Origin of the sequence: Bacillus sp. JCM 19034 (genome assembly GCF_001310635.1) — a bacterium.
Lineage (GTDB): Bacteria > Bacillota > Bacilli > Bacillales > Bacillaceae_D > Halalkalibacter.
Genome location: NZ_BAXR01000012.1, coordinates 1 through 57,671, shown reverse-complemented (window position 1 = coordinate 57,671; position 57,671 = coordinate 1). Strand labels below are relative to the sequence as shown.

The following is a 57,671-nucleotide window of genomic DNA, read 5'->3' as shown; positions in this document are numbered from 1 at the left end:
ATAAGCAACAGTTAAATTATCAACACGAAGAACTTCATTGCCGCTTTGGCGCTCGATCTCAAATGAGAAGGAAGCGGATTTTTCAGAACCTGTTGGACGATCAAGCTTGTCCATACGCTCCAATTGTTTTCTACGACTTTGAGCGCGTTTGGTCGTAGAAGCACGGGCGAGATTACGTTGAACAAAATCCTCAAGCTTTGCGATTTCGCTTTGCTGTCTTTCGAATTGTTTTAAATCTAGTTCATATTGCTTCGCTTTTTCCTCTAAATACGCACTATAGTTGCCTGTATATTTTCGTGAATAAGTTCTTGAAATTTCAACGATTTGCGTAACGATTCGATCAAGAAAGTAACGGTCATGGGAAACAATTAAGATTGCTCCTTTGTATCCAGACAAGTAATTTTCTAGCCACGTTAATGTCTCAATATCTAAATGGTTTGTTGGTTCATCCAATATGAGAAGGTCAGGTTTTGTTAAGAGGAGCTTCGCAAGTGCGAGTCTAGTCTTTTGTCCTCCTGATAAGTTGGAGATTTTCGTTGAGTAATCAAATTCTGCGAAATTCATTCCAGCTAACACGCTGCGAATATCAGATTCATATTGAAAACCACCCTTATCTTTAAATTCTAACTGCTTTTCGTCATATTCTTTAAGGAGTTTATCGTATAGGGAGGGGGTTTCAAAATATTCTGGATTAGCCATTTTCTCCTCTATTGAACGAATTTGCTTTTCTAGTTGTTGCAATGGTTTAAAAACAGATAACATTTCGTCCCATATCGATAATTGTGATTCTAACCCTGTATCTTGAGCTAAATAACCAATCTCGACCCCTTTTGGTTTCATTAGATCACCACTATCATATGATAGCTGTCCGGCGATGATTTTAAGTAATGTTGATTTTCCTGCTCCATTTCGACCAACAAGACCTACCCGATCGCCTGTTTGAATTTCTAGTTTAATTGCTGATAATATCGGCTCGGCACCGAATGATTTAGTAAGGTTGTTGCATTGTAAAATAATCATTTGAACTATTCCTACTCTCATCTATCATAATTAGCTTTTTATCTAATAAGGAATGTGTTCACATGCTTCATTTTATTTAGGGTTAAAATCTTGCAGGAACACGATTTATTGCTTCAATTATAAGTGTAACGTAGAATGAATCTTTCAACAACTTATTGAACAACGCTGCAAACGAATGACAAGCAATTGTGAAATAGTGTACAATAACAAAGTAACAATTTGAATGATGAAAGGGAGGCTTGAAATGAATTCGGATCATACAAAAATTCCGCAAGCAACAGCAAAACGTCTCCCGCTTTACTACCGCTTTCTTGAAAATTTGCAATCATCAGGCAAACAACGTGTTTCGTCAACGGAATTAAGTGAGGCTGTGAAAGTAGATTCTGCGACGATTCGTCGAGATTTTTCTTATTTTGGTGCACTTGGTAAGAAGGGATATGGCTATAATGTCAATTACTTGCTGTCCTTTTTCCGAAAGACGCTAGATCAAGATGAGGTAACAAAGGTTATGTTAGTTGGGGTCGGTAATTTAGGTACGGCTTTTTTACATTATAATTTCTCTAAAAATAATAATACACAAATTGTCACGGCATTTGATGTGGACGCTTCAAAAATTGGTACTGAGGTGGGCGGTGTAACGATACGCCACCTTGACGAAATGAAAAACATTGATCCAAACGAAATTTCTGTCGCGATTTTGACTGTTCCAGTTTCAGTTGCACAGAAAATGGCGGATCAGTTAGTTGAAATTGGTATACAGGGAATATTAAACTTTACACCAGCACGTTTAGATGTACCAAGTTCTGTTCGCGTGCACCATATTGATCTTTCTGTTGAATTACAAGCATTGGTTTATTTTTTAAAACATTATCCTGTATAATGGGATGGACAAGGAGGTGTACCTATGGGAGGATTAGGTGCAGGTAGTATTGTATTAATTGCGATAGTCGCTTTGCTCATCTTTGGCCCGAAGAAGTTACCTGAGCTTGGAAAAGCAGCAGGAAATACGTTGCGTGAGTTTAAGAATGCGACAAAGGGACTTGCTGATGAAGATGATAATAAGAAAAAAAATGACTAAGCCTAGTAGGAAGGGTATATAGATGAATCAAAGAGACATGTCGGTAATGGATCATATTGTGGAGTTGAGACGGAGAATTATCATTACACTCGTCATCTTCATAATCGCTCTTATTGCCGGCTTCTTTTTAGCTACTCCGTTAATTACGTATTTACAAAGTACGCCAACTGCACAGGATTTGCCGATGAATGCCTTTAAAATGACTGATCCAATTCGGATCTTTATGACGTTTGCGTTCGCTACTGCGCTTATCTTAACTTTTCCGGTTATCTTGTACCAGCTTTGGGCGTTTGTTAAGTGGATTACATGAAAATGAGCAAAAAGCAACGCTAGCTTACATTCCATTTGCTTTTCTATTGCTTTTAACAGGGATTTCGTTTGCTTATTTCGTTTTATTTCCTTTCTTAGTCCAGTTTATGAGTAATCTCTCAGAAAGATTAGGGATTACGGAGCAGTATGGTATTAATGAGTATTTTTCATTTTTATTTCAAGTAACATTACCATTTGGGATACTATTCCAGCTGCCTGTTGTCGTAATGTTCTTTACACGTCTCGGTTTGTTAACACCAGATTTTTTAAAGCAAGTACGGAAATTTGCTTATTTCCTGTTACTCGTTGTTGCCGGCTTTATTACACCACCCGAATTATTATCACATTTAATGGTCACATTACCACTTTTGCTTTTATATGAATTTAGTATATGGGTTTCGAAAATCACTTATCGTAAAGTATTAAAGGCAGAGCAGGAAAGAGAACAAGAGAATAAGTAACTTGATTAAGGAGAAGCTTGGACTGAATCTAAGCTTCTTTTCTGCCTTTATCCTCATAAGAAGGTAGGATACGTTAAAGTTTGTGAAATATTGAACAAAGTTTGAACAATCGTTATTTTATATAGCAAAATCTTACTCAACAGCTTATACTATAACTGTAAAGAGATTGTGAAATAATTCACAATCACTTGTGAAACAATGAGCATAATTAAGGAGGAATGAAAAATGTTTGGACAATTTTTAAGAGAAAGTAAAGTAGCTGCTATCATTATGGTGTTTTTGCGATTATATTTAGGATGGGCTTGGTTAAGCTCTGGATGGGGAAAAGTAATTGGTGAGTTCAACGCAGGAGGTTTTCTACAAGGTTCAGTTGCTAACCCTGTTATGAAAGGGGAAGAAGTGATCTATCCAGCTTATGTTGCCTTCTTAGAGAACTTTGCAATACCGAACGCAGATGTATTTAGTGTTGTTGTCGCTTGGGGTGAGGTGCTAGTTGGGTTAGGATTAATTTTAGGAGTTCTAACTTCAGCAGCCGCTTTCTTCGGTGTTGTCATGAATATGTCTTTCTTGTTCGCTGGAACTGTTTCTACTAACCCGTTAATGATTATCGTGGCAATGTTTATAATGGCTGCAGGGGCGAACGCAGGCCGATATGGGGGCGACCGCTGGGTGTTACCTTATTTAAGGAATTTAATTAAATTCCCTAAGAAAAACCTCCTACATGAAAACCAAGCTTTCAATGAAGCTTTAGGAAAGTAAAAGAGTTAGTGTAATAAAATGTAAAAGAGCCCTTAAAGGAGAAGAATTTCCTTTAAGGGCATAATTCTTTGTACAGAAAGGATCAGCGTACAAGTTTGTCGGAAAAATGTATAATGTTTTTTCTTACTTATCCTTCTTGTTTTGGTCTTGGATTTTTTTGATTACTTTTCGTAAACGATAGAAGCGAAAGGCAATCATAAATTCAATTGTGGCAAAGCGACTATTAAGTAGGCCCAGAAGTTCCAGCCGGCAGCATTCACATGTTGAATAGCAAAGAAAACGAGTAAAACACCAATGACAAAATAAACGATAGCCATTGTAATAGGTGAAGCTCTCATAATAATCCTCCAATAAATTGTAATACTTGTTGTTGAACTTCTTGTTGTTGTTCTATTTCTTCTAGCATGTCATTAATTTGTTCTGCAAATACAACATTAACGAGAGCAACAAAAAGGTTAATGGCCACATGGGCAATAATTGGGACAATAATTCGTTTTGTTTTAACATAGAGGAAGGCAAAAGTAAGTCCCATCGCTGTGTAGACTAATAAATTCTCAAAATCGTTATGTAGAGCAGCGAATATAAGAGAACTTAAAAGACCTGCAATCCAAAAGTTAAAACGTTTATATAGTGACCCAAAAATAACAAGACGGAAAACAATTTCTTCTATGATAGGGCCAAGTACTGCAACAACGATAATAAACAACGGAAAGGCTTTTGCATATTCAACAATCATTTCCGTATTCTCAGAGCCTGGTTCAAACCCGAAGATCGTCATTTGAATAAAGGCAGCAGCATATTGCGAACCAAATGCCATAAAAATACCGATTAACGACCAAATAATTGCGTCACCCCGAGATGAGCGATTACTAACGGAATGTCTCTCTTGCATGTCTTTTCTTAATAAGAGAAGCATCACAATAAACCCAATTGAAAAAGCAATGACATTCCACATGCCGAAGATCTGATTTGGATCGATATTAAAATTTCGTAAAATAAAGAATCCAGGTAGGAATGAGAATTGAATCAATAAAAATGTAATAATTATCCACCAATAACGTATATTCAATGTGCTAAGCTCCTTTTTCTGAAGTTTCGCCGAAAATGCAACTTTTAATATTGTATCATATCAAAGTAAAAAGTATGTACAAGGAAGATTTGAAAATATGGCGAATTATCTATTAAGAGAATATTCATAGATAAGCTAGGGAATGATAATGATGTTGTACATACATATGACTATAATAGGAAAACTTTAGGTGAAATTGACGAAATTTTTTTTGGTGAAATACTTGCAAAATAGAGTAGATATGATTATTATAATAATTGTGTTAGCACTCGGTGACGTTGAGTGCTAATAAAAAATATATACATTTTGAAGGAGGGTGTTTTCCTTGTTAAAACCATTAGGTGATCGTATTGTAATTGAAATAGTTGAATCTGAGGAAAAAACGGCGAGTGGGATTGTACTTCCCGATTCTGCAAAGGAAAAGCCTCAAGAAGGAAAGGTCGTGGCTGTTGGAACTGGGCGTGTAACAGACAACGGTGAGCGTATTGATCTTGAAGTAAGTACAGGAGATTCCATTATCTTCTCAAAATATGCTGGAACAGAAGTGAAATATGAAGGTAAAGAATACCTTATCTTAAGAGAAAGTGACGTTCTTGCTATCATCGGTTAAGAAACAAGAACTACATATAAAAAAATTAGGAGGTTGAAATCATGGCAAAAGATATTAAATTTAGCGAAGATGCTCGTCGTGCAATGCTAAGAGGTGTAGATGCTCTAGCGGATGCGGTTAAAGTAACACTTGGTCCAAAAGGACGTAACGTTGTACTTGAAAAGAAATTTGGTTCACCATTAATTACAAACGATGGTGTAACAATTGCTAAAGAAATTGAGCTTGAAGATGCATTCGAAAACATGGGTGCTAAGCTTGTTGCAGAAGTTGCAAGTAAAACTAATGATATCGCTGGGATGGTACGACAACAGCAACAGTTCTTGCACAATCAATGATTCGTGAAGGACTTAAAAATGTAACGTCTGGTGCAAACCCAATGGTTATCCGTAAAGGAATTGAAAAAGCAACGAATGCTGCTGTAGAAGAGCTTAAGAAGATTTCTAAGCCAATTGAAGGCAGAGAGTCTATCGCACAAGTTGCTGCAATTTCATCTGCTGATGATTCTGTTGGTAACATCATTGCTGAAGCGATGGAACGCGTTGGAAACGATGGTGTTATTACAATTGAAGAGTCTAAAGGATTCTCAACAGAGCTTGAAGTAGTTGAAGGTATGCAATTTGATCGTGGATATGCATCTCCATACATGGTAACAGACTCTGATAAGATGGAAGCAGTTCTTGATAATCCATACATTCTTATTACAGATAAGAAGATCACTAATATTCAAGAAGTTCTACCAGTTCTTGAGCAAGTTGTACAACAAGGTAAGCCAATTTTAATCATTGCTGAAGATGTAGAAGGTGAAGCTCTAGCAACTTTAGTTGTAAATAAGCTTCGTGGTACATTTAACGCAGTAGCAGTTAAAGCACCTGGATTCGGTGATCGTCGTAAAGCAATGCTTGAAGATATCGCAGCTCTTACTGGCGGTGAAGTGATTACAGAAGATCTTGGCTTAGACCTTAAGTCAGCAACAATCGATCAATTAGGTCGTGCTGGAAAAGTTGTTGTAACAAAAGAAAATACAACAATCGTTGAAGGTGCTGGAGATTCAGCAGAAATTAGTGCTCGTGTAAACCAAATTAAAGCTCAAATCGAAGAAACAACTTCTGAATTCGATAAAGAAAAGCTTCAAGAGCGCTTAGCTAAATTAGCTGGCGGTGTTGCAGTTCTTAAAGTTGGTGCTGCTACTGAAACTGAAATGAAAGAGCGTAAGCTTCGCATTGAAGATGCTCTTAACTCAACACGTGCTGCAGTTGAAGAAGGTATCGTAGCTGGTGGTGGTACGGCACTAATTAATGTTATTGAAGCTGTTAAAGCAGTCGATGCTGAAGGTGACGAAGCAACAGGTGTTAACATCGTATTACGTGCACTTGAAGAGCCAGTTCGCCAAATCGCTCACAACGCTGGTCTTGAAGGATCAGTTATCGTAGAAAAGCTTAAAGGCGAACCTACTGGTAACGGATTTAACGCAGCTACTGGTGAATGGGTAAACATGGTTGAAACAGGAATCGTTGACCCTACAAAAGTAACTCGTTCTGCACTTCAACACGCTGCAAGTGTATCAGCTATGTTCTTAACAACAGAAGCTGTTATCGCTGATAAGCCAGAAGAAGAAGGTGCTGCTGGTGGCGGTATGCCTGACATGGGCGGCATGGGTGGAATGGGCGGCATGATGTAAAGGCTTTTAAGCCAAGCATCTGAAAAATAGTTAAAGCTATTTTTCGCCCATTCTGAGAACTAGTCACGAAAATGATTTATTTCTAAAGTATGACTACTTCCTAATTTTAAGGAGGTAGTCTTTTTGTTGTTGAAATTTACATATCGAGATTTCTTAGACGACAGGCGTTTTAAAAACACGACTGAGGTCAATATAAGAAATTATCAAACGATGCTTGGTGAATTTGTGAGTTATTACATCGAGAACGAAGTAGTAAACGTAGAAGATATGAAGTACAGCCACATTAAGCAATAACCTTTGTGGGTGTCAGGGGAAAGGGAAATAAGGAAGGAACGATTAACACGAAACTCATGAGAATACGTGCATTATTAAATTATATGATTGAGTGTGAAGTCATTAAAAGCAATCCTACTCACAAAGTAAAGCGGCAAAAAGAAGATGTGAAGATTTATGTTTTCACTGACGAGCAAATTGTTTTTTAGGTCCCTAGTGCTTTTGGATGCTAATTTAGCCCGTTTTTTTAGTTCATTGCCGTAGAGTTTATTTGCCTGCTTTTCCTTTTTATTATATGTTTCTGCCAATACCTCCTCTGGGATTGTTATAGGAGCTCCCAACTATTATTAGTGGGAGTGTCTTGTTTTGATTCCATTCTAAAACCCGAACTCCAATTTAGCCTATACCTGTATAATACAGGATATTATTTACCCGTTTATCTTCGTAAACATTTTTTAGATTAAAGTGGTCTGAAACTACTACAAGAGTGTGAGTGGTATTGGATCGTCGATCATGATCTTTTCTTGACCTTGGTAGTTTTCAATTATTTTTTCTTCCAATTCTTTCTGATTCATATAAATTCTCCTTTAAAGGATTTAACAAGATTATTATACAGTTAAAAATACAGGAATGAAGAAGGAAAATAGAAGGGATAAATATAGCTTTTATGAAAAATATCCTTTAAGGCGGGGGAGTTCAACAATAAGGCATTCATGTAGTGGAAGAAATGATCCTAATGCTGCATTTCTCTGTAATCAAGAAGCATTGGGTGGGGAAAACAAGAGAACCATCCCTTTGTTTCCAAATTTACTCCATTCAACTATTCCATTTTCTGTGTTATAGTTCAATATTGGACTATAACAATCAGATGAACGATTTTATAATATTCCTAAACTAAACGAAACAAAACAAAATAAAATGAAATTTAAATGAGGTTAAATATATGAGTGTATTAACGGTTACAGACCTAAACCACGGATTTGGCGATCGTACGATCTTTGATAATGTTTCCTTCCGCTTGTTAAAAGGTGAACATATAGCTTTAATTGGGGCAAACGGCGAAGGTAAATCGACGTTTATGAATATCATTACAGGGCAACTTCAGCCTGACGATGGAAAAATAGAGTGGTCAAAGCATAAACGAGTCGGTTATCTTGATCAACATACGGTTTTACAAAAGGGAATGTCAATCCGTGACGTATTAAAAACGGCTTTTCAATATCTCTTTGACGTTGAAACGAATATTAATACCATTTATGAAAAGATTTCAGACGTTACACCTGAAGAAATGGAAAAGTTGTTAGAGGAAGTTGGTACATTACAAGACATATTAACAAATAATGATTTCTATATTATTGATTCTAAGGTAGAAGAAGTGGCACGTGGTCTTGGAATTGATGGTATAGGATTAGAAAAAGATGTTCATGATTTAAGCGGTGGGCAACGAACGAAGGTTTTATTAGCCAAGCTTTTACTTGAGAAACCAGATATTCTTCTTTTAGATGAGCCTACAAACTATTTAGACGAACAACACATTCAGTGGTTAAGTCAATACCTGCAAGAATACGATAATGCTTTTTTATTAATTTCTCATGATATTCCATTTCTTAATAGCGTTGCAAATGTGATCTACCATTTAGAAAATCAGAAATTAAATCGCTACGTGGGTGATTACAACCATTTCCTTATTGCCTATGAAGCTAAAAAAATACAAGTTGAAGCTGCCTTTAAGAGACAACAATCAGAAATTGCTAGTTTAAAAGATTTTGTAGCCCGTAATAAGGCAAGGGCATCTACCAGCAGCCTTGCCATGTCGAGACAGAAAAAACTCGATAAAATGGATGTTATTGAAATAGCACAGGAACGACCAAAACCTGATTTCAACTTTAAAGAAGCAAGAACCTCAGGTAAATTAATTGTTGAGACGAAAGAATTTGTCATTGGGTACGATGAGCCACTATCAAAGCCGTTAAATCTTTATATAGAGCGTGGACAAAAAGTGGCATTAGTTGGAGCGAATGGGATTGGTAAGACTACACTCCTTCGTAGCATGCTCGGAGAAATAAAATCTCTTTCTGGTTCACTTGAACGCGGTGAACATCAGTATATTGGGTATTTTGAACAAGAAGTGAAAACGGAAAATCAAAACACGTGCATCGAAGAAATATCGAATACGTTTCCTCAGTTAAGCCAAGGACAGGTACGCGCTGCTCTTGCGAGATGTGGGTTAACTAGAAAACATATTGAAAGTAAAATATCCGTATTAAGTGGTGGAGAGCAAGCGAAAGTCCGGTTATGTAAGCTCCTTAACGAAGAAAGCAATATCCTTGTTTTTGATGAGCCAACCAACCATTTGGATAAAGATGCAAAAGCTGAGCTAAAACGAGCTTTGAAATCGTATAAGGGAAGTATTGTCCTTATCTCTCATGAACCTGATTTTTACCAAGACGTAGTAACAGATATTTGGGACGTAGAATCATGGACAACCAAAACCATCTAAACTTGAACGATCCGATTAGGAGTCGCCATTTCTGACTATCCATATGAATAGTAAAAAGGAGAGCCGATGATTACTCTCCGTGGGTTTTAGGACTTGCGGGAGTTTTTCTATTTAAGATAAAGGATAATCAACGAGATATTCAGCTGAAATGAAAAAATATTTTAAGATGAAACTGCACAGGGGACAAAATGATATGTTAGATATTCGCAAAGGTAAATCACTAATATGGTACAAAAACGAATTTTTTAGAAAGGTATCGGTTGAGTTGGCACAAGTTTTTGAGCAGAGACATTGGGTGGTTTTTTACTTGGATTGCAGAGTGTATTGTGCGAGGAAATTTGCCAATTGACTGCTTGTTGGTTATTGATTCAAACTATTGTAATTGATTCTAAAGATTATAGAGGAACATTAGTGCTTCCAACCGATGGAATATTAGATTTGGTAGATGGAAGTTAAATTGTGATGTAACTGTTTAAGGTTATATTCCCGACAAAGGTAGCTTTCTTTTTAAACATTGAATATGCCTTTAATAGACGTTCTAATTGTTCAATTAATCTTTTTCATAGAACCTTTAATTTTGATTATTTCCTTTAAAAATGGCCTTGAATGGTTGATAAGAGGTTTTGGATTATCAAAAATAAGGGAGATTATCAATATTTTCAATTTACTGAAGGGTTTAACTTGATTATTATTATAAATAACCTCGTAAGAATTCCATAATCCAAAATAAACGGAGAAGGAGGAGGTGAATTTTATAAATAGATAGATGCAAAAGAAAATGAATGCGGTTTCATTAAATTATACGATTTACAACTAGATTTTGCTGGTCTTTTATACGACTTCAACTTCTATGGAAATTCCTATTTTTTAGTACAGTTTCAAGTTCCAATTAATTAAACCAAACGTTTTTTCTAACTGTGTTGTACATGCATTGAATTTTTGCTAACGATGTACCCGTTTCGGGAAACAGCTTTGGTTTTCCAGCAAATGAACAGAAAAGGGTCAAATGTTGATTCCAGTTATTTTTTGTAAGCGCTTAATTTGAGGCTGTTAATAAGTGATATGTTATGCATCAAAGGATTGATTTCTAAAATCGTTTTTTCCTAGATTGGGAGGTTATGAATAGGAGGAGAAGCGTCATTGGATAAGTTTCTAAAAATTATTCGAAAGTGAGGAACTTGATTATGGCAAAAAGAATGACAATATTGATAGCAGTAATGGTCATGTTAGTTTCTTTATTCCCATTAAATGTTACCTTGGCTGAAGGATCAAAAGTAGAAACAAAACAACTTAGACAAATGGAAAAGTTGGATCGAGGAGTTGTTGCGGTTAAAACCGACGAAGGGATCTATGTAGGATGGCGCATGTTAGGTACCGATCCGGAAGATATTTCTTTTAATGTTTATCGTGATGACGAAAAAATCAATTCATCTCCTATTACATCAAGTACTAACTTTCTCGATCAGGAGGGTCATGAAAGTTCCACTTATTCTGTACAAGCCATTGTGAATGGGAAAGAACTTTCTCCATCGGATTCTGTTGATGTATGGAATGAGCAATATATGAGTATTCCATTGCAAAAACCAGAAGTAGAATCGGTAGTGGAACCGATCGATATCCCAGAGGAGATTTCCGGGAAAATCGGATTAGGTTCATGGGCTACGCAAGTAGAGTATGATGATGTGAAAGTCACTAGCAACGGGGAAACATTGTTTGCCGATGATTTTAGCGAAGACTCCTCTGACGTATGGAGTACTAACAGTGAAACATGGGTAATAGAAGACGGTGTGTACAAGCAAACTAGTAATGATACGGATATTCGTGCAGTAGCTGGAGACGTTGATTGGAGTAATTACACACTTGAATTACGTGCCAGGAAAACTGGCGGAGATGAAGGTATGTTGATTTTGTTTGGTGTTCAGGATTCTGAAAATTATTATTGGCTAAATCTTGGTGGCTGGGGAAATACACAGCATGCCATTGAAAAATCAGCATCAGGTGCAAAATCAACAATTGGTGAACAAGTTTCTGGTACGATCGAATTGGATCGCTGGTATGACATTAAGGTTGAAGTATCTGGTATGGTCATAAAAACGTATCTAGATGGGGAATTAATCCATGAAGTAGATGATACCTTAATTCCTTCACCAACACTTGAATATCATGCAAATGACGCAAGCGTTGGCGATTTGGATGGAGACGGACAATATGAAATTATATTGAAATGGGAGCCTAATAATGCGAAAGACAATTCACACTCAGGTTTTACGGATGAAGTTTTTCTAGATGCCTATAAACTTGATGGTACACTGCTATGGAGAATTGGCTTAGGAAAAAATATTAGAGCTGGTGCTCATTATACACAGTTTTTGGTATATGACTTTAATGGCGACGGTAAGGCTGAGGTTGCGATGAAAACTGCTGACGGCACTGTGGATGGAACAGGAGCTGTTATTGGGGACGCAAATGCAGATTACCGTAATGAAGGCGGATATATATTAGAAGGACCAGAATATTTAAGTATTTTTGATGGTGAAACTGGCAAGGAATTAGATCGTGTGGATTATTACCCACCTAGAGGAGATGTTTGTGACTGGGGGGATTGCTATGGAAACCGAGTGGATCGTTTTCTAGCTGGGGTTGCTTATTTGGATGGTGAGAGACCAAGTATGATAATGGCACGAGGTTATTATACTCGAACAGTATTAGCTGCTTATGACTTCAGAGACGGCAAACTTTCAAAGAGGTGGGTATTCGACAGTGATGAACCTGGGAATGAAGGATACGCTGGACAAGGAAATCATAGCTTATCTATTGCCGACGTTGATGGAGATGGCAAGGATGAAATTGTCTATGGTGCGATGGTTGTCAATAATGATGGTACCGGACTTTATACAACAGGTTTGGGACATGGGGACGCACTCCATGTAGGTAAATTTAACCCGAATCGCCCTGGTATGGAGATTTTTGCAACTCAAGAATGGGCAAGTGCTCCATATGGATTTGCAGTGCGTGATGCAGCAACTGGTGAGATTTTAGCTGGAGAACATACAGGAACAGATGTTGGACGTGGCATGATAGCGGACATCGATCCGCGTTATGATGGAGCAGAATTTTGGGCTTCGGATAGTTGGGATGGTTCAGAAGGTCTTAGTGGTCTATATTCAGTTGAAGGTGAACTAATCACAAATAATGCACCAAAGTCGTTAAACTTTGCTATTTGGTGGGATGGAGATTTACTACGTGAATTATTAGACCACGATTTTAACGCTGAAGACAATCCACCTGGGGTTGGAAAAATCGATAAATGGAATTGGGAAAAGGAAGAATTAGAAACGATTTTTGTACCAGAGGGTACTCGTTCCAATAATTGGACAAAAGGAAACCCAGCACTTCAAGCCGATTTGTTCGGGGATTGGCGTGAAGAAGTGATTTGGCCTTCTGAAGATGATACGGAGTTGCGTATTTATACGACAACAGATGTAACAGAACATAGAATCTATACGTTAATGCATGATCCACAATACCGTACAGCGATTGCTTGGCAAAATGTTGCATATAATCAGCCACCTCATCCGAGCTTTTTCATAGGCCATGATATGGAGGAGCCACCGGTGCCATCTATTTATGTGGATAAATTAGAGACGAATGTTCAGGTGACACCTAAAACGCTGAATCTTAAATCTAACGGAAAAGCTAATTCTTTTAACGTGATAATGGATTTAGCAGATGCCAACGTTGGTGTTACAGATAATGTTCAATTGAAAGTGAATGACTCTACAATTACGGCAACAAGTGTATCGGAAAAGAATAATAGCTTGCAAGCAAAGTTTGATAGACAAGATATCATTCAAGCAATGGAAGGATTAAACGGTAATATTGACGTAGAAGTAACAGCCTATTTAGCAGATGGAACAATTCTTTATGGTAGTGATACTATTAAAGTAATTCATTAAGAATTAATTAAATATCGTTAGGGCGGGTAATGGCCGAATTGGCTCTACCCGCTTCTTCTTGTTTCATTTTCAGTATCTTCAAAATTTAAACACTAATGTGTACTACCTCTTAGTTACAATTGATAGAAAAAATTTGCAAAAGTGATAAAAAGTATGAAAGTATATTCTTATTAGGTTTTCTAATAGGGGTGAAGAATGATGCCAAATTCAATATTGCTAGTTGAAGATGATTTAGAAATTAGTGAAATGGTTAAGAGTCAAATGATGAAGGAAGGTTTCAAAGTGATTCAAGCATTTGATGGCGAGGCTGCTCTACAATACTTTTCTGCTGAGGCCTTTGATTTAATTTTGTTAGATCTAATGTTGCCCAAGGGGAATGGAATGGACTTTTTGCAGTTCGTAAGGGAACAGAGTGTTATTCCTGTCTTAATTATGTCGGCAAAAGATAGTGAGGTGGATAAAGCGATAGGTCTTGGCTTAGGAGCTGATGATTATATTACGAAGCCCTTTTCTATGATTGAATTGACAGCTAGAGTGAAGGCTGCCATTCGACGAGCTAAAAACTACTCCAAATCTGTTGAAAAAGAAGTAACAACGATCATTAACATCGGTAAGATAACTGTTGATTTAGATAATTATTTAGTTACGAAAGAAAATCGAGATGTTAAGCTAACATCGAAGGAATTTCTCATTTTAAAGATGTTTATTAGTTCACCAAATCGTGTATTTACAAAGGAGCAAATCTATCAATCTGTTTGGAAAGAGGATTATTATAGGGATGAGAATGTAATTAATGTACACATGAGGCGGCTACGAGAAAAGATTGAAGATGACCCTTCTAATCCGCAGTACATTAAAACGATATGGGGCATTGGTTATAAGCTTGGAGAATTTTAATATGAATATTTTATTAGGTTCCATTATTTTTATTTTACTTACAGTCGTTTTACTACAGGTGAAAGCTGCTCGAAAAAAACAAGCAGACCTTCAATATGTTCGAGAGAAGCTAAGTCAAATTCTTACAGAAAAAACGGATGAAAAGCTGATTATACAAACAGATGATGCAAATTTGAAGCTTTTATTAATTGAGATGAATCGTCTATTGGAACATAATCAAAAGGTTGTTGCTAATTATAATAAAACGGAGATAGCCATGCGTAAAATGCTGTCAAATATTTCGCACGATCTTAAAACGCCTTTAACTGTTGTGTTAGGCTGTATTGAGATTGTACTGGAAGATTCAAGCCTATCTGACAATGAAAGAAAAGCTCTGCTTGAGAAAGTAAATCGTAAATCACAGGAAGTGTTGAATTTAATTAATAAATTTTTTGATTTAGCAAAATTAGAATCTGGTGATAGGGACATGCATATTTGCCGTCTTGATATAAATGAAATTTGTAGAAATAACATCTTATCCTTTTATGATATGTTAACATCAAAAGGATTTGATGTAGATGTTTCTATACCTGACCAACCACTTTACATATTTGCTAATGAAACAGCGATTGATAGGATTTTACAGAATCTTATTTCAAATGCCATTCGATATGGAAGTGATGGTAACATCATTGGTATTGAAGTTCGATACGATGAGGAAGCGATCTTCATTGACATTTGGGATCGAGGAAAGGGCATTCAAGCCAGTCATAAGGATCGAGTATTTGATAGAATGTATACACTTGAGGACTCCAGAAATAAACAATATCAAGGAAGCGGGTTAGGGTTGACTATTACCAAACGATTAGTAGAAGAAATAGGTGGCGAAATTTCACTCTCCAGTATTCCGTTTGAGAAAACAATGTTCACGATTAAACTTAAACGAGTTACATACTAATTTAAATAAAAAACGTAAGAAATAAGTAAGAATTGATTAATAAAAAAGAAAGTTCTCCTCAGTAACATGAAGATATGAAAAATAGAGAGGAGTTATCAGATGACATACATTTTACAAACGAATCACTTAACAAAAGCATTTCAAGGAAAGGAAGTCGTATTAAATGTCAATATGAAGGTAAAGAAAGGGGAAATTTATGGGTTTCTTGGTCCAAATGGAGCAGGGAAAACAACGGTTATGAAAATGCTCATGAATTTAGTAAAGCCTACAAGTGGCGAAATCAATATGTTTGGTCAGCGAGTAACAAATCATTCATATGAGTTGTTGAAACGAATTGGTTGTATTATTGAGTACCCTGTGTTTTACGATAAGCTTACCGCAAAAGAGAATTTAGATTTACATTGTGAGTATATGGGCTATTATGATAAAAAAGCAATTGATCAGGCATTAGATTTAGTAAATTTAAAAAATGTTGATAATAGGGCAGTAAAAGATTTTTCTCTCGGAATGAAGCAAAGGCTAGGGATTGCTAGAGCAATCATAACTAAGCCTGAGCTACTTATACTTGATGAGCCGATAAACGGACTAGATCCTGTTGGTATCAAGGAGTTACGGAGCCTATTTCAAATGCTATCAAAAGAATACGGAATAACGTTACTTATATCAAGTCATATCCTTGGAGAAATAGAATTGATTGCGGATACGGTTGGTGTTATTAGTGAAGGGCGATTAGTTGAAGAAGTATCTATGGAGGACATTAGAAACAAAAATACGAATTATATTGAAATTGGTACGAACGATAGTAAGAAAGCAGCCCTAGTTTTAGAGGATTCCTTGAATATTTCAAACTACAAAATTATTGACCAATCGATTATTAGAATATATGAAACACAAATTTCTCAAAATGAAGTTTCAAAATCATTGATTTTACAGAACGTTTCCATTAACTCGATTAATGTGAAAAACATTCTTTAGAAGATTACTTCTTAACCTTAATTAATGGAGGTGACAAAATTGCTTAAATTACTCAAATTAGAAATGAAAAAACATAAAATGTTTGGCTATGTCAAAGCTGCGTGTATCGCAAATATCATTATAATCGTATTAGCGTGTCTTTTACCCATTATAGATAGGATAGAAGGCGATGCTTATTTTAACAATTATGAAATGATGTTCATGCTGATCGATACGATGGTAAGAACAACATTTATTGTGTTTTCTGGGGTTCTCATTGCAGAGTTGATCATTGACGAATATAAAAATAAAACAATGCATCTCATGTTTATGTATCCCATAAAGAGACATAAGTTCATCCTAGCTAAACTTATCATCGTTTCGAGCTTTACGTTTTTAGCCATTGTTTTATCTAACTTTATAATAAGTGCTACCTTTTACGGAATAAATTCTTTTGCTCATTTCATTACAGACACACTAACGATGAAGTTTATTTCGGAGCAAGTGGTAACGGTACTATTTAGTGCATTATCTTCTGCAGGACTAGGATTAATTCCACTTTACTTCGGTATGATTAGAAAATCTGTACCGGCAACAATTGTAACAACGATTTTACTAGTTAGTATAATAGGATCGAACTTTAATGGATTTTCCTTATTTAATGTTATAGCAATTCCAGCAGCTCTTGCAGTTATTGGACTCATTATCGCATATATGTCTATTAAAGATATTGAGAAGGTTGACATTATTTAAAATATTTAAATTAGGAGTTATTCGCTTAAAATGGCATCTTCATTTAACAAAGGATTTTGGTATGTTGTTAAACACACTAAAAAAGGTCTTGCATTGTCCAAGAACACGAGCGAGACCTTTATATAACAATAAAGTGAGAGTTTTACCTCATGTCCTATCCCCTTATATTTCAAAAGTGCCCCTATACCAAAGCTTCGTATAATCAACCCATCCTAACACATTCAGATGGATATTCTCTAGGCGGTCTTCGTGAATAGCAAATTGTTGTAGCCGGTATAAGTAAATAAGATGATGTGACTGACTTAAATTTTTCTCAATATACTGGAAAGACTCAATACACTCCTCTGTTTTTCGTGCTTCTAAAAATGATGTTTCAATTTGTTTCTTCACATTATCTGTCATATGATAGGAAGCAAGGCTGTGACTGCCAATTAAAGAAGAAAGATAAGTGTAGATTTTGCTTTCGTCCGCGAGTTGTTCGCCAAGTAGGAAATCAGATTGCTCTTTTAGTGGTAGCTGCTGTAATTGTTCGTATGGATATATGTGTAGGCTGCAATAAATTCCTAACTCCTCTAGCTTTTTTTGAATCCATTTTCCGTCTAATTCATTTCCTGCTCCTGTATAGCTATATAGGGCTAGTGTTTCTCCGTTGTATCGACTTTGCTTTAAATAGTCTGAGGCTTTATTTCTATTGAGCTTTTTATCGCCTAGCTTCTCCAAATTTGAATCCATCCTTGATGCAGGTATAAATCGATTCCCATTTAAGTCTTTTATTAATTGTTCTGGATCTAATGCAAGGTAGATCGCTTTCCGTAAGTAGGGATCTTTCATTCGTTCTCTATTCATATTGAGTGTTAATAGCTTACTTCCTTTATCGATCACAGAATCCTGATTAAATTGGGCAGCTTTTGGACCGGAATATGGATAATGATAGAAATTAACAGATTCCGAGAAATGAGTGCCACGTTGATTATCATAAAGAGTAGGAAAAAAATACATCGTTACCTCATCAAGTAAGGGACGCAGGTAAAAATAATTTGAAAAATTAACTAATGTTAGTTTGTGGTTTGACTGTTCCTGTACTTGAAAAGGACCAGTTCCAACGGATTGATTCATAAAACCTTCTGGTACGATGCTTCCACCTAATGATGCGACGAGATCAAGAAAGAGAGGAACTGGTTTTTTTAGGTTGAATCGTACTGTATATCGGTCAAGACTAGCGATATTCTCGATCCAATGAGTAATCCAGTAATACGCTGACCTGGAATGTTTATGTCTAAGAAAGCTGTAACAGACATCAGATGCAGTCAATTCTTTCCCATTATGAAACGTAACCCCTTTTCGTAAATAAAATGTCCACTCTGTAAAGTTACGATGACAATAGTGATGAGCTAAATGTGGTTCGTGAGACTTCTTATCCTCATCATAGGCCACTAACTGGCTATAAATGTGCCGCATCACATGGTTTTCTGAGCGACGATTCACATAAAAGGGATCAAGAAACACTAAGGGGCGATAAGAAGGAAAGAGAAGACGATCTTTTTCTCCTCTGTTCTTTGTTTCTTCCCCTTGCTGTAAATTTGAAAATAACGAGTAAATAAAGTTCCGTTGTACGTCGTCTGCTAGCTGGTATTGTTGAATGAATGCAATCGAATCATCAATGGATGATAATTTTCTCGCCTCCTCTAAAACTAGCGAGTCAAACTCCGCATCTAGTGAAATAGTTGAATAATTTCCACGGCCTCTCCCTGGGAGCCAAGTAATCCAGCCTAGCGTTTGCATTTTAGCTAAAATTATCTTTGTATTTCGAATAGAACAGTGAAGAATCGTTGAGAGCTGCTTAAGTGTAATTTGGATCGGTTTGTTCGTTTCTTTTAGAGATTGCGTTAACACATGATAATGATCAATCACCTTCATTTATATCACCTGCCTTAAAAGGGGAAAAGATTCTATTTTATTGTACACTTTTTTTCCTCCTTTAGAAAACTACAATAGAGATAGGAGGGATGTTCAGATGAACGTAGTTATAGCAACATGGAACAAGGTGAAACGAGAATGGATGGAAAGAGGGTTACTACGGACTGGTTTACCTATAACAGCAATCTCAAACCAAATAGAGGACATCGATGAAACAGAACCAACATTTAGAGGAAATGCTCGTTTGAAGGTGGAGGCCATTAGGCGAGGCGATTCAACATCGATTATTGTTGGGGAGGATTCTGGACTATCGGTTGAAGCGTTAGATGGATTTCCTGGTGTAAAGACAGCTCGATTTTTAAAAGGTACAGATGATGATCGTGCGAAAAAGATCATAGAGTTATTACAAGGAGTTCCCCTTAGTAAACGAAAGGCTGTTTTCCACAGTGCGATTGTTGTATCATTTCCTGATGGAACGCAGGTTGTTTGTGAGGGGGTTATGCATGGATGGATATCAACAAAAAGGCTAGAAGAGGAAGGGTATGGGTATGGAGGTATTTTCTTACTCAGTAATAGCCTTGTACTAGCTGAGCAGCCAAGTAAGGATTATCTGGTGTTTGATCACCATAGACAGGCATTATTTCAGGCCAATCTAGCAATACATGATTGGTTGGCTAACCAATGAAGATCACACCAAAAAAACAGGTTATAGGAATTGCATTACTAACAGCAGTGGCGGTTATGGGCGATTCGATGCTCTTTATCGTTCTTCCTTTATACTGGGGAGATATTGGTCTTACCGCTCTATGGCAAATCGGTGTCCTTTTGTCAGTAAATCGCTTTGTCCGTCTTCCTTTAAACCCGTTAGTCGGGCTATTTTATAAACATTTTCAGCTACGGACTGGGGTGTTGATTGCGGTAGGATTAGCTGCTTTGACGACAATGTCATATGGCATCATCCATGACTTTTGGCTTCTCTTCCTCATGCGTTCATTATGGGGCGTAGCTTGGTCGTTACTTCGTCTTGGCGGCTATTTAACTGTCATTGAAGCAGCGAATGATAACAATAGAGGAAGGTTTGTCGGTTTATATAATGGACTGTGGGGGATTGGTGGCTTAGTTGGCATGCTAGCGGGCGGGATCCTTGTCGATATTACGTCAGTTACGTTTGTAACAAGTATGTTTGCTCTCTTATCGGCAATCGCCTTTCCGTTTGTATGGCTACTAGTTCCGGTCAAAGCTGCTGAGCCAATCGAAGAGAAACAAACCCAAGGGGGTACAAGCTGGTTTACATCACGTGTAGCACTTGTTTTGACAACAAGTCTAGCTATGGGATTCATTGTATTTGGCTTGTTTTCATCGACATTAAGTCCACTAATTGAAAGAAGCTATCTAGCAGACTGGTCTTATGCACAAGTAACGATAGGAGCGGCTACATTGGCCGGTGTCATACAAGCTATTCGGTGGGGATGGGATCCCTTTGTGGCACCGTGGATTGGAAAGTGTTTAGATCAGTCAACGTCTAAAATACAAATTCTGCTTATTCCTTTATTTATAGGCAGCATCTTGCTATTTCTACTTGGCCATGTACAATCTCTGCTACTATTACTCGTTCTTTTACTTCTATTCCAATTTATATCAACGTGCTTTGTGACAATAACAGATACGTTAGCAACTGGGGTAGCATCGCAAACACACCGAGTGAAGGTAATCACAGCACATACAATTGCTGTTGACATTGGAGCAGCTCTTGGACCGTTAGTAGCCTTTTATTTGTTGGAGTTTAATCCGTTATCAATGGTTTATATTCTTGCAGCAAGCTTACTCCTGCTACTAGGATTCATTTGGCTAATCCAGATTTATAGTAAACAGAAGACTTGAAATAAGGTGAAAAATTGGTACTTCTCATGAGTTCACTGAACGTTTGAGAGGCTACTGATTTAATACAATTTTTCCTTCTCCAAAACATCATTAGTCCAAACTTTTATGAACTGTCTGAGTTACTCGATAGATTGTCATTCCTAACGTTCAGAGGGAGCTCTTGTATAAAGTAGCTAAGTAAGCATTTTTACCCGGAGCTAGACCTATCTATTAATACTTCTTTCATGTTCTCCCCAACTTTATCATATCCCCCTAGATTGCGTTTCATTAGTGTCTAAGCTTTTGAGACGCCTTATTCATATTCATTTTTAAAATTTATGAATAATTTGATCGAACATATTGACAATTTAATATGGTATGATATTCTAATACCGACAGACAGTCGGTCTGTGATGTAAGAAGAATTACAAGGAGATGTAATAATGAGAGTTGTCAAAGAAGCGGATGACCGAAAAAACGAAATACTAGATGCAGCTGAAGAGCTTTTTGCTCAGAAAGGCTTTGATGGCACGAGCACAAAAGATATTCTTGAAAAAGTCGGAATTGCAAGGGGCACGCTCTATCATCACTTCAAATCGAAAGAGGCGATTATGGATGGCCTAATTGAGCGTTATAGTAATCAGATTTTAAGTGCGGCCAATGAAGTTGCTTTAGACAAGAGTATCCCGATACACGAGCGTATTTTTCGTGTGGTCATGGCTCTAAACGTAGATGGGGAAAGCGGCAAAGAAATTAAAGAGCACATTCATAAGCCGCAAAATGCATTAATGCATCAAAAGATACAAAAGGTCATCATTAACAACGTTCCCAGAATACTAACAGATATCATCCGTGAAGGGATTGAGCAAGGGTTGTTTAACACACCATTTCCGTTTGAGTGCATGGAAATGGTCGTCATATATCTGAATACCGTTTTTGATGATGATATGGTCGAGATGACTAACGATGAGCAACTATCTCGCATACAGGCGTTTGTTTATAACTTAGAAAGATTGCTTGGTGCTGAAAGCGGAAGTTTTATGTATATTATAGAGATGTTTGGCAGCAATAGTGATGAATAATACGGAGTTTTTCTTCTTAATAGACGGTATGGGACAAAGTAGTTGTTGAGAGGAGATACTACATAGTGAATGAATTAAAAATAGAAAATGGATTTAACAAATTTCTAGTACTCTGGACTGGGGAATTGATATCTAATATTGGTACTGGATTGACAGCTTTTGGTCTTGGGGTATATGTGTGGCTAATGACACAATCAGCGGTGGATATCGCAATGGTGGAAATGGCCGCCCTTTTACCGATGATTTTACTAGCACCAGCTGCGGGAGTTCTTGCAGACCGATATGATCGAAGGTTACTCATGATGATCGGAGATATCGTTTCGGGATGTGCACTACTTGTGCTATTAGGCCTTATGCTTTCTGGAGAAATTCAGGTGTGGCAAATCTGCCTGTGTATTGGATTTAGTTCTGTTTTTTCAGCATTGTTAAACCCAGCATACAAAGCAACCATTACAGATTTACTGACAGAGGAGGAATATACAAAAGCGAGTGGATTGATGGGAGTTGCCTCTTCTTCTAAGTTTTTGATTTCACCGATTTTAGGTGGATTAATATTAGCCTTTTACAGTATGGAGGTGATTCTCGTCATCGATATACTCACTTTTATTGTCACAGTCATTGCAATCTTCTCAATAAGGAAATCTCTTGCAGTTAAACCACAGAGTAAGAAAGAATTGAATTTTTCAAGGAATTAAAAGAAGGATGGTTGATTATTCTCCAATCTAAAGGAGTTATGCTATTAATTGTGCTTGTTTCATTTTTAATGTTCTACATGGGAATTATTCAAGTACTGTCAAAACCAATGATCTTATCCTTTGCCGATGAGAAAACGACAGGAATTCTCCAAACAGTCGTTGCCTGTGGGATGATGGTGTCAAGTATTATTATTGGAAATGGCCTTATTAAGAAAAACTATGTGAACGTCATGATCATGAGCTTTATTGTGTCTGGTATTACGATGGCAGGGTTTGGTGCCACTACTAGTATCCCAATCATTATTATATTTGGATTTTTGTTTTTTGCATCGTTGCCATTTGCCAATGCATGTATCGATGTTCTCATAAGAAAATCAATCGATAATGATAAGCAGGGCAGAGCATGGGGACTTATTTCTTTAATTTCACAGCTAGGATTTGTAGCAGCGTACGTTTTAGGTGGGGTTTTAGCAGACTATGTATTTAATCCAGCACTTGTAGAAGGAGGCGTGCTTGCAGATACTGTTGGGAAAATGATAGGAACAGGTGAGACAAGGGGTATTGGGTTAGTAATCATTCTTGCCGGAATGGGTCTCGTTGTTACGGCACTATTTGTATCGAAATCAAAGGGTATTCGTGATATGGAAACACAAATAGGTATAGGTAGTCGTTACCAATCAGAACAATTATCTCATGAATAGGAAATTTTGCGAAGAAGGCATGCAAAAGCCAGGGGGAAAATAATGTTTTTTAAAATGGTGAAGAACGATTTTTTAAGGAACAAAATGGTCACGATTGCTGTATTTGTATGTATGACGTTGGCTGTTATCCTTGCAGCTAGTGCGACAAATAACATCGCCAATCTCATTCAGTCAATGTCTGAATTACAAGAACGAGCAGTCCCTGCCGATATTACTCAAATGCATTCCGGAGAATTTGATCAGGAGAAAATTGATCAATTTACTGAGGATCATCGTGAACATATCGCGATGCAGGAAACGATGGTTCTCTTAACGGTCGATGGAAGTCAGATTCATTTTGGTGAAAATCAAACGATGGCTGGCACGGTACAGGATATTTCATTTGTAGTTCAGAATGAAAAGTTTGATTTTATATTAGATTTAAATAACGAAAAGCTAAATGTAAAAGCAGGAGAAGTCGCCGTTCCTATCTACTTCATGCAGCAATATGACTTAGAAATCGGCGAAACGATTAGAGTGAAAAGCGGTGAATATTATAAGGAGTTTGTCATTTCAGATTATGCTAGAGATTATGAAATGAACTCTTCTCTTACTTCCTCGAAACGATTTGTTCTGAATCAGGAAGATTATGATGAAATGTACAAGATGCAGGCAACGGAACTAGAATATCTCATTGAATTTAAACTAACTGAAGATGGGGATTCCCAAGCCGTACAAACTGCCTATATCGAAGCTGGGCTTCCGGCTAATGGTCCAACAGTCGAAGGAATGATCTTCTTATTATTTAATGCAATGTCAGATGCAGCGGTGGCAATGGTCATTATTCTTATCAGTTTTCTCTTGATAATTATTGCTTCTCTTTGTATTAGAATGACGTTTTTGGCAACGATTGATGAAGATTTAAGAGAAATTGGTGTAATGAAAGCAATAGGTTTATCCAAAAAGGATATAAAGAAGGTATATCTTAATAAATACAGAATCATGGCCATAATTGCTGGTATACTAGGCTATCTGCTTTCCTTTGTGGTAGTAAATCTATTTAACGGAAATATGAAGCTTTACATCTCCTCAGATTTATCAGGAAATTTAAAATATGTATTATCTCTTATTGCTCCACTTGTAATCTATTTCATGATTGTAATATATTGCAAGAAAGTGTTGAAAAGAATTGATAAAATTTCCGCAGTAGAAGCCTTGCGATCAGCTATTATGGAACGTGGTAAGGAACGAAAATACAGTTTGCCACTGCTTAAGAACAAGTTTTTTAGCACTAATATTTATATGGGCTTAAGGGATGTTTGGAAACGATCTAAATTATATAGGTTGCTGTTTTTCATTTATATTGTATGTACATTTATTATCATCCTCCCTCTTACTATCTTTAACACCATGAATTCACCGGAATTTTCTACTTACATGGGTATCGGAAAATCCGACATGCGAATTGACCTTCGCTTGACGGACATGATAACAGAAGATTTTCAAAGGCTGCAGGAAGAGCTCCAAAATGATTCTGACATTGAAAAGTACGCAGCCTTCATAACAAGCTCTTACCAGGTCAAAAATGCTGAAGGTAATTGGGATTATATAAATATTGAGATCGGAGACTTTTCTGTATTTCCATTAAAATACCTAGAAGGAAGAGCTCCTGAGAATGAAGGTGAGATCTCACTATCTTATGCAAATGCATCAAAGGACGTATTAAACAAGAGAGTGGGAGATGAAGTAATAGTAAAGGCTAACGGACAAGAAAGAACGTTGAAAGTAACGGGAATCTATCAAGATATCACAAACGGAGGGAAAACAGCTAAGGCGGATACAAGTCTTGGTATTAATAACGATGCCGTTCTTTGGTATATCGTGAACATAGATGTTGCTCCGGGTGTGGATATACAAAGAAAAATGTACGATTATCAGGCTACCTATGACTTTGCACAAGTCAATGATATCAAAGATTATACACAACAAACCCTTGGAAATATTATTGATCAAATGAGCATTATTGTTATAGGAGGGATGGCCATTGCCGTCATTATTATTGTATTAATAACGGCCTTATTCCTTCGCATGTTATTATCAAAAGATATGTCGCAGATTGCTATTATGCGAAGTGTCGGACTAACTTCACAAAATATTCGTCATCAATATATGGCAGGAACGTTGATGGTATTAGTAGTAGGAATCATTTTCGGAGTACTAGCTTCCAATTACTTAGGTGGGGTTATAGTAAGTATGGCGATGTCCTCTATGGGAGCTGCCAAAATTGAATTGATTACGGTTGCCTGGCAGACTTGGCTACTATGTCCGTTGGTACTGATTGCAGTAGTTGGAATGACAATCTATGTATCCTGTAAGGTAGCTGTTACAGATGATTTATCAGTCATTTTAAAAAGTTAGATGTGCTTTAGAAGGCTGATCGAGGATGTACGTTGATTATAATAATTGGCAAGGGAGTATGATAAATGAGCCTTATAGTAGAAGCTAGAAATGTGAACAAACACGTGAAATTAGGAAATCAACATACGCTACAAATCTTAAAGGATATAAGCTTGGAGATTGAAGAGGGCGAATTCGTATCAGTGATGGGGCCTTCTGGAAGTGGGAAATCAACACTGCTATATAATATAAGTGGCATGGATAAAATCACATCAGGAAGCGTGGCATTTAAAGGTAATGAAATTTCTCGTCTAAAAGAAGAGACATTGGCAAACATTCGCCTGAAAAGCATGGGATTTATTTTTCAAGATATTAATCTCTTAAAAAATTTATCATTAATTGATAATGTTATGTTTCCTGCACTAGTTTCAAAAGATGCAGATAAATATTTGATCCATCAAAAAGCGAAGAAACTAATGAAAATGACGGGGATTGAAAAGCTTGCAGATCATTCTATTACGCAAGGCTCTGGCGGACAGTTGCAAAGAGTTGCTATTTGTAGAGCATTGATCAATGAACCAGATATTATCTTTGGAGACGAACCAACAGGGGCATTGGATTCAAAATCAACAGCAGAGGTTATGTCCATCCTTACAGAGATTAACAAAAAAGGGACGACAATTATGCTCGTTACCCATGACGCAAAGGTGGCAGCGAAAACTGAAAGGGTATTGTTTATGGTAGATGGAAAACTAATTGCAGAGAAGAGAATGAGAAAATACGACCCGCAATATGACAATCCGAAAAATAGAGAAGAAAGTTTGATGAGATGGTTAGTTGAAAAGGGTTTTTAGGTTTCTACTGTTTTTCTATATAACTATAACACCTTTTACGAGAGCGGATTAGAGGTCTTTCACAAGTGATGTGAGAGTCTCTTTTCCATTACTCTTTGTGTATTTATAGGTTAGAATTGAGCTATTATTTAAACTCAAAAGGGTCCATTTCAAAGTACAGTAACTGGATCGGATATGGAGATCTTGATCCCTGGTATTTAATGGTCCTTGAATAAAAGTAGTCATTGCAAAAGCAGCATAGCCTCTCGCAAGTTAATTAGCTTGTGAGGGGCTTTAATGTGTTTATATCGTTTAAACATTTGTTACTAGCACGCGGAATGGTTTCGTTCATTATTGATTAAATGGAAAATACCTTTAAAAAATCTTAACAACTCTTTTACTTTATATCCAAATACGGTTAATACTACTCCCTTATACTTGGACAAGTAAGAAAAATACACCTACGCGGGGGGACTCATATGAAAAAGATAAAAGTAATTCTAGCCTTAATGTTTGTAGCTCTTTTATTAGTAGCCTGTGGTGAGTCAGCTTCTAACGAACCTGAGAAAGATAATGAGCAAGAAGATAATGCTTCTAGTGAAGAAACAGGTAGTAGAGAAGATTGGCCAGACAAAATTCGCTTTGCAGATACTGGCGTTGAGGGAATGGAAGAATTACAACGTGAATTTGGTCCGTTCAAAGATGCATTAGAAGAAGTTCTTGATATAGAGGTTGAATTCTTTGCTGTAACTGACCGTATTATCGGTGCTACTGCCCTAGAATATGATCAGGTTGATATGTTATTAGCTGGACCATCTGAATACGCACAAATTAGGGCTGTCGTACCAGAAGCAGAGCCAATTATCGGCATTGAGCGTTCTGAATACAGTGCAGCGATTATCGTTCATGAGGATAGTGATTATCATACTCTTGAAGATATTAAAGGCACATCTATTGCTATGAAGGATGCTGGTTCAACAAGTGGTCACATTGGACCGAGCCAAATTTTAATTGAAGCTGGATTTGATTTGGATCGTGATGTTGATATTAAGCTATTAGACGGAGCTCGAATTGAAGCATTTAAAAACCACGAAGTTGACGTACTAGCTACTGGTATTAAAGATTATCATCAAATTGTTGAAGAAGATGGCGAAGGGAAATATCGTTTATTAGTCGAAGGACCACCATTACCGAATGATGTATTTGTTGTCGGTCCCAATTTGCCTGCTGATTTTGTGAAAGCTGTTCAAGAGGCTATTCTTGAAAATCAGAATAAGATAATCGAGTCAATTACCATTACTGGTGAAAATGATAAATATTTAGAAGCACGATTTGTTGAAGCACAAGATTCAGATTATGATTCAATGCGTGAAGCCTATCGCGTGCTTGGGCTAGAGTTGGAATAGGAGGGAATTCTGTGATTTCTCTTTCTGTACAAGGAGTTAAAAAACATTCTCGGATGGGACAACTGCATTAAATAATATCAACTTTGATGTACAGAACGGTGAAGGGGTTGTTTTGCTGGGCCACAATGGGTCGGGTAAATCGACCCTTTTCCGTTGTATAAGCAGTTTTGAATCACCTACAGAAGGTAAGATTTTATTTAACAATCAAGATTTAACGAAATTAAATAAACGTCAACTACGTCCGGTACGTAAAAGGATCGGAATGGTCTTTCAGCATTTTCATCTTATTCATAATTTAACTGTGTTTCAAAATGTATTATTCGGTGCGTTAGGGAGTGTAAGAACTCCTTTTGAGACCTTTGCTCCATTTGCGACAAAGCAATTAAGGATGGAAGCAATGTATTGCCTTGAACGTGTTGGGCTTTCTCATCTAGCGAAGCGGCGAGCGGATCAATTATCTGGCGGGCAACAACAGCGAGTGGCGATTGCCCGAATGCTAATGCAAAAGCCTGAAATGGTTCTTGCGGATGAGCCTATTGCTAGTTTAGATCCGAAGGCAGGTCGTGAAGTGATGGATTTACTATGGGAAGTAACGAGAGAACGGAAATTAACAGTCATTTGCATCCTTCATCAAATGGATATTGCCCTTGAATATGGTGAAAGAATTATAGCATTGAAAAAAGGATTGAAAGTGATAGATAAACCAGTAGGTGAAATTGCTCCTTCTGAACTTAACGATCTTTATAATCATGATAACGGACAAGCAGAGGAGGGAGAAAAATGAAAAACAGAGAACAAGAGAAATATTATGAACATATGCCATCACGTTTTCAGAAGCCATCTCTCCTAGCTTGGGTTGGATGGGTTGCCTTTTTCGCTCTTTTTATTGCAGGATTAAAACAAGGGGATGTTTCTTTTGAGCGGCTGATTACAGGGTCCGGAAATATGTTCAAATTTATAATGGGTGCTTTTCCACCAGATCCAAGCAGGCTAAGTTCCATATCCGTGGCAATGTATGAAACCTTTCAGATTGCTCTTGTTGGAACAGTATTTGGTGTGATATTGAGTTTGCCTATAGCTATTCTTGCTTCTAGAAATACAACGATTCATCCAATGGTTAGTTATATAACAAAGGGTATTGTTTCAACTTTAAGAACGATTCCTGATTTAGTATGGGCACTTATTTTTGTTATTTCGGTCGGACTTGGACCGTTAGCGGGTATATTAACGATTACGCTTGATACGATTGGTTTTTGTGCACGTTTTTTTTCTGAACGTATTGAAGAAATTGATAAGGGGCCATCGGAAGCTTTGGAATCTACAGGCTCTTCACGTTTAGGCGTCATTATGGGTTCCATCATTCCAATTGGTTTTCCATCGTTTGTTGGGACAAGTTTATTCAGTATTGAAAAAGCAATTCGGTCCGCTGTTGTTCTTGGACTAGTTGGTGCAGGGGGGATAGGAGTTGAACTATCGACTTCAATGACATTAAGACGCTTTGATGAGGCGTTAATGATTATTATCCTCATCCTTATCGTTGTAATAACGGTTGAACAAATTTCGTCAACGGTTAGAAAAAAGGTGATATAAGAATCAAGAGAGGTAGGATGTTCCCTACTTCTTTTCTATGTAAGCACATTTAGATATGAGTAGAATGGTGGTTAAGTGATGAATACGATACGAATCTTTAATGGGAATATCGTTACTCCAAATGAAATACTCGTAGGTGGTACGATTACGATTAAGAATGGATCCATCGTTAATATACAATCTGGTTCGGTAAACGACCCGCAACCTTTCGATATTGATGCGACAAATAAGTGGGTCTTACCTGGATTAATAGACTCACATAGTGATGCGATTGAACAAGAGGTAGAGCCTAGGCCAACAAGTATAATGCCATTACCGTTCGCGTTTACCCAATTAGAAAGGCAATTAATAGGACATGGAATAACTACGATGTATCATTCTCTAAGCATGTATTATTCCTTAGCTGAAGGGAATTGGATTCGTCAGAATGAGAACCTCGAGAAAGTTATCGAGTTCATACATGATTATCGAAAAGAGGCTACGTTGTTACGTCATAAAGTCCATTTGCGTTATGAAATGAGAAATAAGAAAGGATTACGTACTGTCGAAAAACTATTAGTAAACAATATGATTGATCAGCTTTCCTTTATGGATCATACACCGGGAAAGGGAGCTTGGATGAACATTGACGTACAAAGAGAAAAAATAATGAAACGTTTAAATTATACGAAAGAACAAGCAAATCAGCATATGAAAGAACTAAAAGGAAATGATTCATTTCAAATGGAAGAGTTTGAATGGCTTGCCGAATTAGCGTTTGAAAAGGGTGTACCAGTAGCTTCTCATGATGATTCATCAATAGAAACACTGGATATTATGGGAAAATGGAAGGGGCGAATTAGCGAGTTCCCAATCAATTTGCCTATAGCAAAAGCGGCTAAATCAAGACAATTATCCGTTGTAATGGGAGCTCCTAATTTACTGTTAGGAAGATCTCATAATGATAACCTTTCCACCCTTCATGCAATTGAGGAGGGAGTTGTGGATATGTTGTGCTCAGATTATTACCCTAGCTCCTTGTTACAAGGTTTGTTTTTATTGAAAAATAAGGGATTTGACTTCGTTGAAATTGTTAAGCTAGCAACATTAAATCCGGCAAAAGCATTACAAATCGATAAATACTTAGGGTCTATTGAACAAAATAAGTTAGCTGATCTTTTAATCATTTCTGAAAAGGATGGCCTTCCTATTCTTGAAAAAGTCTTTGTTGATGGAAGACTTAATTATCAGGTGAATTAAACAAGCTATTATTAGAAAAGATTTCATCTCCCTCTTAGGCGTTAGACGCATTAGAGGGAGATTATTTATTTAGCTCTTATTCACAGTAGCCTCAAACGTAATGATCTGGCTAGAATTAGAGGGGTATTGTCCGAACTTGTAATCTGCTGTGATGATAATATCTTTAAACCCGATTTGTTCAAGAATCATTTTAAATTCCTCAACTCCATACCAACGAAGTGGGAATCGTTCTAATTCAGTCTGAATGAGTGTACCGTTTTGCCATTTTTCATAGCGATTATGAGAGATAGTGTATTGGTTAATATAATCAATCTCAACCTTTTTTTGTTCTAGCGTAATCAAATCCCCATTCTTTGTCTCCAAAGCTTTTGTGGATACAGATCCAATTGATAAGTCAGTTTGTAAGAAAATATCTAATATGAGCTTACCTTGATGAGAGAGATGTTGATAGAAATTGTTTAAAGCTTTAATAGAGTCTTCTCGTTTATGCAGTAGTAAGAAGGTTCCTGTAGGTACTATAATAGCTTCATACATAGTAGGTAGTGAAAAGGACTCCATTCTCTCTTGAAATAGCGTCGGGGTAAGCCCTCTCGTTTCACAGTTATGACGGCAGATGGATAACATCTCTTGTGACACATCAAAGCCGTCTACTTTCAAGCCTTCCTCAAGAAGAGGAATTAGAATACGCCCAGTTCCGACACCTGGTTCAAGGATGTTTCCTTTACAAGTAGATAATCTCTCACTATAAAACTCAGCATCTCCAAACGAATGGCCAATAGGTTTATCAAGATCGTATACTTCAGAAGAAAGTTTGTGATAATAACTGAACATCTTTCGTATCCTCACTTTCAAAATACTTATTGTAAGCCCTGTCAAAGAGTATTATACCATCTTATGAATGGAGCTAGAAAATGATTCTATATAACTAGTTTTTTTATTGCGGGGAGAAATTTAAGTATCGAATGGTTCTAAATAGAAATAGTTAATAGGACTATAGAACTTACAGTAGGTAACAGAATATATATCATACTTCCTGCATTAAACAAATAATTCACCTAAAAAACGAAGATTATAGACTCGTATTGTGTTTTTCGACAAGTACACTCTACTTCTAGAAATGATATGTCTATATTCTGAAAAAGTATGGGTATAAAGGAATGTATATGCGATAGAGCATAGGAGTAATGACTAGAGTATCAGTTCAAATTAATGATTTTTTTCAATGTTTACCAGTCTTGTTGACATGTGTCGTTTGCCAACATTACCATTAAATAGGCTAAGCGAAAAGAAATGCTTACTTTTACCTTAGCTTTCTTTTATCCTAATTAACATAAAGAAGGAGATGAGTATTCATGGCAGGCCAAATTAAAATGACTCCTGATCAACTACAAGCAAAGGCTAAACGTTATGGACAAGGGTCACAGCAAATTACACAAGTTTTAGGAAACCTTTCGAACTTACAAGATGAGTTAAGAAGTGAGTGGGAAGGACGTGCGTTTGAACGCTTTGATGATCAATTTAGAGATTTAAGCAAACGTACAGAAGCGTTTGCTGAATTGCTTCTCGAAATTCAACATCAGTTAGAGAAAACAGCTGAGGCTGTTGCACAACAGGATGAGGCTCTTTCTCAAATTTTGGTCTTAGATAAGAAGGCTAACGAGGTAAGTAGCTTAGAGCTACATGACTGAGTATGAGCTACATGACTAAATGTTGTGTAGCTCATACTCATTATGAAGTAATTTTGCCAGGATAAGGCAATTAAGGGTAACTCTTAATAACATTTAATTATTTGCCATTATATTGATTATAGATCTTTTAATTACGAAGAAACTGTGGGAGAGAATAGGATGAAAAGAATAGAAATTCGGTTAATCGTCTTCCTTATATTAGTTCTTGTACTATCTGTTGGGTTGTCTTATATCGCACTTAACCAAGTCACGAAGACAAATAATGTTAATACCGGACACCGAATGACGATTGCATTAGTTAATGAGGATGAAGGTGCGATTTTTAATAATGAACAACTAGCTTTCGGAGATGCGTTTGTTCGTAGTGTTGATCATGATTCAAACCATGACTGGTTTGTCGTCAGTCGAGGTGTAGCGGAAAGTGGGCTGGAGAGGCAAACATATGACATGATGATTGTCATCCCGAACGATTTTTCTGCTAAGGCACTCTCAATGGATGCCGTTTCACCAGAGCCCGTTACATTAAACTATAAAATTAATGCTTCAGAAAATGATGAAATTCGAGCAGAGGCCGAAAGAGCAGCAAGTGATATATTAAATGACTTTAATCGTCGAGTCATTGATGTTTATTTTGCTAGTGTGATTGGCAATTTACACGATGCTCAGGATCATATTAGCTATATTATTGATGAACAGGCTAAATATACAAATACATATAATAGTAATATTTCGAATCCACTATCTAATTTTACGAACCAGTTTAATACAGTCAAGGACTTTACAGATGTATCAAAAGGAAGCTTTAGTAGTTTAGAGGAAACACTGGAGTCCTTTACGGATCGTTTGACGGAGGAAGTAGAATTAGGTCAAAGCTTTGTATCAAATGTTGATGATGTAGCTAATTTAACAGAAACGAACCATTCTTTATCACAAGGGTTTTATGAATCATTAAATCAATTTAATACTACGGTCAATGATGTGGAAACCCAAAGACAGCTCGATCAGCTTGTTAGTGCTAATGAGCGAATTAATAATCAGTTCCAACTCCAAGAAGATCGTTCAACGATTATTTCCGATGCTGCTCTTTTACGTGAATATTTTGAGCGAGCAAATGAGCAAGTAAGTCATTTGGAGAAGAATTTAGAAGAAACGCTCCAATCGAATATGGAAAGTACCGTATCAAAAAGATTGTCAGGAATCTTTACGAATGCGTTTGAAAATGAGTTAACAAGCTTAAATTCGTTATTTAGGCGGCCTGATGGCAATATGCTTCGTACGATTGAAAAACATATTAATCAATTACCATCCTTACGTATGCGAGATATTGATCAATCTGGCTTATCTGAACAGATGGAATTAGAATTAACAAACGTCATCGCGACAGCAAGAAAATATAGTCGCGAATATGGTTTCACACCTGATGAACTTGACAATAGTGATCTATTATCGATTCAAATTCAGGAAATTAAAAACCGCTTAGCTGAAACGGGTGTGGTAATGACCAACTCTGTTCAATTACCGGCTAATGAAAAGTCGGGGCAAACCTTCACTTTATCTATACCGAATGAATATGAGTTAAATAGATTGTGGTTAACGTTACCTGATTCAGATGAAGTGAATTACACGGATGTGTATAAAGAAAACGGTGAAGTGAACTTGCCAGCTAATGACGAAGGTGTCTTTACTGTTCGCATCCAACTGCAGTTGAAAAATCCAAATAGTGATATAGATGTATTTCAACCTGCATCTTGGAGCTGGGAAATGCTTCAAGAAGATATAACAGATGTGGATCATATAGAAGAAGATTCAGGGTATGAGGTTTCTCTTGCTCCTCTACTTGCCAATACGGTTACTGAAGGAACTGATAAAAAGGAATTAAATGAAGAGCAGACAGGGGAAGACGGAACAAACGTTGAAGAAGAGAATAGAGGCCGTGAGGATGATGAAGATACTGATAAAGAAAGACGAGAAGAAGACCAAGACCAACCTGATGAAGAGGGTGTAGAGGAGGAAAAGGAATCTGAAGAAAAGGGAGGATCTGAAGATTCAGAAGAGCCCGATCAGCTAGATGAGGAAAATAACGATGATGATGGTAATGATGGTAATGATGATGGTAGCGAGGAAGAACCCGAACCAATTATCGAAAAAGTGACGGTCATTAATAATTATATTTATCATCAAGTGATGTCACCGCTTTTAGACGATGGTACGCAAGCTCTTATTCATGCAGCTGAGCATACAATTAGTGACTATAAAAAACTCGCAGCTTTGTTCGAAGTTTATTTTGGTTTAAATATGAGTTCACCTGATTTAAGAGATTCCTTTGTAGAGAACCGCTTATCAGAACTGGCAACAGAGACGTCTTTATACTATCTTTTCAATGTTCAAGAATTAGATACATTGATTACGAACTATGTTGTCGAACGAGTAACATCTGGTGTCACACAGGAAATTCGAGAGCCAATCGCACGGCTATACGAGCAAGTGAGACTATATCATGGCATGTCAAGCCAGGCAGAGGATCGAATGGACCAACTAATTGAAAAGTTAGTTTCTACAACAGAAGAGGCACAGGTGATGAATCAGAGCCTCACTGAAGTGTTAGAGGATGTTATGGAATGGCGTGACCGCAGCATGACGCTAATTGATGAAAAATCTGATGTGCTAGATGCTAATCATGAGGAACAACAGGCGATTATGGCATTAAGCTCTGATTTTATGCCACTATTATCAACAAGCGAATCTCTTGCTGATCAAGCACAAAGCAATTTTTATTCGGCAGAGAATGTTTATCAAACGTTTGAAGAAATTAATAATCAAGCAACAACCATCCAAGAAAGTGGAAATAACCTAATTAACCAGGCAGAAGAGCTTTCTACAAATCTGACGGATAAATTAATAGAGGATGAAAAGTTTGTTGAGAACTTTACTGAGGTCCTGGCAAATAGTCGAATTGGTGAAAGACAGAATGAGGACCTATTAGAATTCTTATCTAGTCCGGTCCAAACGAAAAATGATGGAGTTATCGTTGCTGATGACACATTCACACCGTATTTTATTGTGTTAACTGCCTTTATTGTTGCCCTTTTTACTGCACATGTGATTGCAACTAATTACCAACGTCGTCGTATAGATAAGGATGAATTTGAAGGGGAAAGAACGATATTCTCGCAAAATACACCAATTACGATCATTACAGCTGGTATCGGACTCATTGAAGGTGCAGCGATTGGAGTTATATCTAGTTACACTTTAGGGTTGGAAGGGTCAAATTTAATGTTATGGACACTCCTGTTAACGATTATAGTTGTGACGATCTTACTCTTTGCGACATATCTAATACGGCAATTGAACATGATAGGGATGTTCTTGTTACTAACGGTATTTGCTATGTATTTGTTCTTTACAAGAGCATTAGGTTCCGTTTCTAGTAGTGGTTTACGTGCATATTCACCTTTGCAATATGTAGAAAATATGTTAGTTAGTGCCTTTAATGAATCAATTAATTATCAAGCGACCTTCTTTATATTATTTGTACTATGTCTACTAGCTATTCTGCTTAATTTGTTAGTGTACAAGCGTTCAACAAAAAGTGAGGCGATGGACGATGAAGAGGTTTCAAAAGCTAGTTAAAATTGTATTCTGTTTGTTAATGGTTAGTTTATTCTTACCAACGTTCGCGGTACAGGCTGATGAAGAGTCCAGTAATACAGAAAGAGGAAGATTAAACATGGATCTTGATCGAATAAGTGGAGGTAATCGTGGTGGGGAACAGGTGAACAAGGAAACCGAGCTCGAGAGGACCTTTCCGGAATTGTTCAGAGAAGAGACGAAGGAGACCATTGTTAAAAAGCAACTTGAACAAGCAGAGTGGTTTGAGGAGATTCAACAATCTATTTTTGAAATGGAAAGTCAATCAGATACAACAGTCGCACATGTTTTAGAATCTCTGTTTACAGACAGTTATACGGCTCCATCATCTGATAGTCGAATAAATGAAGAAGAGTTTAGTGAGGGCGCGAGTAACGTCCTCCTTTTCTCCATTATAGGATTAGTCACTTTGGTTGGTGGCTTCGTATTTATGATGATGCGACAAGTTATGGATTAGGAGAGTCGATGATGGCAAAGTCAACACATATTAATGTAACGATTGATTTTCAATATTGGGATGGAGGCGTATATGACCTGCGCATTCCAGTTCAAGTAACGGCAAAGCAATTATTGTTAAGTGTCTCCGATACGCTACATATCCAGCAGACAGATTCTTCTCAATACGCCATTAGAGTGTTAACGAAAAAGTTGTTAATTACGGATGATGATATCGTAAGTCATTATCCAATTACAGATGGTGATATTTTACAAGTCTTATAGGCTAGCGTGCATGGCCTGTTTAAAAGATGAAGGAGTAAAACGTTATGAAGGAAAAAAAGATTCAGTTGGATTCGCTCACTCTTCATTTTCAAATAGAAGATGAACAGTGGAGTACAGAATTAGCAAAATCGCAAACGAAGGTAAAGGATATTCAACAAATGGGACTAATCACTTCACCTTCAGAATACTTTTTGCCTGTTTCGTTAGAAGAGCAAGAGGATCTTTTTAGGTTTACGTTTGAGGTGAAAGAGGAAAAAAAGAAGTGGAATGATATAAAGAATCTCAAACGAAATGAGAAATTGCGGTTGCTTTGGAATTTAGCAAAGCTAAAGCCTTACTTATCAACTAGGACGACGTTTTTCTACATCCTGATAATGTCGTTTTTGATGACAATTTAATGCCATCAATCATGTATCGTGGGATTCGTCAATTGTTACCACCTTATGAGGGTAAGGAAAAAGAATTTCTCCTACAATATAAATGTTTTATCCTCGCTTTATTTTCTAAGCAGTATACGTTTGATGATTTGTACAATGGCTCGCTAAAAAAGGTTAAAGAGTCCGAGTTTGAAAGGCATATTCAAGAGATAGATAGCTTAGAAGAATTAATTACATATATTCAAAAGTGCTACCGCAAAGAACAACAAAAAGTGGAAAAAACAATGACTACCGTACCGATTAAACGATTTCGCTTATTTAAGCAGCTATCGATTATTATGATCACATTGTCAATCGTTTTGGCAGTTCCGTTGTTTTATTACATGTTTGTGAAAGATCCTTATCAGGATAAATTATTAACGGCACATGGTGAATTCCTGTCTTCTGATTACAGTGGGGTTATTTCAACGCTTCGCAGAGAAGACCCTGAGCGATTGCCATATCGAACAAAATATATTTTATCGTATTCATATATCCAAGTTGAGAGTTTATCAAATCGAGAAAAAGAAGCGATAATGAGAAATGTTAGCTTGCGTAGTGATGAGAATTATTTGCTCTATTGGATTTTAAATGGACGTGGTAATTTTGAGGAGTCAATTGAGAAGGCGATGTTTATCGATGATCCACAATTAATTATGTACGGACTCATAAAGCAGTTAGAACAAGTCCGTAATGACCCGCAATTAAGTGGATCGGAGCGTGATGAGGAAGTACGAAGATTGCAAGATGAATTGAATCGCTATCGGGAAGATTACATGGAAGTTGAGGACGATGGGGTTACAGATGGGGAATCACTAGAGGAAGAGACAGTAGAAGGAGAGGACGTCGAACAAGAGCAAGATGAAGAAGTAGATGAAGAAGCAGAAGTGGATGAAGATGATGAAGATGAAGACGAAGAATAAGAGGAAGAGAATCGTCGTAATGTGATCTAGTAAGTCACGCAAACGTGGTTGACTGAGAGAGGAAGAGAATCATGGCACAAACAAGACTATTAATTCTTTTTGATAGGCAGCTACACAAATGCTTTTTACCTGAAGGTGTAGTAAAAGAAATTACGGTAAGTGACGATTGGTCTGATACGGTAACGTTTACGGGCTTAACGACATCATTTGTCCTAAATTGGGATGGCGAAACCTGTGTTCTTGATGGGGAAGCTCTGTTGCCCTATCAACGAGTACGTTTACCAGTAGGATCTACGGAAATTGAGTTTCTTGTTATAGAAGAGGAAGAAGTCGTTGTTTATGATTTAGCTGGTGTTTCAACTGTGACGTACGGTAATAGTGAACATCACGATATTCAGCTTCAATCAACGAAGGCTGATTTTTCACTCATACGACAGCCTGAAAATCAGTTATTCCAATTAATAGTTAATAATGGTGATGTTTATCATAATAATGTATGTAAGAACCATGTTCAAACAATTGAACCGGGGGATCAAATATACGTTGATGGGCTCATAATTACGATAAACGCTGAAGATATGGAGGTTATTGGTGATCAAGGGAAGCTCTCCTCCAAGTTAGCGAAATTGGTGGAACGTGACACGTATTATAGTGAGGAATATCCAGATTATCATCGTTCTCCACGTGTTATTTATCGTGAACCAACAAAAAAACAGACGATTGCTAAACCACCATATAAACCGTCAAAACCGAGTGAGCAGCTAGGGCGTACGATTGTCCCTCCACTTGTTATGATTGCGGCGTTTGTATTATTAACGATCTTTCAGCCACGAGGAATATACATTGTCGTCATGCTTGCGATGACGGTCACAACCATTTTAATTGCAATCATTTATTATGTTAAAAATCTTAAGCAATATAAGGTAGAAACGAAAGAACGGTTAGAGAGCTATAGAGAGTATTTACACCGAAAAACGAAAGAGCTTTATCGAATAAGTGAGGAACAAAGACACTCATTACAATATCACTTTCCAAATATTGAACAAATTAGAGATATGGCAGTACGAGTTGATGCAAGAATTTATGAGAAAACGATGTTTCATCATGATTTTCTTCAGTATCGTACAGGGCTTGGTACGGCAGAGAGAAGCTTTGAGATTGACTTCAATGAAGAAGAATTCACTCAAGAAAAGGATGAATTAGTTGATGAAGCACGGGAACTTTTGAATGAGCATGAAGATCTTCATAACGTACCTGTCGTGGCATCTTTAATGAAGGGACCTGTTGGTTACATCGGTCAACGACACCTCGTTTTAGAGCAGCTACAGTTGCTAGTGATGCAAATCGCACTATTTCAAAGCTATCATGATGTTCAGTTTATAACGGTATTCCCGGAAGAGGAAAAAGAGGAATGGAATTGGATGAGATGGCTTCCTCATGCAAGCATACGTGATGTCAATGTAAGAGGATTCGTCTATCATGAGCGTTCGCGAGATCAAGTACTGTATTCCATGTATCAAATATTGAAAGAACGAAAGCAAGTGAATTGATGAAAAAGGAAAAACGAATGAAAAAACGTACTTTTTTCCGCATTATGTTGTCCTCATTACAGACGAAAAGCTGATTCTAGATCATACGATTATGGAGTTTTTCAATGAGGACCCACGTGAGCTAGGTGTTTCTCTCGTGTTCGTTCAAGATGTGATGCACTCATTACCTGAACATGTAAAGACAGTTATTGATATAAGAGATTCTAAGACAGGCAACATCATCTTAGAAGAAGGAGAGCTTGTTAATCGCTCCTTTGTTCCTGATCACTTCCCATTAACCTTTGAAAAGGAGGAAGTGTCTCGTGCCCTCGCACCGATCAATCATTTACAAAGCTTAAAAAATTCGATTCCAGAAAGTGTGACGTTCCTTGAGATGTATGGAGTAGAACGAGTCGAGGAATTAAGCATTTCGACTAGATGGCGGGTAAATGAAACATACAAGAGTTTAGCGGTTCCACTCGGATTACGTGGGAAAGATGACATTGTTCAGCTGAACCTCCATGAAAAGGCACATGGTCCCCACGGGCTTGTTGCTGGTACGACAGGGTCAGGTAAGTCGGAAATTATACAGTCCTATATTTTATCCCTAAGTGTTAACTTCCATCCATATGAGGTTGCCTTTTTATTAATTGACTATAAAGGTGGAGGGATGGCGAATTTATTTAAGAAACTACCGCATTTAGTTGGGACGATTACGAACTTGGATCGTAGTCAATCAATGCGGGCCTTAGCTTCAATTAAAGCAGAGCTGCAAAAGAGGCAGCGTCTTTTTGGTGAAAATGATGTCAATCATATTAACCAATATCAGAAGCTTTACAAGCAAGGAAAAGTAGAAGAACCAATGCCTCATTTATTTTTAATTTCTGATGAGTTCGCTGAGTTAAAATCAGAGCAGCCTGATTTTATGAAAGAGCTTGTCTCTACTGCAAGGATTGGACGTTCACTTGGCATTCATCTAATTTTGGCGACGCAAAAGCCGAGTGGGGTTGTTGATGATCAAATTTGGTCGAACTCGAAATTTAAGCTTGCGTTGAAAGTGCAAAATGCAAGTGATTCAAATGAAATATTAAAAACCCCTGATGCAGCGGAAATTACATTGCCAGGGCGTGCCTATTTACAAGTGGGAAATAACGAAATTTATGAATTGTTCCAAAGTGCTTGGAGCGGTGCTGATTACGTTCCAGACCAAGATGACTATGAATTAGTTGATACGACTATTTATGCAATAAATGATTTAGGTCAGTATGATATTTTAACGGAAGATTTAAGTGGTTTAGGTCAGAAAGAGCAAGTTGAAAAGGTACCGACTGAGTTGGATGCCGTAATTGATCATATTAATGAATATGCGAAAGCGGAGGATATTGCACCATTGCCGCGTCCATGGTTACCACCGCTACCTGAACAGCTAACACCAAAAACATTGCACCCTATTGAATTTGAGGAAGCTTGGAAGGAAGAGAAGAAGCCATTACGGGTGACAATTGGTTTACTTGATCAGCCTGAGCTTCAATCACAGAAACCATTAACATTAGACTTATCAAAGGATGGTCATATCGCTGTATTTGCGAGTCCGGGATATGGAAAGTCGACTTTCCTACAAACAATTGTGATGGATCTTGCAAGAGGGCATCATCCTGAACATTTTCACGTTTATTTACTTGATTTCGGAACGAATGGCTTGCTGCCATTAAAGGATTTACCTCATGTTGCGGATACATTCCTAGTCGATGAAATCGAAAAGATCGGAAAGCTGATTCGTCTGTTAACGACAATCATGAAAGAACGAAAGCAGCTCCTAAGTCAATATGGTGTAGCCAATTTATCGATGTATGAAAAGGCGAGTGGAGAAGTGGAACCAAATATATTATTGGTTATTGATAATTTCGATACAGTGAGAGATACGGATTTCGCAGAAGAATTTGAGAGGCTCATTACGCAAATTGCCCGTGAAGGCTCAAGTGTCGGTATTCATTTATCGATTAGTGCTGGACGACAAGGGGCTATGCGAATTCCGTTGCTTTCAAACATTAAGACACAAATTCCGCTATTCCTTATTGAAAGCTCGGAAGCCCGTTCGATTATCGGTCGAACAGACTTAGAGATTGAGGAAATCCCTGGCCGAGGGCTAGTGAAATTAGAAGAACCTGCTTTATTCCAAGCGATGCTTCCTGCTGAAGGAACAGAAGCGTTAGAAATTATTGATTCCATTCAAGAGACAGCCAAACGGATGGATGAACATTGGGAAGGAGAACGTCCAGAACCGATTCCAATGATGCCTGAAGGGGTTCTTGATTTTGAACAATTTAAACAAAGTAAGAAAGTGAAGGAGCTTGTCAGTCAGAACCAGCTGCCTCTTGGTTTGGAATTTGAGGAGGTTCAGCCTTTAGCTTTTGATCCGCAGAAATTTGGGCAATTGGTCGTTGTTAGTGACCGGAAAGAAGGTTTAAGGAGAATGAATCGTGCTATTGCGAAAAGCATGACCTTACTTTCTCGTGATTATCAACTTATGCTCATTGATTCGAGTGATAAGGAGTTAGCAGAGTTAGGCGGACAGATGAACGCATACATTTGCGAAACAGATGAGCAGCTTAAAGTGAGAAATGATTTATTAAGTGAGATAAAAATCCGGCTTGATCAAGGGTATGAGGGTGCTCCTAAATGGTTAATTCTTATATCTGATTTAGAAGATTTTTGTCAAAGAAGTGAGATCACTTCTGAGGATATGTCAACGTTCTTTGAACAAGGGGCTAAGCTCGGTCTCTACTTTATTTTAGCTGGAGATTATAGCTTTACAGGAATGAGCTTTGATCCGATTGCCAAGTACGTTCGTACACAATCTATTGTTGGTTTGATTAGTATGAGGCTAAGTGATCAAGATATATTTAAGCAAGCCTATATTGCGAAGGAAAAGTATCCAAATCCGTATGAGTGCTTTTATGCGATGGATCATCAAAATATGAAAATAAAAATCTCTGAATAGGAGGTTGAACGAATGAGTTATTTAAGTACACTACGAGCAAGAAGAAATCGAGTAACTAATCAAATCCAACATACAAGAGGTCAGCGCTCAATTGTGTCCAATGAAGTTACGAGATTACGAACGGCTTTAAATAGTTTGAATTCGGCTCTGTCTGATGTAAGATCGGCCAAGTCGAAAATTGACAGACTCTCAATCCATTCAAGCAGATGGAGAGGGACTAATGAAACGACGTTCTCTAACCGTTACTCATCATATCAAACGACTGTTACAAGCTTTATGAATAATGCCGATCACGCAAAGGATCGAATGGAGGATGATCTTCGGCGTGCTGAAGCACGAGAACAATCGCTATCATCACAAATAACTAATCTTCAGCAAACATTAAATTCAATTGATAATCAAATTAGATGGGAACGTGCTAAACAGGGGGGGTGAAACGTATGGGATCACAAGTTAGTATTAACATTGAAGTGTTCCGTGCCAATGTGGCTAATTTAAAAAGTTCATTAGCTGGATTGGAAACAAACATGAGTGTAAATAGCTTTAGTCAAACGAATATTTCGCCATTTACAGATGATGTAGAAAAATTTTCAGAGGCGTTACAACTATTAAAAAAATATAAGCAATTAATCGAAGTAGACGTCGATATTTTAAAAGAGACAGGTGAGGCTATGCGGGAAAACGACGAGCAGTTAGCTAGACAACAACATGTCCACTCAACGACAGGGCCACAACCTTTACCATATTAAGGGAGGAGGAGATGAGGATGAGTCACAAAGTAAAGCTAACCGAGGTTACTCAATTTGCGGATAAGCAATATGATGAGTCGATGAACATATTAGATGGTATAGAAGATATTAATGCAAGTATTGATCAAATTATTCAAATGGATACGTTCCAAGGTGAAACGGCAGACCAAGCAAAAGCGTATTTTAATGAATTGCACAAAGCCATTTTACAAGCATTTGCAGATCTATTCACAGCTTTATCAACGACTACGGATAACCATATCGATAACTTTCAAGCGAATGTTGATTCTGACGATTCCGCTATAGTTGAAAGCAATTATTTAGAAGACCAAGTAACGAAAATGGATGAGGATTACGACCAGTTATCACAAGTATCCAAAACCATTAGTGATATTATTCAAAGTGTCTCAGATATCACAAATGCAACAGCGCCAAGCTTAACGAATGTAAGCAACCATCAAGAAGACGCCACCGAAGTTCAACGAAATTGGATGAAACTTATGTCAGTTTGCTAGAAGTGGTAAAGAGGATATTAACAACATTAACACGATAATTGTCGAGATAGAGTCGTTAATTAATAGGATTGAGGAAAAGAGAGGTTCGGTTCAAAAGAATAGTAACTGGTTTAAAGAGGGGTTAGATTGGGCTTCCGAAAATGAATTCTGGTTACAGAGAGGGTCAGATGTAGGAGGCCAATCACGAACGGCCACTTCAAGTGCTTCTATGTACAATGCAGGGAAAGATGGCGGACTGAATACATCTCAACATAGAACATCAACTGGAACTGGGTATCGGATAAATGCGACAGCACATGCATTAGAGCAGCTAGGAGTGAAGCCAGATGGCCGAGCAAGACGTGATTTGAATCACCGTTTACCGAAAAACGGTAAACCGTTAAATGCGTCACAACAAGCAAGAGCCAGAACGAATCAAACTCCACTAAGAGCAGCTGACCAAAGGCCAGGAAGACCAGGCTGGACGAATACTGGTCAACAAGCATTAAATATGCATCCCGAATTACGTTATTTTGGTGCAGGATCTAATACGGTAACCCCAGTTGGAGCCGCAAAAGAGATTGCAAAAGCTGGTCTCGATGGCGCAGCTAAAGGAGCATTAGATTCATTTACTGACGTTTTTAAGAAAAGTACCAATACGGCATCCAAAATAGCAAAAGGCGCAGGAGTGTTTGGTGCTGGTTTAAGTGCCTATACAAACTATGTAGATGCGAAGGAAGAGGGATTGTCAGGATGGAGCGTAGCAGGAAGGGTTGCGAAAGATACTGCGGTTGATTTGGCGGTAGGTGGTGCCGTACAAGCTGGAATAATAGCTGCAGCAACAGTAGCAATACCGATACCGGGAGTTGGAACTGCAGTTGGGATAGTAGCAGGGATTGGGGTTAATGCACTTTTAAACAGAAAAGGGAAGTCTGGAAAGTCAGTAATGGATAGAGTGAAAGGTTGGTTTCGTTAAATTGGAGGAATTATTATGGTTAGAAAATTATCAGAAAAGGACTTTTTAGTATTAAGAGGACCTTTTGAATCAGGAAGGCAGGCACCAGTGTCCTTGGGTGGAGCTATGATTATCGGTGCTTTTTGTCAAGCGTTAATGGTTTTCTTAAGTTATTATATAGGGGAGGATTCGATATTACCTTTTACAGATAAATTAGTATCAATTCATCTTTGGGTAACACTTATTATTGTAGCACTTACAATCTTATATTCATTTCCATACTTTTTCAGGAAATATCAGAAATCTCAATATTTATTAAGTATTCTCATGACCCATAATCTAATAACATATTCATGGTACATTTTGTCATTGCTCATAATAGGAGCAACATTACCTGAAGATTTTAATGCAAGAAATGTCATGATGTATATCTATATCACATTGGGGATAGGTGGGATCTTGTTTATAGTGACATGTATTCGTTTTTATGTGTTGCTAATGAAAGGGAAATATAGAAAAGGGTCTTCGCGTGATAAACTGCGAGGGAAGTTCGAAGGGAAAATCAATATGACTTCTATCGGAGCCGGAAGTATAGGTGTTGCTGTTAGTGTACAATATTTGATGAGAAATTTTGATTTCATGGGGTATGGAGATTTATTTATCGTTGCAATTGGTTTATTACTATTTTATACAATGATCTTCATTCTTCCGGAACAGCTTGTCATTTTGTATTGTAAATATCGCTTTAAAAGCTTTAATTTTAGACCAAATGGCCAGTATTTAACACTAATGCCCCTACAGGAAACGGAAGAAGACGAAAAGAAAAAATGATGGATTCAGTAACATGCATTGGATAAGGAAATATCGGGATAATCAAACCGATGTTTAAAGGTGATCTAAATTGTTGGGAAAACTTAAAGAGGAAGATTTTTTAGTACTCAGAGGACCGTTTGAATCGGGGAGGCAGGCACCTGTATCCTTAGGTGGCGCTATGATTATCGGTATATTTTGCCAAGCGCTGATGGTTTTCTTAAGCTTTTTTATAGGCCAATACTCTATATTACCTTTTACAGATATATTAGTTGCATTTCATCTCTGGATAACGGTTATTATTGTAGCATTAACGATTGTATACTCATTTCCGTACTTTTACAAAAAACATCAAAAATCACAGTATATATTAAGTATTTTCATGACCCATAACTTAGCAACTTTTTCAATGTACATTTTGCCTTTGTTAACAATGGGTGCAAAATTACCAGAAGATTATATTATAGAACATATCATGTCGTATATCTATATTACGTTAGCATTAGGGGGCATCTTGTTTATCGTAACGTGTATACGTTTTTACATTTTGCTGATGAAAGGGAAATATAGAAAAGGGTCTTCGCGTGATAAATTGCGAGGGAAGTTCGAAGGAAGAATCAATATGGCTTCTATCGGGGCTGGAAGTATAGGCGTTGCGGTTAGCGTACAATATTTGATGAGAAATATCGATTTTATGGATAATGAAGTTTTGTTTATTGTTGCAATCGGGTTGCTAATATTCTATACAATGATTTTCATTCTTCCGGAACAGCTCGTCATTTTGTATTGTAAATTTCGCTTTAAAAGCTTTAATTTTAGATCAAATGGTAAGTATTTAACGTTAATACCTCTACAGGAAACGAAGGAAGACGAGAAGACTTATTTTAAATGATGAATAGAAGGGGTGGTATAAATGACAATCGAGAAACGTGCACTTCAATTTGATAATTTATTAGTTTACGAAAAGACACAGCTACGAACGGATTGGCAGGAAGGTTTTTTATGATGGAGGATCTATTGCTTACAGAAGGGATTTATAAAACAGGACCTGTCTTTTTTTCTGTATCACCTACTGAAGGTGAAGAATCTTTTGGACATTTTACATATTATTTGCCAATTAATGAAGCTGTTCGGCTTGAGAATGAACCTGACTTTCGTTTTGAAGCGACATTTCGCATAGAGGATGCTCTAGTATTGCGACAAGCGAATGAAGAGGTTGATTTTCATGCAGCTAATGAAAAAGTTCGAGAGTATGCGAATGAACAAGGCATTTTGTTAGAAGAGACGTTTTATTGTGTGTTATTAGAAGTGTATGGCGATCTTATGATTGATTTATATGTACCGATACAAGGGCGAGGCGAGTAAATATGATAGATAACCATAAAATTGCTTATCGAAATGTTGTATCGAAGTATTATCAATTTGTACCGGAAGAAATTGAACTTGCTTTTAAAGATTTCGAAGCGTTCTTGGATAAACATCACTATCATTCAACTGGGACCGTTTTTTCTCTATTATGAGTGATCCAACAGAGGAAATTATGACAGCGGAAATATTTTTTGGGGTAGAGGAAGATCAGTTTAACGTAGAATCGGAAGACTATTTGCGTTTTCGTAGCTACTTTTCTGTAAGCCCGATGTTGATGACACGTGTTGAAGGGAATATAAATGAGCAAGCACAAGTGAAGTATTGGGAGTTAATAGAGCGATTGAATCATCATGGGTTAGAGCAAGCAACTCCTATATTTGTGGAATATAAAAGAACCCATTCGGATAAAACGTATATTGAAATGAGCGTAGGGATCGATAACGATATCAGAGAGGAGCTATAGATGATCATGAAACGTAAATGGTTGATAATGCTTTTATTAATAGGAATGATCTTGGTAGGGTGTAATCAATCTGAAGATGTGAGCAAGGATGGCGAAGGGTCTGATACAAATATGGAGGAAGAAGACGTAGTCGGAAAAGAGGAAGAAGAGGTTGAGAAAGACGTAGATACTTCCAAAAATGAAGGCGAGGAAGAGCTTATTGGAGAAGAGGAAGTGAAGACTGAGGTTGAAGTCGAGCTAGATGGAAAAATGGAACCATTGCAATTACATGTAAATAAGGTCGATCAAGAGACTGGTGTAACGATTGAAGACCATCCTTTATATGCAGATATAAATCAACTCGTGACAGCAGAGCCAGAAATGGGTATTCCGAATGATTTTAGCGTAGTGCCATTAGATATATACATTGCGGACGGAGCAAGCAGTTTATTCTTCTTAGCGATAAATCGTTTAGATGTACCGCTCACAAACGTTTCATTTGAATTAACTTTAGGGAATATTGATGAAGAATTTGTTTTCGATCATACACCAATTTATTTAAGCGAAGAGGAGTTTGGTGTACTTGAGCCGAATTACGCCCTACCTTTCTTTCTCGACCTAACATCAGAGGGTGAAGAATTATACGAATCATTAACGATGGATAATGTTTTTATGGATATTACAAATTACTCAATGGATGTAATTGAATAAATGGTGGAAAGGGTGAGCAATCGAATGGTTGTTCATCCTTATTTTGTAGTGTGTAATCCAAATGAGTGATTAATTGTTGTAGTGTTCAAAAATTAAATATGACAAAACAGTTAGAGGGGCTATTAGTAATAACCCGCACATTTTTGTTTCACCGAATAGCTGGAGGTCTGGTGTTGTTATGAAGATTGTTCGTATATTTATAGAGACGTTAAAAGATAGGAAAACGGAGGTAACGTTCTTTTACAAGAAGATAAAGGAAGAGGAGAAATGGGGGAAACGATCCATTTATTTAGCTCTGTTGTGGCAAAATGCACTTGCTGCTTTTATCATAGCTTTTCCTGTTGCTATGGTATCTATGATGCTATTTATTCTATGGACCGGGTGGCTTATCGAAGCAGGAGACATATCACTTTCATTGATGCTGTTTGTTACGGTATTCGGATTAGGTTCTCTTATCCTCTTTGAGCTATGGATACTTTTCCTTATGCGAAAAGTGTACCCGAAGAAAAAAGAGATATTTTTAAAAAAGCTGGAAAATAAAGATCATTCTTAGGAGGTACTATACATTATGGCTAATGAAATCAACAGTATTGTCATTGATAAAGGTGAAGAACTGCTCCCAATCGGTACAGTAGTACGAGTGGATTTTTTGGGGCATGCGGTGATGATTTATGGACGAAAACAAAAGAAAGTCGATGAGGGGGAGGAACTCTATGATTATGTAGCTTGTCCGTATCCTCAAGGGCACATTTCTTATAAGAGCAATGTTTTCTTCCAACATGATCGCATTGAAGAGGTGTATTTCAAAGGTTTGGAGACGGCAGGCGAGAAAATGTTCGTGGGCATTGAATCAGGCGATTGAAGAAAACTAGTATTTTAAAAGGTACAGTTCATTCACAAGAAATGTATGTGAGCTGTACTTCTTAACGATTGAATAAGTTAATCATAGGAGAGTGATGGTATGATGGCAATTTTTACGTTTTTATTTGGTAAGCCATTGATTGAGCACAAACTATACATATTCATATACAGTTTTTTTACTGGGCGTATATTTTCATAGGATCTGTTTTTATGATAGTGGGGTGGCCTTGGCACTTCTTAGTGGTTTGGGGCATCTCGTTTCCGCTAATCGTTCGAGTAAATCATGCACTCTTTAAAACCTTATTTAATGGCTTAGTTCATGCGTCGAAAAGTCGTTTTAATCGCAAATCCGTAGGTGGATTTATAGGGCTGGTGTTGTTCAATATCATTTTTGCTATAGCGTTCATTTTATATGCCGTTTATTACGGCTCAAGTGGTTATTTGGTGCTTAATTTGAATTAGAGCCAAATAAATAATAACGCATACGAGCTTTCCGCAGGCATGTTGCGAGGGGAATTTGATACGGACTTTTATATAGGCGTTCCTTCTTCAGATCCCTATCTAGTAGTACAATCACGATATGAGGCTTTTGTAGGGGAAGGCTCTTTCATCATTGAGTTATACAACAAGGAAAATGATGATGTGGTATGGTCAAAAGAAGTCGATGATAATGTTCGTGGTGTCATAGAGATTCCGGCGGTAGAGGGGAGGTACTGGTTTAGACTGATTGCTGATGAGACGGTAAAAGACGTAACGTTTAGGTTTAGTGTAGAGTAGTGAACGATTGAATCAAGACCCAAATAGTTTTGTGGTGACATCCTAACGAACTTTTGAGGCATTATATAAAAGTAGAGTGGCATGACCTATGGAGTGATAGAAATGAAAATAATTCCGATTTACTCAGAAAGTAAAAATAATCAACAAGGCTACACAATACTTATTGACGAACATAAAGAAAAATCCTATAAAGCCTTTCATAAGAAAAGTAACCAATGGGTATATTGGATCGGCTTCTTTTTTACTCTCGCCATCCTCAGAAGTATCCAAGATATTCATATTACTATATCATATACAACATCTGTCATTATCTATATATGTTTATTAGTGTTAACTATTTTGATAAGTAGAGTGATATCTAAACATTTTTATTATGATGAAGTAAAAGAGATCTATCTAACTAAAACGATGATAGAAGAGTATATTGAAGATGGAAAAAGCATTTATAGAATAGAAGTTTGGATTGCTAGTATTAGCTTTTTCATTTTTGCTATACTTTGTACCATGTTTTTTATTAATTTTTCGTTAGTAGCATTACTATTTTCGATTGTTCTCTTTTTTATTTTTTGTTTATCTCTTAAGCGCTTGCCACTTGCAAGAATCAAATTATATAAGAAATAGTAGAAGGATTCATATTACGTGATGATAAAAAAGAAAAGCACTTGGATGGGGTACCAAGTGCTTTTCAGTATATTGTCGAATGAATACTTTTGGGATGAGTATTCGACGATAGTATATCGACAAGATCCGACTATCGCAACAAGATTTACTCTTTTTTTACATAATTTACGTAATGTTTAAAAATGATTTGCAATAAAAGTAGTCAATTTAGTTTTAATAAAGAATATATGCTGGAATTGAGTGATTTAGGTAGGATCAATCGCTTTTTCTATTCCTTGTACAACGGTTCAACACATTGCTATTAATTAAAGATACTTCAATTCTCTATAAAAAATTCAATTGAATTTCTAAAAAGAAAAACGTTGTCAATTTACTTTATTCATATTATGATGGTTTTATAAAGTAATAGGTTATCAATGTAAGGATTATGTAGGATTAAAAATAACAACGTTATTATTTTAGGGGGACCTCGAATGAAACCATTTATTCATGATGATTTTATGCTGCAAAATAAGGTAGCTAAAAAGCTGTATCACGAGTACGCAGCGGATATGCCTATTTTTGATTTTCATTGTCACTTAAGTCCACAGGAGATTAGTGATAATCATCAATTTTCGACGATTTCTGAAATTTGGCTACACGGTGATCATTATAAATGGAGAGCGATGAGAACGCTCGGAATTGATGAGCAATACGTGACAGGTTCGGCTTCGGATGAGGAGAAGTTTCAGCAGTGGGCAAAGACAGTACCTTATACAGTAGGAAACCCACTTTATCATTGGACCCACCTTGAATTGAAGCGTTACTTTGGAATTGATGAATTATTAAATGAACAAACGTGTACACAGATTTGGGAAGAAACGAATCGTCAGCTGCAACAGCCTGAACTAACGACACAAAGCATAATTAAGAAGTCAAATGTACGAGGTATTTGTACAACAGATGATCCTACAGATGATCTTACTTACCATAAGAAGATTGCTGCAAACAATCAGGTTGATACTGTTGTATTACCTACGTTTCGTCCTGATAAAGCAATTGAAATTCAACAGGAAGGCTTCGCGAGCTATATTGAGAAATTAGGTAACGCTGCGAACATTCAGATTGGGCGATATGATGACGTCTTACAGGCTTTAGAAAAACGAATGGATGCGTTCACAGAAGTAGGTTGTGTCGTTTCAGATCATGGTATCCAAACACTACCATTTGAACTAGCTACAAAAGAAGAGGTTGAGGGAATCTTTGAAAAACGTTTGAGCGGTAATGCGTTATCACATCAAGAAATAGAGAAATATCGAACGTATACAATGGTCTTTCTCGGTAGGCAATACCACGAAAGAGGCTGGGTGATGCAGCTTCATTTAGGTGCGATCCGTAATAATAATAAGCGTATGTTTAAAAAGCTGGGGCCTGATACAGGCTTTGACTCAATGTTTGACTTTAATATGGCGGCTTCCTTAAATGGATTCTTTAATGAATTAGACTCAACTGATCAGCTACCGAAAACGATTGTTTATAACTTGAACCCTATTCATAACGAAGTGATTGCGACAGCGATAGGGAATTTCCAATCCTCTGATGCAAGAGGGAAGCTGCAATTTGGTTCAGGTTGGTGGTTTAATGATCAAAAGGTCGGAATGGTCAGACAGATGACCGATCTTGCTAATCATGGATTATTAAGCACATTTGTCGGAATGTTAACGGATTCTAGAAGCTTTTTGTCTTATACACGTCACGAATATTTCAGACGGATTCTTTGCAACCTTCTTGGGGAATGGGTTGAATTAGGTGAAGTGCCAGAAGATTATCTATTACTAGGGCGGATGGTTGAAGATATTTGCTTCCATAATGCTAATCAATTTTTTGGAAAGCAATTATAAAGCGTATTTAGATAAGGAGGATATCGCATGACAGCTGTTGCTGATTATTTGCAAGTCCATACGAAGGATAACGTTGTTGTCGCTTTGAAAAATTACGCAAGTGGTGCTCGTATTTCCTTCAGTAAAGAAGAGATCTTGCTAAAACAATCCGTTGAAACTGGGCATAAAATTGCTGTTCGACCGATAAAGCGAGGGGAGAACGTTGTGAAGTATGGTTATCCAATCGGTCAAGCGACTGAAGATATTGCTGTTGGCGATTGGGTTCATACACATAATGTTCAAACAAATTTGTCTGGGACGCTCACATATGAATATAAACCGAAAAAGGTTGAATTTGGCCAAAAGCAAACAGATCGAACATTTCAAGGGTACGTTAGAGCAAATGGCGATATCGGAATTCGTAATGAGATCTGGGTGATAAACACGGTCGGTTGTATTAACAAAACGTGTGAAACGATTGCTAAGACAGCCAATGATTTGTATAGGGGAGAAAATATTGATGGCATTTACCATTATCCGCACCTTTTTGGCTGTTCACAATTGGGTGATGATTTGCATCATACACAGAAAATTTTAAGTAATTTAGTTCATCATCCGAATGCTGCGGCAATATTAGTTATGGGATTGGGCTGTGAAAATAACTACATTGATTTCTTTAAAGAAGTGCTTGGGGACTATGATGAAAACCGAGTTCAATTTATTGAAGTACAAAAGGTTGATGATGAAATTGAAGAAGGTTTAGAGGCGATGGAAGAGCTTGTCGCATATGCTAAGTCCTTTAAACGTCAGCCTGTTTCAATATCAAAATTAAAAGTAGGCTTGAAATGCGGAGGCTCTGATGGCTTTTCCGGAATTACAGGTAATCCGCTTTTAGGTGCATTTTCGGATCGTTTAATAGCATATGGTGGATCAACGGTTTTAACGGAAACACCAGAGTTGTTTGGTGCAGAGCAAATTTTAATGGAGAGAGCGAAGGATGAACAAGTATTTCAAAAAGTAGTCGATATGGTTAATGGATTTAAGGAATATTTTCTAAAACATGATCAAAACGTTTACGAAAATCCATCACCTGGTAATAAGAAGGGTGGTATTACAACGTTAGAGGAGAAGTCGTTAGGTAATGTACAAAAAGGCGGGTTTGCTCCGGTCGTTGATGTTCTTGATTACGGAGGGAGAATGAAAGAATCCGGTTTAACGTTGCTTGAGGGCCCGGGAAATGACCTTGTCTCCGTAACTGCCTTAGCGGCATCGGGTGCCCATATCGTTCTCTTTACAACTGGTCGTGGAACGCCGTTTGGTGGTCCTGTCCCAACTGTGAAAATATCGACAAATACAGCACTATATGAAAAGAAAAAAAGATGGATTGACTTTAATGCAGGGCAGCTAGTTGAAGGAAAGGATAAAGAGGAGTTAACGGATGAATTTTTCAACTATATAATTAAACTCGCATCAGGAGAAGTAAAAGCAAACAATGAGAAATATGGCTTTAAAGAAATATCTATTTTTAAAGATGGTGTGATTCTATAGAGCAAAGGGTGTGATACGATGAATAAGTTAACGAAAAAGCTAATGGAAGATCAAAGCTCACAGCGTGCTGAGTATGTTGATCTTGGTGAATTGCCAGAGAAGGTGCTTCAATTTGGGAAAGGGAACTTCTTGCGAGCATTTGTTGATTGGCAAATTCATCAACTTAATAAACAGCAGCTGTTTAACGGTAAAGTAGTCATTTATCAGTCGTCACCAAATGGCCGACCTGATGCCTTTTTAGAAGATCAGGATTTCCTATATACAGTTGTCCTTCGTGGCATTGATCAAGGAGAGAAAGTGGACACTAGTGAAGTGATTTCTTCCGTGTCACGTTCACTAGCTTATAATCAATGGTCTAAGGCTTTAGAGCTTGCACGTTCAAAGGAGCTTGAGATCATTGTTTCGAATACAACGGAAGCTGGTATTACGTATGTAGTGCAAGACCGTCCTAAGGAAGCGGATATTCCCGACACCTATCCGGCAAAATTGACAATGTTCTTATATGAACGGTTTCAACAATTAGGAGAAAGTTCAGCACCTGGACTTATTATTATACCTTGTGAATTGATCGAAGAAAACGGAATTAGGTTAAAAGAATACGTCGTTAAACATGCTAGAGAGTGGCATTTGCCAGAAGCATTTACGAAATGGATAGAGGAAGCTAATACGTTTTGTAATACGTTAGTTGATCGGATTGTAACAGGATTCCCGCATGATTCAATAGAAGAATATCATAAGCGGTTAGCGTATGTAGACAATGGGTTGACGGTGGGAGAGCCTTACCATTTGTTTGTAATTGATGGTGATGAATCCGTTCAACGTACGTTGCCTTTAACTGAAGGGAACTTAAACGTAAAATGGGGCGATATTACACCATTTCGTGAGATTAAAGTAAGGCTGTTAAATGGTCCACATACAATGATGTTCTCCGTAGGCACTTATTCGGTTTGAAAACCGTTCAAGACGTAATGGAAACGAAGACAACACGTCAATTTGTGGAAACTGCATTTCATGAAATTAAACAGGTTGTTAATGGAGATGAACAAGATATTGAAGCCTTTATAGCTAGTGTAAAAGAACGCTTTTTAAACCCTTATAATGATCATCATTTATTAGATATTGGGTTAAATGCTGTAAACAAATTTAAAGCACGATTATTACCAACTGTGAAGCGTTTTGTTCAAGAAAAGGGAGATTTGCCACAAGCGATTGTCTACTCAATGGCTGCCTTGTTTCTCTTTTATAAACCGATCCGTAGAGAGGACGATGGGCTAATCGGAATACGGGCAGGTATGGAATATAAGATGAAAGAAAATGAAGATGTTTTAATTTTATTTAGCCGAGTATGGCAAGACTATGACAATGGAGGAGAGATTTCGACTGTTGTTGCTACGCTCTTACAAGCTGCTGACGTGTGGGGGGAAGATTTAACGAGAATACCTCATTTAGAGGAAATGGTAACAAACTACCTTGAAGAAATGCTTAATGAAGGTCTTAAAAATAGTCTAGATCGATTTGTTCAGTTAGAAGTTTAATAGTGTTGATGATGAATAAAATTAACAGAACCTAACAACGTTGTTACATTTACGAAGGAGATGGATAGAATGAAGAAAAAGTATGTATTAATCGGAACTGGTGGAAGAGCAGAATTTTTCTATGGGTCATTGGCAAGAGATTTCAAGGAGACAGGTGAATTGGTGGCGTTTTGTGATATCAATCAAACGCGAATGAATTATGCTAATAAACTATTAGTAGAAAAATATGATCATCCTGAAGTAAGAACATATTTGAACAGCGACTTTGAAAAGATGATAAAAGAAGAAAAACCAGATTTTGTGATTGTTACGACTGTTGATCGCACACACCATACGTATATTATTCAAGCATTGGAGCTAGGCTGTAATGTAATAACGGAAAAGCCGATGACCGTTGATGCGGAGAAGTGTCAAGAAATTATTGATGCGGTTAATCGTACAGGAAAAGAGGTGCGGGTGACATTTAATTACCGTTATGCTCCACATAATACAAAAATTCGAGAGCTTATTCGTGATGGTGTGATCGGTGAAGTGTATTCGGTTAATTTTGAGTGGGCACTTGATACGCAGCATGGAGCAGATTATTTCCGGAGATGGCATCGTGATAAACGAAATAGTGGAGGATTACTCGTTCATAAATCGACTCACCATTTTGACCTTGTTAACTTTTGGTTAGGAACAGAACCAGATACAGTGTATGCAAACGGTGGGTTACGCTTTTATGGGAAAGAAAATGCTGAAGCACGTGGTGTTAATCATTTTTACCAACGTGCTTATGGTAGCGAATATGCTAAGAATGACCCATTTGCGATTCATTTAGATGAAAATGAACATTTAAAAGCAATGTATTTAGATGCTGAAAAAGAGGATGGTTATCAGCGTGATCAAAGTGTATTCGGGGATGGCATTAACATTGAAGATACACTTGGGGTTCTTGTCCGCTATAAAAACAAAGCTATTTTAACGTACTCATTAAATGCGTACTTACCATGGGAAGGCTTTATAATTTCCTTTAATGGCAGCAAAGGACGAATTGAAGTAAAGGTTAGAGAGCAATCCTATGTTAATTCAGGCGGCGAAAAGTCTGATGAAGGAGCAGTAGAAGAGAAATCGATTACTGTTTTACCGATGTTCGGTCAACCATATGAAGTAGAAGTAGTTGAAGGTGAAGGTGGCCATGGAGGAGGAGATCCTTTATTGCTACAAGATATTTTCGGTGAACCTAGTGAAGACGAATTTAATCGTGCTGCCTCCCATATTGATGGTGCAAAATCAATCCTAACAGGAATAGCTGGAAATATTTCATTACAGACAGGGCAAGCCGTGAAAGTGGATGAACTAATTAAATTATAGAAAAACATAAAAGTGGGAAGCTGGGATAAAACTCAGTGAATAGATAGTAGAGAGCCCCAACGAAACAAAGCTTTGTTTCGTTGGGGCTCTTATTTAATTTAAAATAATTTTAGGACAACGACTGATATTGGCAGTGCTGTTACTAACGCTTTTGCTACTTTAGAAAAGGCCCACTTTAGTAAAGGAATCTGAAATCCCGACATCAGCAAAAGAGAAATAGGGTACTGATCATCGTACTATGATGATCAGTACCATATTTATTGCCTTGGCTAGTTTTTACTAGCGTACATGTTTTTGAATTAGCCTTTACAAAAAAAATAACAAATCTTAAAGAGGAATTAATGGAAGGGATTGAGTAGGTCTATTATTCTATTAATTATATGAGACTAATTGACTATTCGGGCAGGGGGAGAAAAATGAACCGATTGACGGGACTATTGCTACAATTGTTACAGAAAATGACGATTCGCCAAAAGTTGCTAAGTATTTTCCTTTTAATATTAATGTTATTTTGTATGACTTTCTTTTTACAATTTTTCCAAGTGACTGAAGTAGAAGAACGGATTAAAGTGATGGCAGATAGTACAGAGGAAGCGTTATTGCTTGCATCTATTAATTCCCTTATGAAAGAAAAATACATTTTAGTAAATGAATATGTCGAACGTGGTGGCTTTGTTGAACCAGCGTTAGAGCAGGCTGAGACTGAA

At 37.3% G+C, this 57,671-nt stretch carries 47 protein-coding genes and 9 pseudogenes (1 of these 56 running past the window's edge); 51 read left to right on the top strand and 5 right to left on the bottom strand.

Annotated elements, in window-relative coordinates; all coding sequences use genetic code 11:
* On the bottom strand, window positions 1-1,020 hold the 5' portion of the coding sequence (locus JCM19034_RS15045; RefSeq protein ID WP_062051009.1) for an ABC-F family ATP-binding cassette domain-containing protein. It extends 906 nt beyond the left edge of the window; 1,020 of the gene's 1,926 nt are visible here — the first part of the coding sequence; the start codon lies at window positions 1,018-1,020; its stop codon lies beyond the left edge, outside the window.
* Window positions 1,021-1,264: 244 nt separating this feature from the next.
* On the opposite strand from JCM19034_RS15045, the gene JCM19034_RS15040 reads away from it, so the two are divergent.
* The 4 genes and pseudogenes from JCM19034_RS15040 to JCM19034_RS15025 all read left to right on the top strand — a co-directional run bounded on the left by JCM19034_RS15040 (window position 1,265) and on the right by JCM19034_RS15025 (window position 3,627).
* Window positions 1,265-1,900 (top strand): redox-sensing transcriptional repressor Rex, encoded by a 636-nt coding sequence (locus JCM19034_RS15040; RefSeq protein ID WP_062051007.1) that lies wholly within the window; start codon window positions 1,265-1,267, stop codon window positions 1,898-1,900.
* Window positions 1,901-1,924: 24 nt separating this feature from the next.
* Window positions 1,925-2,098, top strand: a complete 174-nt coding sequence (locus JCM19034_RS15035; protein WP_062051005.1) for a twin-arginine translocase TatA/TatE family subunit — start codon at window positions 1,925-1,927, stop codon at window positions 2,096-2,098.
* Between the two features lie 22 nt (window positions 2,099-2,120).
* A pseudogene (gene tatC, locus JCM19034_RS15030) lies at window positions 2,121-2,868 on the top strand (twin-arginine translocase subunit TatC).
* A gap of 225 nt (window positions 2,869-3,093) precedes the next feature.
* Window positions 3,094-3,627, top strand: a complete 534-nt coding sequence (locus JCM19034_RS15025) for a DoxX family protein (protein WP_062051003.1) — start codon at window positions 3,094-3,096, stop codon at window positions 3,625-3,627.
* A 194-nt stretch (window positions 3,628-3,821) separates the two neighbouring features.
* Here the strand turns inward: JCM19034_RS15025 and JCM19034_RS15020 are convergent, their stop codons facing one another.
* Together JCM19034_RS15020 and JCM19034_RS15015 are read right to left on the bottom strand one after the other, a co-directional pair.
* Window positions 3,822-3,965, bottom strand: coding sequence for a DUF4305 domain-containing protein (locus JCM19034_RS15020; protein ID WP_231686982.1), 144 nt, complete (start codon window positions 3,963-3,965; stop codon window positions 3,822-3,824).
* Window positions 3,962-4,696 (bottom strand): CPBP family intramembrane glutamic endopeptidase, encoded by a 735-nt coding sequence (locus JCM19034_RS15015; RefSeq protein WP_062051001.1) that lies wholly within the window; start codon window positions 4,694-4,696, stop codon window positions 3,962-3,964. The genes JCM19034_RS15020 and JCM19034_RS15015 overlap by 4 nt, the downstream gene beginning before the upstream one ends.
* 325 nt (window positions 4,697-5,021) lie before the next feature.
* On the opposite strand from JCM19034_RS15015, the gene groES reads away from it, so the two are divergent.
* The 11 genes and pseudogenes from groES to JCM19034_RS14970 all read left to right on the top strand — a co-directional run bounded on the left by groES (window position 5,022) and on the right by JCM19034_RS14970 (window position 17,254).
* Window positions 5,022-5,306 carry a co-chaperone GroES gene (groES, locus tag JCM19034_RS15010; RefSeq protein ID WP_062051000.1) on the top strand — a complete coding sequence of 95 codons (285 nt, stop codon included), beginning with the start codon at window positions 5,022-5,024 and terminating at the stop codon, window positions 5,304-5,306.
* Window positions 5,307-5,347: 41 nt separating this feature from the next.
* Window positions 5,348-6,984 (top strand): annotated as a pseudogene (gene groL / locus JCM19034_RS15005) (chaperonin GroEL).
* Between the two features lie 123 nt (window positions 6,985-7,107).
* Complete coding sequence (locus JCM19034_RS22350; RefSeq protein WP_197276415.1) at window positions 7,108-7,278, top strand: hypothetical protein; 171 nt, start codon at window positions 7,108-7,110, stop codon at window positions 7,276-7,278.
* A gap of 56 nt (window positions 7,279-7,334) precedes the next feature.
* Window positions 7,335-7,466 carry a hypothetical protein gene (locus JCM19034_RS25200; RefSeq protein ID WP_370622066.1) on the top strand — a complete coding sequence of 44 codons (132 nt, stop codon included), beginning with the start codon at window positions 7,335-7,337 and terminating at the stop codon, window positions 7,464-7,466.
* A gap of 734 nt (window positions 7,467-8,200) precedes the next feature.
* Complete coding sequence (locus tag JCM19034_RS14995; RefSeq protein ID WP_062050996.1) at window positions 8,201-9,757, top strand: ABC-F family ATP-binding cassette domain-containing protein; 1,557 nt, start codon at window positions 8,201-8,203, stop codon at window positions 9,755-9,757.
* 1,184 nt (window positions 9,758-10,941) lie between these two features.
* Window positions 10,942-11,295, top strand: a pseudogene (locus JCM19034_RS25195) (rhamnogalacturonan lyase); the annotation flags it as partial.
* Window positions 11,296-11,319: 24 nt separating this feature from the next.
* Window positions 11,320-13,713, top strand: coding sequence for a family 16 glycoside hydrolase (locus JCM19034_RS21880; RefSeq protein ID WP_231686983.1), 2,394 nt, complete (start codon window positions 11,320-11,322; stop codon window positions 13,711-13,713).
* Window positions 13,714-13,911: 198 nt separating this feature from the next.
* Window positions 13,912-14,610 carry a response regulator transcription factor gene (locus tag JCM19034_RS14985; protein ID WP_062050992.1) on the top strand — a complete coding sequence of 233 codons (699 nt, stop codon included), beginning with the start codon at window positions 13,912-13,914 and terminating at the stop codon, window positions 14,608-14,610.
* Window position 14,611: 1 nt separating this feature from the next.
* Complete coding sequence (locus JCM19034_RS14980; RefSeq protein ID WP_062050990.1) at window positions 14,612-15,547, top strand: sensor histidine kinase KdpD; 936 nt, start codon at window positions 14,612-14,614, stop codon at window positions 15,545-15,547.
* Between the two features lie 99 nt (window positions 15,548-15,646).
* Window positions 15,647-16,569, top strand: a pseudogene (locus JCM19034_RS14975) (ABC transporter ATP-binding protein).
* Window positions 16,562-17,254: an ABC transporter permease gene (locus JCM19034_RS14970; protein ID WP_062050988.1), complete on the top strand. Its 693-nt coding sequence runs from the start codon at window positions 16,562-16,564 to the stop codon at window positions 17,252-17,254. Before JCM19034_RS14975 ends, JCM19034_RS14970 begins: the two are co-directional and overlap by 8 nt.
* A gap of 162 nt (window positions 17,255-17,416) precedes the next feature.
* Here the strand turns inward: JCM19034_RS14970 and JCM19034_RS14965 are convergent, their stop codons facing one another.
* Window positions 17,417-19,171 carry an ABC transporter substrate-binding protein gene (locus JCM19034_RS14965; protein ID WP_062050986.1) on the bottom strand — a complete coding sequence of 585 codons (1,755 nt, stop codon included), beginning with the start codon at window positions 19,169-19,171 and terminating at the stop codon, window positions 17,417-17,419.
* 97 nt (window positions 19,172-19,268) lie between these two features.
* Here JCM19034_RS14965 and JCM19034_RS14960 point away from each other — a divergent pair, with 97 nt between their 5' ends.
* The 11 genes and pseudogenes from JCM19034_RS14960 (at window position 19,269) to JCM19034_RS14915 (ending at window position 30,953) form a co-directional block, all read left to right on the top strand.
* Window positions 19,269-19,856, top strand: coding sequence for a non-canonical purine NTP pyrophosphatase (locus JCM19034_RS14960; protein ID WP_062050984.1), 588 nt, complete (start codon window positions 19,269-19,271; stop codon window positions 19,854-19,856).
* A complete protein-coding gene (locus JCM19034_RS14955; protein ID WP_062050982.1) occupies window positions 19,853-21,052 on the top strand; it encodes an MFS transporter in 1,200 nt (399 codons plus the stop codon). Before JCM19034_RS14960 ends, JCM19034_RS14955 begins: the two co-directional genes overlap by 4 nt.
* A 422-nt stretch (window positions 21,053-21,474) precedes the next feature.
* Window positions 21,475-22,113 (top strand): TetR/AcrR family transcriptional regulator, encoded by a 639-nt coding sequence (locus tag JCM19034_RS14950; protein WP_062050979.1) that lies wholly within the window; start codon window positions 21,475-21,477, stop codon window positions 22,111-22,113.
* Window positions 22,114-22,178: 65 nt separating this feature from the next.
* Window positions 22,179-22,808 (top strand): MFS transporter, encoded by a 630-nt coding sequence (locus tag JCM19034_RS23385; protein WP_231686981.1) that lies wholly within the window; start codon window positions 22,179-22,181, stop codon window positions 22,806-22,808.
* Window positions 22,809-22,846: 38 nt separating this feature from the next.
* Window positions 22,847-23,509 (top strand): hypothetical protein, encoded by a 663-nt coding sequence (locus tag JCM19034_RS23380; RefSeq protein ID WP_231686980.1) that lies wholly within the window; start codon window positions 22,847-22,849, stop codon window positions 23,507-23,509.
* Window positions 23,510-23,551: 42 nt separating this feature from the next.
* Window positions 23,552-25,906 (top strand): ABC transporter permease, encoded by a 2,355-nt coding sequence (locus tag JCM19034_RS14940; protein WP_062050977.1) that lies wholly within the window; start codon window positions 23,552-23,554, stop codon window positions 25,904-25,906.
* A 65-nt stretch (window positions 25,907-25,971) separates the two neighbouring features.
* Window positions 25,972-26,739, top strand: a complete 768-nt coding sequence (locus JCM19034_RS14935; protein WP_062050975.1) for an ABC transporter ATP-binding protein — start codon at window positions 25,972-25,974, stop codon at window positions 26,737-26,739.
* 458 nt (window positions 26,740-27,197) lie between these two features.
* Window positions 27,198-28,124, top strand: a complete 927-nt coding sequence (locus JCM19034_RS14930) for a PhnD/SsuA/transferrin family substrate-binding protein (protein WP_062050974.1) — start codon at window positions 27,198-27,200, stop codon at window positions 28,122-28,124.
* A 52-nt stretch (window positions 28,125-28,176) separates the two neighbouring features.
* Window positions 28,177-28,908, top strand: a pseudogene (gene phnC, locus JCM19034_RS14925) (phosphonate ABC transporter ATP-binding protein); the annotation flags it as partial.
* A complete protein-coding gene (phnE, locus tag JCM19034_RS14920; RefSeq protein ID WP_062050972.1) occupies window positions 28,905-29,714 on the top strand; it encodes a phosphonate ABC transporter, permease protein PhnE in 810 nt (269 codons plus the stop codon). The pseudogene phnC and the gene phnE, both read left to right, overlap by 4 nt.
* 78 nt (window positions 29,715-29,792) lie before the next feature.
* Window positions 29,793-30,953 (top strand): alpha-D-ribose 1-methylphosphonate 5-triphosphate diphosphatase, encoded by a 1,161-nt coding sequence (locus tag JCM19034_RS14915; protein WP_062050970.1) that lies wholly within the window; start codon window positions 29,793-29,795, stop codon window positions 30,951-30,953.
* 69 nt (window positions 30,954-31,022) lie between these two features.
* Here the strand turns inward: JCM19034_RS14915 and JCM19034_RS14910 are convergent, their stop codons facing one another.
* Window positions 31,023-31,784, bottom strand: a complete 762-nt coding sequence (locus tag JCM19034_RS14910) for a class I SAM-dependent methyltransferase (protein WP_062050968.1) — start codon at window positions 31,782-31,784, stop codon at window positions 31,023-31,025.
* Window positions 31,785-32,305: 521 nt separating this feature from the next.
* On the opposite strand from JCM19034_RS14910, the pseudogene JCM19034_RS14905 reads away from it, so the two are divergent.
* The 25 genes and pseudogenes from JCM19034_RS14905 to JCM19034_RS14785 form a co-directional block, all read left to right on the top strand.
* Window positions 32,306-32,601 (top strand): annotated as a pseudogene (locus tag JCM19034_RS14905) (WXG100 family type VII secretion target).
* A gap of 199 nt (window positions 32,602-32,800) precedes the next feature.
* Entirely contained in the window at window positions 32,801-36,274 is a 3,474-nt protein-coding gene (gene esaA, locus JCM19034_RS14900; protein ID WP_062050964.1) for a type VII secretion protein EsaA, read from the top strand.
* Window positions 36,249-36,749, top strand: a complete 501-nt coding sequence (gene essA / locus JCM19034_RS14895; protein ID WP_062050962.1) for a type VII secretion protein EssA — start codon at window positions 36,249-36,251, stop codon at window positions 36,747-36,749. Before esaA ends, essA begins: the two co-directional genes overlap by 26 nt.
* 11 nt (window positions 36,750-36,760) lie before the next feature.
* Window positions 36,761-37,012: an EsaB/YukD family protein gene (locus JCM19034_RS14890; RefSeq protein WP_062050960.1), complete on the top strand. Its 252-nt coding sequence runs from the start codon at window positions 36,761-36,763 to the stop codon at window positions 37,010-37,012.
* Window positions 37,013-37,056: 44 nt separating this feature from the next.
* Window positions 37,057-38,351: pseudogene (essB, locus tag JCM19034_RS14885) on the top strand (type VII secretion protein EssB).
* Between the two features lie 71 nt (window positions 38,352-38,422).
* Window positions 38,423-42,881: pseudogene (gene essC, locus JCM19034_RS14880) on the top strand (type VII secretion protein EssC).
* A gap of 12 nt (window positions 42,882-42,893) precedes the next feature.
* Window positions 42,894-43,316 (top strand): DUF5082 family protein, encoded by a 423-nt coding sequence (locus JCM19034_RS14875; protein WP_062050959.1) that lies wholly within the window; start codon window positions 42,894-42,896, stop codon window positions 43,314-43,316.
* Between the two features lie 5 nt (window positions 43,317-43,321).
* A complete protein-coding gene (locus tag JCM19034_RS14870) occupies window positions 43,322-43,630 on the top strand; it encodes a TIGR04197 family type VII secretion effector (RefSeq protein WP_062050957.1) in 309 nt (102 codons plus the stop codon).
* A 17-nt stretch (window positions 43,631-43,647) separates the two neighbouring features.
* Complete coding sequence (locus tag JCM19034_RS14865) at window positions 43,648-44,145, top strand: T7SS effector LXG polymorphic toxin (RefSeq protein WP_062050955.1); 498 nt, start codon at window positions 43,648-43,650, stop codon at window positions 44,143-44,145.
* Window positions 44,146-44,353: 208 nt separating this feature from the next.
* Window positions 44,354-45,100 (top strand): hypothetical protein, encoded by a 747-nt coding sequence (locus JCM19034_RS14860; RefSeq protein ID WP_062050953.1) that lies wholly within the window; start codon window positions 44,354-44,356, stop codon window positions 45,098-45,100.
* Window positions 45,101-45,115: 15 nt separating this feature from the next.
* Window positions 45,116-45,910 carry a hypothetical protein gene (locus JCM19034_RS14855; RefSeq protein WP_062050951.1) on the top strand — a complete coding sequence of 265 codons (795 nt, stop codon included), beginning with the start codon at window positions 45,116-45,118 and terminating at the stop codon, window positions 45,908-45,910.
* Window positions 45,911-45,983: 73 nt separating this feature from the next.
* Complete coding sequence (locus JCM19034_RS14850) at window positions 45,984-46,781, top strand: hypothetical protein (RefSeq protein WP_062050950.1); 798 nt, start codon at window positions 45,984-45,986, stop codon at window positions 46,779-46,781.
* A gap of 110 nt (window positions 46,782-46,891) precedes the next feature.
* Entirely contained in the window at window positions 46,892-47,254 is a 363-nt protein-coding gene (locus JCM19034_RS14845) for a hypothetical protein (protein WP_231686977.1), read from the top strand.
* A 2-nt stretch (window positions 47,255-47,256) separates the two neighbouring features.
* Window positions 47,257-47,409: a hypothetical protein gene (locus JCM19034_RS23370; RefSeq protein WP_231686976.1), complete on the top strand. Its 153-nt coding sequence runs from the start codon at window positions 47,257-47,259 to the stop codon at window positions 47,407-47,409.
* The gene (locus JCM19034_RS14840; protein ID WP_231686975.1) at window positions 47,406-47,720 is read left to right on the top strand and encodes a DUF5085 family protein; all 315 of its coding nucleotides are present in this window, start codon (window positions 47,406-47,408) and stop codon (window positions 47,718-47,720) included. The genes JCM19034_RS23370 and JCM19034_RS14840 overlap by 4 nt, the downstream gene beginning before the upstream one ends.
* Window positions 47,721-48,410 carry a hypothetical protein gene (locus JCM19034_RS14835; protein WP_062050948.1) on the top strand — a complete coding sequence of 230 codons (690 nt, stop codon included), beginning with the start codon at window positions 47,721-47,723 and terminating at the stop codon, window positions 48,408-48,410.
* A gap of 178 nt (window positions 48,411-48,588) precedes the next feature.
* On the top strand, window positions 48,589-48,963 hold the full coding sequence (locus tag JCM19034_RS14830; RefSeq protein ID WP_062050946.1) for a hypothetical protein: 375 nt from the start codon (window positions 48,589-48,591) through the stop codon (window positions 48,961-48,963).
* A 15-nt stretch (window positions 48,964-48,978) separates the two neighbouring features.
* The gene (locus JCM19034_RS14825; protein ID WP_062050944.1) at window positions 48,979-49,272 is read left to right on the top strand and encodes a DUF4176 domain-containing protein; all 294 of its coding nucleotides are present in this window, start codon (window positions 48,979-48,981) and stop codon (window positions 49,270-49,272) included.
* 500 nt (window positions 49,273-49,772) lie between these two features.
* Window positions 49,773-50,048, top strand: coding sequence for a hypothetical protein (locus JCM19034_RS14820; RefSeq protein WP_062050941.1), 276 nt, complete (start codon window positions 49,773-49,775; stop codon window positions 50,046-50,048).
* A gap of 102 nt (window positions 50,049-50,150) precedes the next feature.
* Window positions 50,151-50,669, top strand: coding sequence for a hypothetical protein (locus JCM19034_RS14815; protein ID WP_062050939.1), 519 nt, complete (start codon window positions 50,151-50,153; stop codon window positions 50,667-50,669).
* 473 nt (window positions 50,670-51,142) lie between these two features.
* Window positions 51,143-52,549, top strand: a complete 1,407-nt coding sequence (uxaC, locus tag JCM19034_RS14810; protein ID WP_062050937.1) for a glucuronate isomerase — start codon at window positions 51,143-51,145, stop codon at window positions 52,547-52,549.
* Between the two features lie 27 nt (window positions 52,550-52,576).
* The gene (locus JCM19034_RS14805; RefSeq protein WP_062050935.1) at window positions 52,577-54,076 is read left to right on the top strand and encodes a UxaA family hydrolase; all 1,500 of its coding nucleotides are present in this window, start codon (window positions 52,577-52,579) and stop codon (window positions 54,074-54,076) included.
* A gap of 18 nt (window positions 54,077-54,094) precedes the next feature.
* Window positions 54,095-55,611: pseudogene (locus JCM19034_RS25190) on the top strand (tagaturonate reductase).
* A 69-nt stretch (window positions 55,612-55,680) separates the two neighbouring features.
* Entirely contained in the window at window positions 55,681-56,964 is a 1,284-nt protein-coding gene (locus JCM19034_RS14790) for a Gfo/Idh/MocA family protein (RefSeq protein ID WP_062050929.1), read from the top strand.
* Between the two features lie 416 nt (window positions 56,965-57,380).
* On the top strand, window positions 57,381-57,671 hold a 291-nt coding region (locus JCM19034_RS14785), incomplete at its 3' end, for a hypothetical protein (protein ID WP_156324000.1).

Coding starts and splice junctions, on each gene's coding strand:
- JCM19034_RS15040 (WP_062051007.1), top strand. CDS start 1,265: ATGAATTCGGATCATACAAAAATTCCGCAAGCAACAGCAAAACGTCTC.
- JCM19034_RS15035 (WP_062051005.1), top strand. CDS start 1,925: ATGGGAGGATTAGGTGCAGGTAGTATTGTATTAATTGCGATAGTCGCT.
- JCM19034_RS15025 (WP_062051003.1), top strand. CDS start 3,094: ATGTTTGGACAATTTTTAAGAGAAAGTAAAGTAGCTGCTATCATTATG.
- JCM19034_RS15020 (WP_231686982.1), bottom strand. CDS start 3,965: ATGAGAGCTTCACCTATTACAATGGCTATCGTTTATTTTGTCATTGGT.
- JCM19034_RS25200 (WP_370622066.1), top strand. CDS start 7,335: ATGAGAATACGTGCATTATTAAATTATATGATTGAGTGTGAAGTCATT.
- JCM19034_RS14995 (WP_062050996.1), top strand. CDS start 8,201: ATGAGTGTATTAACGGTTACAGACCTAAACCACGGATTTGGCGATCGT.
- JCM19034_RS21880 (WP_231686983.1), top strand. CDS start 11,320: ATGAGTATTCCATTGCAAAAACCAGAAGTAGAATCGGTAGTGGAACCG.
- JCM19034_RS14985 (WP_062050992.1), top strand. CDS start 13,912: ATGCCAAATTCAATATTGCTAGTTGAAGATGATTTAGAAATTAGTGAA.
- JCM19034_RS14980 (WP_062050990.1), top strand. CDS start 14,612: ATGAATATTTTATTAGGTTCCATTATTTTTATTTTACTTACAGTCGTT.
- JCM19034_RS14965 (WP_062050986.1), bottom strand. CDS start 19,171: ATGAAGGTGATTGATCATTATCATGTGTTAACGCAATCTCTAAAAGAA.
- JCM19034_RS14960 (WP_062050984.1), top strand. CDS start 19,269: ATGAACGTAGTTATAGCAACATGGAACAAGGTGAAACGAGAATGGATG.
- JCM19034_RS14955 (WP_062050982.1), top strand. CDS start 19,853: ATGAAGATCACACCAAAAAAACAGGTTATAGGAATTGCATTACTAACA.
- JCM19034_RS14950 (WP_062050979.1), top strand. CDS start 21,475: ATGAGAGTTGTCAAAGAAGCGGATGACCGAAAAAACGAAATACTAGAT.
- JCM19034_RS23380 (WP_231686980.1), top strand. CDS start 22,847: ATGCTATTAATTGTGCTTGTTTCATTTTTAATGTTCTACATGGGAATT.
- JCM19034_RS14940 (WP_062050977.1), top strand. CDS start 23,552: ATGTTTTTTAAAATGGTGAAGAACGATTTTTTAAGGAACAAAATGGTC.
- JCM19034_RS14935 (WP_062050975.1), top strand. CDS start 25,972: ATGAGCCTTATAGTAGAAGCTAGAAATGTGAACAAACACGTGAAATTA.
- JCM19034_RS14930 (WP_062050974.1), top strand. CDS start 27,198: ATGAAAAAGATAAAAGTAATTCTAGCCTTAATGTTTGTAGCTCTTTTA.
- phnE (WP_062050972.1), top strand. CDS start 28,905: ATGAAAAACAGAGAACAAGAGAAATATTATGAACATATGCCATCACGT.
- JCM19034_RS14915 (WP_062050970.1), top strand. CDS start 29,793: ATGAATACGATACGAATCTTTAATGGGAATATCGTTACTCCAAATGAA.
- JCM19034_RS14910 (WP_062050968.1), bottom strand. CDS start 31,784: ATGTTCAGTTATTATCACAAACTTTCTTCTGAAGTATACGATCTTGAT.
- esaA (WP_062050964.1), top strand. CDS start 32,801: ATGAAAAGAATAGAAATTCGGTTAATCGTCTTCCTTATATTAGTTCTT.
- essA (WP_062050962.1), top strand. CDS start 36,249: ATGAAGAGGTTTCAAAAGCTAGTTAAAATTGTATTCTGTTTGTTAATG.
- JCM19034_RS14890 (WP_062050960.1), top strand. CDS start 36,761: ATGGCAAAGTCAACACATATTAATGTAACGATTGATTTTCAATATTGG.
- JCM19034_RS14875 (WP_062050959.1), top strand. CDS start 42,894: ATGAGTTATTTAAGTACACTACGAGCAAGAAGAAATCGAGTAACTAAT.
- JCM19034_RS14870 (WP_062050957.1), top strand. CDS start 43,322: ATGGGATCACAAGTTAGTATTAACATTGAAGTGTTCCGTGCCAATGTG.
- JCM19034_RS14865 (WP_062050955.1), top strand. CDS start 43,648: ATGAGTCACAAAGTAAAGCTAACCGAGGTTACTCAATTTGCGGATAAG.
- JCM19034_RS14860 (WP_062050953.1), top strand. CDS start 44,354: ATGTACAATGCAGGGAAAGATGGCGGACTGAATACATCTCAACATAGA.
- JCM19034_RS14855 (WP_062050951.1), top strand. CDS start 45,116: ATGGTTAGAAAATTATCAGAAAAGGACTTTTTAGTATTAAGAGGACCT.
- JCM19034_RS14845 (WP_231686977.1), top strand. CDS start 46,892: ATGATGGAGGATCTATTGCTTACAGAAGGGATTTATAAAACAGGACCT.
- JCM19034_RS23370 (WP_231686976.1), top strand. CDS start 47,257: ATGATAGATAACCATAAAATTGCTTATCGAAATGTTGTATCGAAGTAT.
- JCM19034_RS14840 (WP_231686975.1), top strand. CDS start 47,406: ATGAGTGATCCAACAGAGGAAATTATGACAGCGGAAATATTTTTTGGG.
- JCM19034_RS14835 (WP_062050948.1), top strand. CDS start 47,721: ATGATCATGAAACGTAAATGGTTGATAATGCTTTTATTAATAGGAATG.
- JCM19034_RS14830 (WP_062050946.1), top strand. CDS start 48,589: ATGAAGATTGTTCGTATATTTATAGAGACGTTAAAAGATAGGAAAACG.
- JCM19034_RS14825 (WP_062050944.1), top strand. CDS start 48,979: ATGGCTAATGAAATCAACAGTATTGTCATTGATAAAGGTGAAGAACTG.
- JCM19034_RS14820 (WP_062050941.1), top strand. CDS start 49,773: ATGTTGCGAGGGGAATTTGATACGGACTTTTATATAGGCGTTCCTTCT.
- JCM19034_RS14815 (WP_062050939.1), top strand. CDS start 50,151: ATGAAAATAATTCCGATTTACTCAGAAAGTAAAAATAATCAACAAGGC.
- uxaC (WP_062050937.1), top strand. CDS start 51,143: ATGAAACCATTTATTCATGATGATTTTATGCTGCAAAATAAGGTAGCT.
- JCM19034_RS14805 (WP_062050935.1), top strand. CDS start 52,577: ATGACAGCTGTTGCTGATTATTTGCAAGTCCATACGAAGGATAACGTT.
- JCM19034_RS14790 (WP_062050929.1), top strand. CDS start 55,681: ATGAAGAAAAAGTATGTATTAATCGGAACTGGTGGAAGAGCAGAATTT.